This is a genomic window from Pseudocitrobacter sp. 73 (genome assembly GCF_008369545.1).
GTDB classification, from domain to species: domain Bacteria; phylum Pseudomonadota; class Gammaproteobacteria; order Enterobacterales; family Enterobacteriaceae; genus Pseudocitrobacter; species Pseudocitrobacter vendiensis.
On sequence record NZ_VTZO01000004.1, the window covers coordinates 115,344 to 172,045 of the forward strand.

A 56,702-nucleotide genomic window follows, 5' to 3' on the forward strand; every position below is an offset into this window, starting at 1 on the left:
GATGCAAATCGCCCGTTGTGAAGCAGAACTGCGCTCGGCGCGCGCCTGGTTTTACGAGGCCATTGATGACGTCTGGCAGCGTCTGCTGGTCGGGAATGAGCCGAGCCAGCAGCAGGTCAACGCCCTGCGGCTTTCTTCTACACACGTCACCCGCGTGGCGGCAGACGTTGCCCGTCAGGCGCTGGCGCTCAACGGGATGGGCGGCGTCACCATGACCAGCCCGCTCCAGCGTTATGTGCGCGACACGATGGTGATTACCCAACATGCCTTTATGGGCGACCTCTCGTACCTGAACGCCGGTACGGTCTTTTTCGGCGGCAAACCGCTGCCGGGTTATCTCTGAATTTCTGAAAGGAGCAACAAATGAGCCAGAACACATTACGCGTGCTGTTTTGTATCGGTGTGAACCAGAACTTTTTCGATGCCACGCCGGCGGAAGCCAAACAGGTGTGGGGCGCGTTCGGCGTGATGATGAAAGGGATGGAAGAGACGCCGGGCATCCGCGTCATCGGCAACATGGATGATGACCAGTTGATGGTCGGCCCGTCGACCACCGCCCCGTGGACCACCTACGTGCTGGCGGATGCCGACACCCTGGAAAGCGTGGCGGCGGTCTGCAACCTGTTCCGCACCACGCCGGTCGGTGAAAGCAAGCTGTGGAAGTACTGCAAGATTGAAGCGCGCGTGGGTCGCGAACTGATTATTCAGGGTTAAGGAGAGGGCGATGAACTCACAGGATGCGCAGCGTCTGCAACAGCTTGAAGACCAGCAGGATGCGCGGGTATGCATCAGCAACTATATGCGCCTGTGCGACCAGCTTGAAACTCCGGCGACCGTGCGGGCGATTGGCGCGCTGTTTACCACCAATGCCTGCTGGGAAGGCGTGGGCGAACCGTATGCCACACGCCTTGGCAGGCATGTCGGACGCAACGCCATTGAAAGCATGATGGCCGGATACGTCAAAACGCCCGCGCATTTTGCGATGAACGCCCATTTTTTGTGCTCGGAAGCCCTTATCCAGCAGCCGGATGGCCTGCTTTTCGGGCGCTGGCTGATGCTGCAAACCTCCAGTTTTACCGCCGGAGGATCGCATCTCAATGCGGCGGAACTGAACGTGGAGTTTCGCCGCGAAGCCGGTGTGATGCGAATGCACCATTTCACGACGCGCAATCTGTTCAGCAGGCCAGTTGACCACTGGCACGCCGCAGATGTGCTGCCTGTACCTGACAATAAATAGAGAGTCGAGCGATGCAGTGTGATAACCAGATCCCCGTAAAAAATATCGAAGCGAATGTTCCCGACTGCGCGGAAATCGCCGCGCTGGTGCAGTCTGACCGGGTGCATACCTCACTTTATAATTCCGAGACCCTGTTCAACCTTGAGCTGAATAGGATCTTCAGCAAAACCTGGGTATGGGTGGCGCATACCAGCGAAATCCCGGATACCGGCAGTTTCAAAACCACCGAGATCGGCACGCAGCCGGTTATTGTCGTGCGCGACCGCAAAGGCAACGTGCATACGCTGCTCAACCGTTGCCGTCACCGCGCCGCCACCGTGTGCGAACACCGCACCGGCAAAACCAACAGTTTTGTCTGTCCGTATCATGGCTGGGGCTATGCTCTGGACGGCAGCCTGCGCGGGGTTCCGCACCCGGAAAGCTATGCCGATCAACTGGAAAAAGGCGAACTGGGGCTGGTGTCGCTGCGCACCGAACAATACGCCGGCATGATCTTCGCCACCTTTAATGAGCACATCGAACCGCTGGAAGATTTCCTCGGTGCGGCGAAAAAGTGGATGGATCTGTTTATGAAGCAGGGTGCGGGTTATCCCATTAAAACCGGCCCGGCGCACCGTTTCCGCTTCCCCGGCAACTGGAAGATCCAACTGGAAAATACCACCGACGGCTATCACTTCCCGGTTGTTCACCGCTCGTTTTTAAGTTCGGTCGATAAGCAGACCGAAGAGATGCTCAACTTCGTTGACGGCAGCGGCTATGTGGAAGATCTCGGCAACGGTCACAGCGTGATGGTAATGATCCCGGAACTGGTGGATCTGGAAGCTAATCTTGATGCGCCAATCCCGGAGCGATTTGTTGCGTTGGCCGACGAATTGCGTAAAGACCACGATGAAGATCAGGTACGTCGCATTGTGCGTGCCGTCGGCGGTTCCGGCTTTAACCTCAACATTTTCCCGAATATTGCCTGTTCAATGGCCTTCTTCCGCGTGCTGCAACCCGTCTCGGTGAACGAAACCGAAATTCACCATGCGGTGATCACCATGGACGGCGGCCCGGAAATTGCCAACCAGGCGCGGCTGCGTCTGCACGAGCATTTCCAGGGGCCGATGGGCTTTGGCACGCCGGATGACTCCGAAGCGTGGGAGCGCGTGCAGCGCGGGGCAACGGCGGGCAACGACCTGTGGATCATGCTCAACCGCGGGCTGACGGGGGAATACCGCAGCGACGACGGCCTGCGCAGCGACGTGAGCGCCGAAACCGGGATGCGCGCGGCGTATCAACAGTGGAAAAAACTGATGACGGAGGCGGAATAATGACGCCAGATACGGTTCTGATTTCCGCGATGGAAATTATCAATCTCGAAGGCGACTTGCTCGATCAGGGCGAGTTCAATGCCTGGCTGGAGCTGTGGCAGCGCGATGGCCTGTACATCGTGCCGATCGACCCACAGGAGACGGATTTCAAAAATACCCTCAACTACGCCTGCGACGATCACGAAATGCGCGAGCGTCGGGTGAAGCGTCTTTACAGCGGTGAGTCAATTTCCACCACGCCGCGTGCCCGCACGCTGCGCACGCTCTCGCGCTTCCGTTTGCTGGATAGCGAGGGTGAGGACATCGTGGTGCGCGGCGCGCAGTCGCTGTGGGAACACCGCAAAGGCTACAGCCGTCACTACGCGGCGGATATCACCTGGCACCTGCAACCGCAGGGCGACAAGTTGCTGATTAAGCAAAAGGTAATTCGTCTTATCAACAGCGACGATGTGCTGCACAGCATCGGCTACATCCTGTAAGGAGCGCGTTATGACGCAAACCGTATTAGTCACCGGCGCGGCCGCCGGGCTGGGCAACGTCATCGCCACGCATCTGTTGTCGCAGGGGTATCAGGTGGTGCTCTCGGACGTGAGCCTTGCGCGCGCGCAACAGGCGGCGGACAAACTCGATAACGGCGCAGGTCACGTGCTGGCGCTGGAACTGGATATCCGCCAGCCGCAGGCGTTTGCGCAGGCGCTAAAGGCGATTGAAACCCGCTTCGGCAGCCTGGAGGTGCTGGTGAACAATGCCGCTCTGACCCTGGCGACACCGGTGATGGAGATTGACGTTGAAGAGTTTGACCGGGTGATCTCCACCAATCTACGCGGCACGTTCGTTGGCTGCCAGACGATTGGGCGCTATTTCGCCAAAAAAGGCTACGGGCGAATTATCAATCTGGCGTCGCTGGCCGGACAGAACGGTGGCACGGCCTCCGGGGCGCATTACGCGGCATCGAAAGGCGGCATCCTGACGCTGACCAAAATCTTCGCCCGCGAGCTGGGGAAATCCGGCGTAACGGTGAATGCCATCGCGCCGGGGCCGATGGATCTCCCGTCCGTTCACGCGCTGGTGCCGGAAGAGAAAATGGCCGGGTTGTTACAGATGATCCCGGTGGGTAAGTTGGGCGATGCCGAATTTGTCGCTCAGGCCGTGGCACTGCTGGCTTCACCGCAGGCGGCGTTTGTCACCGGGGCGACCTGGGACATCAACGGCGGTCTGTTCATGCGTTAAGGAGTCGCCATGCTGACACTGCATATTATTAAGCGCGAGCTTCAGGGGGAGGTCGTCCTGCTGACGCTTGCCGACGCAACCGGCGCTGAACTGCCTGCGTTCACCGCCGGGGCGCACGTCGACCTGCATCTGACTGACGATCTGGTGCGCCCGTATTCGCTCTGCGGCGATCCGGCAGATCGCCACTGCTATCAACTGGGCATCCTCAAAGATAGCCAGTCGAAAGGCGGATCGCTGGCGGCACACGCGCTTCAGGAGGGCGAATCGATAACGGTGAGCCTGCCGCGCAATCTGTTTGCCCTTGATGCGCGCGCGGCGCACAGCCTGCTGATTGGCGGCGGGATTGGTATCACGCCGATGCTGGCGATGGCGGCGGAGCTGCACGCCGCCGGGCGCGCGTTTTCGCTGCATTACTGCGCCCATTCGCGCCCGCAGGCGGCGTTTGTTGCCGAACTGGAAAAAGCGCCGTGGGCGGATCGCGTATGGCTGCATTTCAGTGATGAACAACGCATTGATTTGCCCGCGGTATTAAGTGATGTACCGGCTAACACGCATGTCTATGTTTGCGGCCCCACGCGGCTGATGGAGGCGGTGAGCGAGCAGGCAAACGCCGCCGGTTATGCGGCTGAAAACGTTCATCAGGAGTGCTTTAGCGCGGACGTTGAAGTTAGCGGTAAGGCTTTCGACGTGGTCGCCGCCACCAGCGGGATTACCGTGCGGGTGCTGGAAAACCAGACCATCGTCGAGGCGCTGGCACTGGCCGGGTTGAAGGTGTGCGTCTCCTGTAAGCAGGGGATTTGCGGCAGTTGCCTGACGGATGTGATTGAGGGCGAGCCGGATCACCGCGACAGCTATCTGACAGACGAGGAGAAAGCCGATGGCGACCAGATCCTGCTCTGTTGTTCCCGGGCGAAAAGCGCCCGTCTGATTATCGATCTCTGAGGATTTCAGCATGAATTTGCAGACCGAGTTTCGTAATGCGATGGCGCAACTGGGCAGCGCGGTGTCGGTGATCACTACCGATGGCCCGGCGGGGAAATTTGGCTTTACCGCCTCTGCCGTGTGCAGCGTCACGGATCAACCGCCGACCCTGTTGGTGTGTATGAACCGCAACTCTTTTGCCAACGCGCACTTCAAGCAAAACGGCGCGCTGTGCGTGAACGTGCTTTCCGGCACGCATCAGGAGTTATCGGGCATTTTCGCCAATGCGACCCTGCGTTCCGAAGAGCGTTTCGCTTACGACCGCTGGCAGGTGATGGCGAGCGGCGCGCCGGTACTTAGTTCCGCCGTCGCCAGCTTCGACTGCGTGATTGACGACTGCCATGAAGTGGGCAGCCACACGGTATTTTATTGCCAGGTGCAGGCGATTCGCATCAGCGAGCAGCCGCGCGGGCTGGTCTATTTTAACCGTCGTTACCATACGGTAGGCGGCGATATTGAGGTGAAAGCCTAACCCATTGAGGAGCCTGGCTTATGAGCAATACCGCAGCAGCACCGCACGACCCAAAGCAAATGCGTAAACTGGTGATCGCCTCCGTTCTGGGCAATGCGCTGGAATGGTATGACTTCTTTCTCTATGGCACGGCGGCGGCGTTAGTCTTCGGCCCGCTCTTCTTCCCGGTCGGCGGCGACCCGCTACAGGGCACATTACTGGCGTTTTCCGGCTTTGCGGTCGGTTTTCTGGCGCGCCCGCTGGGCGGCATTGTCTTTGGTCACTTAGGCGATCGCTACAGCCGTAAGATGACGTTAATCATGACGTTAACGCTGATGGGCGCGACAACCTTCGTCATCGGCCTGCTGCCGATTTATAGCCAGATTGGCATCTGGGCGCCGATTTGTCTGATCACGCTGCGCTTTTTGCAGGGCGTGGCCTCGGGCGGCGAGTGGGGCGGCGGCGTGTTGATGCTGAGTGAAAATGCCCCGGCTTCAAGGCGCGGCTTCTTTACCGCCTGGAGCCAGATGGGGGTTTCCGGTGGCTTTGTGCTCTCGGCATTTGCTTTTTACCTGGTGCAGAAGCTGCCGGAATCTGACTTTATGACCTGGGGCTGGCGCGTGCCGTTCCTGCTGAGCCTGCTGATCTTCCTGGTTGGTGTGTATATTCGCAAAAACATCCGCGAAAGCGAGGCTTTCCAGCAGGCGAAGCCGGAAGACAAACATGAAAAAATACCGTTGCTGGTGCTACTGCGCGAACATCCGAAAGCGCTGATGCAGGCGATTGCCCTGCGTCTGCCGGAGAACGGCGCATCCTATATTTTCTTCACCTTCTCGGTGGTGTACGCCAAACATATTGGTATATCAACGAGCATTATTATCAGCGCGGTGACGCTGGCGATGCTGATTGAGTTTTTCTCGATTCTGTTCTGGGGCGCGCTCTCCGATCGCATCGGCCTGAAACGCGTCTATTACATCGGCGTGATTGGCCTGCTGGTGATGGCTTTCCCGTTCTTCTGGCTGGTTTCGACCGGCGAATATAGCTGGATTATGCTGGCGATGTTCCTCGGTCTGCCGGTGTGTCACGGGGCGATGATCGGCACGCAGCCGTGCATCATGAGCGACCTGTTCCCGGTGCGCGTGCGCTACTCCGGCCTGGCGCTGGGGCATGAAGTGGGTTCTATCTTCTCCGGCGGGCTGGGGCCGATGCTCGCCGTCGCGCTGTTTATCGAGTTTGACGCCGCCTGGCCGGTATCGCTGTTGTTGATTGTCTATGCGCTACTGGCGTGGATTGCGTTGTGGAGCCTGCCTGCGCAGGAGACACCTGTCCTGAGTCAACCTACAAAAACCTTACCCTACAATGAGGTATAAGCAATGTCAGTGAATCCTGTGAACACATCAGAAGTGGAAAAATTACTCGCCGTCAGCAGCGGTTTTCTCTCACAACAGGGAAACGAGCGTTTTAAGGAGATCATGCATCACCTGCTGGGCGATATCTGTCAGACCATTAAAAAATTTGATATCAGCGACGAAGAGTTCTGGCTGGCGGTGAACTATCTCAACGAGCTGGGCGAACGCAAAGAAGCGGCGCTGCTGGCGGCGGGGCTGGGGCTGGAGCACTACCTCGACATTCGCGCCGATGAAAAAGAGGCGGCGGCAGGTAATGAAACAGGCACCCCGCGCACCATCGAAGGGCCGTTGTACGTGGCGAACGCGCCGCTGAGTGAAGGTTTTGCCCGCATGGATGATGGCAAAGAGCAGGGTGAAATCATGTGGTTACAGGGCGTGGTGAAAGATAAGCAGGGGCGTCCGGTGGCGGATGCCGTTGTGGATATCTGGCACGCCAACACGTTGGGTGGTTACTCGTTCTTTGATCAATCTCAGAGCGAATACAACCTGCGCCGCCGCGTGCTGACCGACGCCAACGGTCACTATGCGGTACGCAGCATTGTGCCGTGCGGTTACGGCTGCCCGCCGGATGGCCCGACGCAGAAATTGCTCAACGGTTTAGGCCGTCACGGCAACCGCCCGGCGCATATCCACTTCTTTGTATCCGCGCCGGGTTATAAACACCTGACTACGCAAATTAACCTCAATGGCGATGCGTACCTGTGGGATGATTTTGCTTTCGCCACACGCGATGGGCTGATTGCCGACCCGGTCAAAGTGGACAACGAAGCGGTGGCTTATGAGCGTGGCATTCACCAGCCGCATACGGAAGTGAACTTTGATTTTACGCTGGTGGCAGCGACGCAGAACAGTGAAGAGGAACGTGGGAAGCGGTTACGCGTGAAGGAGTAAATTAACGCAGTCGGCGCAAATTGCTGACAACGTGCGCTTTGTTCTTGCCGGATGCGGCGTAAACGCCTTATCCGGCCTACAACGTCGTGCAAATTCAATATATTGGCCTGACAAGTGCAGCGCATCAGGCAATTTACGGCTTAACGATAATCAGGATTCGACATCACGCTGTAACGCCCGCCGCCGAGTAAAAATATCACAATACCCAGCAGGAAATAGAACGCAGCGCTTTCAATAATCCACGCGCCCGTCGGCGCTAGCGCGAATATTTGCGTACCGTTTGCCAGCGCCACTGCGGTTAACATGGTGAACGAAACAATAATTGCCGCCCAGCGGGTGAAGATGCCGAGAATAATCAGAATCGGGCAAAGAATTTCACCAATAAAAACGCCCCAGGCCATAAAACCCGGTAACCCGGCTTTCATCAACAGGTCCTCAATAAACCCCAAATCGCCGCCCGGTAAGGCTTTATGAATGCCATGAAACAGCAGTAAACCACTGAACGTCAGGCGTAGTAAGAGCTTAGCGCCATCCGGATGATCGAACCGTTGTGTTAACGCGTTGAGCATAGAACAGTCCTTATTAAGTGAACCCAGAAGAATAAAACAGAAATTTGGGCAAACGAACCCGGATAGCATAGTGGCAAACTATTGTTGCCGATTAAAGGCAGAAAAATTAACGAAGTCGTTAGAAATATTTAGGCAAACAAAAAGGCCGAAGAGGGAATAAACTCTTCGGCCTTTTGCTATCAGAACTTAATCTTCCAGTGCGTAAGCGATAATGTCATCGCCCACATCCGGCGAGTGGCTGGCGCCACCGGCGGAAATCACGACATACTCTTTACCGGTTTTCGGTGATTTATAAATCAGCGGCGCGGCAACAGCGCCAACCGGCAGACGGGCACGCCACAGCTCTTTCCCGGTTGAGGAGTCGAGTGCGCGCAGGTAGTTATCCTGAGTACCGGCAAAGAAGACCAGACCCGAAGCGGTGGAGGTTGGGCCACCGAGCGTTGGCATTCCCAGCGGAATGTGCATGCCGGTTTTCATCCCCAGCGGGCCGGTATCTTCCACCGAACCCATCGGAACCTGCCACACCAGTTGGCGCGTATTCAGGTCAATCGCGCTCATGGTGCCAAACGGCGGAGTATTACACGGCACGCCCAGCGCAGATTGCAGAATATCGATACGCACACCGCCGTAAGGGCCAGCGACCTGCGGACGCACGGTGCCCATAAAGCCCGGGACTTCATCGGTTGAGACGTGGTATTTCGCCATATCTTTCTGACGCACCAGCGACATCCGCAGCGGCATTCGCATATCGTTAACGAACAGCGTGCCGGTACGTTCATCAATGGTGATGCCGCCCCAGTTCATGCCGCCCAGCAGGCTTGGCCATTCAATATACGGTTTTTCAGACGGCGGGGTGAACATGCCGAGATAGGTCGATTCTTTAAAGTCGATACGACAAATCAGCTGATCGAACGGCGTGACGCCCCACATCGATTTCTCGGTCAGCGGATCAACGCCTAACTGCGGCATGCCCGTAGAGAACGGCTGAGTGGTGGAAAGACGTTCGCCTTCCGCGCCCTGATGCGGCACCGGAATCTCTTCCACTTTGGTGACCGGTTTCCCGGTACGACGGTCGAGAACGTAGATCTGCCCGGTTTTGGTGGTTTGAATCAATACCGGAATTTCTTCGCCTTGCTCGTTCTTCATGTGGAACAGAACGGGCTGAGACGGTAAATCGTAGTCCCAGATATCATGGTGAACGGTCTGGAAGACCCATTTGGTTTCACCGGTGCTGGCATCGACAGCCACCACAGACGAGCCGTATTTCTCTTTAGCTTCGTTACGGTCGCCGCCCCAGTAATCCGGCGGGCCGTTACCGGTTGGCAGATAAACCAGATTCAGTTCTTTATCAAAGCCGGGGACCGTCCAGACGTTCGGCGTTTCAAGCGTGTACGCGCGCGCTTTTTCCGGGTCGGTAATGTTTTCCGGTTGACCGACATCCCAGGCCCAGACCACATCGCCCGTGCGCACATCATACGCACGCACGACGCCGGAGGGCTCACCATGCACGATATCGCGCACCCAGCCGCCAATCACCGCAATGTGCCCCATGATCATCGGAATGGATGTCGGGTGATAGCGCTTACTGTTTTCCGTATCGCCCATACCCTGTTTCAGAACGACGCTGCCTTTGTTGCCAAAGCTGTCGCACAGCTCGCCGGTTTTGGCATTCAGGGCAATCAGACGGGCATCGACGGTCGAGATGATAATACGCTGCGGACACTGCTCAAGCGCCGGGCTGGTTTTCTCTTCTGCGCTCAGCGAATCATCGTTCTGCGCATCGTAATAACCCACGCCGCGACAGGTCACGTGTTCAGCAGTCTGCGCGTGCGGATCAAAACGCCAGCGGGCTTTACCGGTATCGGCATCAATAGCCGTTACCACGTTTAGCGGGGTACAGGAGTAGAGTGTGTCGCCAATTTGCAGCGGCGTGTTTTCGTCAACACCGATACCCGGCCCGGTTAAGCGGCGGCCGGTGTGATACGTCCACGCCACTTTCAGATCTTTTACGTTCTCCGGGGTGATATCCGTGTAAGGCGCATAACGGGTACCTGAGGCATCGCGGCCAAAGAATTCCCAGTTATCACTTTTTGATGCCAGTGTGGGCTCTTTGCCTGCGTGGGTATCGACAACACCATTATGAATGCCACCGTGTGGGAAAAATGCCGAGACCAGTGTCGCCAGTAACGCGACAAAAATCACCGTGGCGCTGCGGTTGGCCGCACGCACCGATGTGCGCTGAACGGGCAATGTGGTGGTGAGCCACAGGGCGAGCATTAATAAGAGTGCGGGAACCACCAGGCGTGGAATCAGACCCCAGTAACTGAACTGCACTTCATAGAGCGCCCAGATAAGGGTAAGGACAAAGGTAATAATAGAAAGGGGGAGGGCAAACTTACGGCGCAGCAGATAACCGACCGCGATAACCAGATAAGCCAGACCAGCGACCAGATACCAGGCGCTGCCGCCCAGCGACAGGAGCTTACCGCCCCAGATGGTTAAAAAAAGCCCAGTGCCAACACTGAGCAATACGAAGAATAAGCGGTAGAGCGTAAAGAACACGCCTCCACCTCTGCTTTTATGTTCGTCCATTGTGCATCCCATACAAAGTCAGTCGTTTAAAGCATTTTTGCTCAGTGGGCTGGCGCATCATCCTACTAAGGACGTTAGCCGCCTGAGATCCTGTTGTTATGGTGGGTAATCCGAAGGGGAAGTGCCTGCGCCTACAACGTAAGGAAGTTTATTTATTTGTAAGATAAATGTAAAACTTATGAGCATTAAATGTATAACAAATCGAAATGGGGTGCAGAAAGGCAAATGCAGGGAGGTGTAGAGAAGCCTCCCTGCGAGGGACTAAAATCAGGCGTCAGCGAGTTGAAGTGATGAAGCTTCCTCGGCATCTTTTTTACGCTGTTGTTCAAGTTCCAGCGCGCCGCGATGTGACAGATAGCAGAACAAAATACAGCAGATAATCCCACCCATCAGCAGATAAAAGCCACCGTGCCAGCCCATTTTATCGACCATCACGCCAAACAGACTGGTACCCAGTGAAGCACCAAAAATGTAGCTCATAAAACCGCGCAATCCGACAGCAGAACCTACGGCAAAGCTGGGCACGATTTCCATTGTTTGTACCGAAGCAAGAAATTGCGGGACATAAATCAGACAGCCCACGATGGCGGCAAAAACAGTCACCATCAGCAGAGATTCACTTTTCCAGTAACCGATCAGGCAAACGAAAATCAGCGCCATGCAGATCATCGCCAGCGGCATACGACGCCCTTTGAAGAGCTTATCGGATAACCATCCCGCCAGTATCGTCGAGGGGATCGCGGCCCATTCAAAAAACAGGAATGCCACGCTCATCTGTTCTTTGGAAAAGTGTTTAACCGTGAGCAGGTAAATGGGCAGCCAACTGATCATCCCAAAACGCACCATGTAGACGAAGACATCGACCAGAGAGACGTACCAGGCATTCTTATTACGCAGTACGTAGGTACAAAATATCTGGAACGCCGTCATATTTTCAGGGGCTTTTGCCGTATGATTGGTTTTGAGTACCACTTTTTCTTCCGGCATCATCTCTTCCAGTGCGGGCAGTCCTTCCTTACGCGGAGAACCTTTGCCCAGCGCCAGTACCACTAATGCAAAAATAACGGCCACGCAGGCTGGAACAATATAGCTGGCGCTTTGCCAGTGCTCGCTGCCCAGAATAGCAAATCCGGCCCCAACGATCGGCGCAACAATACCACCGCCCACGTTATGGGAAATATTCCAGAAAGCCCCTACGCGCCCACGCTCCCGGCGAGGGAACCAGTTTGCAATGGTAATGAACGAGGGGCCAACGCCCATCCCCTGAAACAGACCATTAAGAATAACTAACGCGGCGAAAATCCAGAAAGCGGTACTGAAACCCAGGCCCACGTTGACGATGGCGCACAGCACCAACCCCGCAGCCATAAAGACTTTGGGGCTGGCTTTATCCGCCAGGCTGCTCATCACACCCTTGCTGATGCCGTAGGCAATAAGCATACAGCTGCTGAGTAAACCTATCTGTGTCGCGCTGAGATCTAATTGCTCTTTTAAATAGGGCGTCGAGAGTGTGAAGTTATTACGTACAATATAATATGCCAGATACCCTAAAAATACGCTAAGCAACGCTTGCATCCGGTATCGATTATAGGTTGCCTGAACTTTCTCCGCAGGAACTTTGTCTGCGGATTGTCCTGTTTTAAATATTGATAACATGTCGTCACCTGTACTTTTAATTGATATAGACAGCAGGAGTAATCGACATAAAGAGTGCGGTAATTATCGTGAGCCTTCAACTTCATGAAATGTGTCAAAAGTGACTCAAATTAACAGCCTGGCTGGATGTTTTTGACTCAATTATTAATCGGTGAATGATGTTCTGTTCTTTTTGATATCAGATTTATCTTTGTCTTGTGCGGTTATTAACATATTCCGCAACTATCATCTGGTATCCTTATTAAGGTTCATCAATGCTTGCGAAGATATCTCCGTGTTCATCGCAGTCGTTTCGGATAATTGAAAACGGGTAAGTTTTGCCACAATTTTTATTTCGCGGGAAGTTGAGATTTATGAGAGGGATCACAATCGTGTTTTGTCACCGGGTCAAAACACTCTGCAAAATCGGTGTTTTGTTATCGCTGGTACTGCTTTCCAGGCCGGTGCTGGCACAACATGGCGAACTGGTGATGGCGACAACCTTTTCCCCCGGCGCTACCGCGTGGATTATTCAGCGCTGGCAAATACAGCCCAACGCCGTGACCATTCGCACACTCAACCGTACCAGCGCTTCTCTGGAGCAGTTACTGGATACGTCTGGCACTGAGAATGTCGACCTTATTCTGACCTCCTCTCCTATGCTGTTACAGCATCTTCAGGAACACCAAAAGCTTGCACCGTTGGAAGAGATTCCACAGAACAGTCAGCGCCTGGTACCAGAATCGATTCGTTCCACCTCCGTTGCCGTTGCGATTTCGGGGTTTGGCCTGTTGATTAACCGTTCGGCACTGGCTGCGCGTCATCTTCCCGCGCCCGCAGATTGGGACGATTTGATGCAGCCGCGATATCAGGGGGCTTTGCTGATGAGCAGCCCATCCAGGTCTGATACCAACCATTTGATGATTGAAGCACTTCTTCAGCAGAAGGGGTGGGTGCAAGGATGGGAAACACTACTGGCGAGCGCCGGTAATTTAGTGACGATTTCATCGAGAAGTTTTGGCGTCGCCGATAAAATTAAAAGTGGGCTGGGCGTCGCCGGGCCGGTAATTGATAACTATGCCAATTTACTGTTAAACGATCCGCATCTGATGTTTAGCTATTTCCCTCAATCGGCGGTTTCACCGACTTATGTCGCGGTGCTCAATAAAAGCCAGCATGCAGGGGAAGCCAGGCGCTTTATCCGTTATCTTCTTAGCGCTGAAGGACAGCGCATCCTCGCGGATGCCAATACCGGCAAGTACCCGGTCACGCCGATAGACTCTGATAATCCAAGAGCCGCGCAGCAGGCCGTGTTGATGAATCAGCCGCCGTTGAACTATCGCCTGATACTGAAACGTCAGCAGTTGGTGCAGCGTATGTTTGATACGGCGATTAGCTTTCGTCTGGCGCAGTTGAAAGACGCCTGGCGGGCGCTTCATAGTGCTGAAGCACGACTTCAGCGTCCCTTACCTGAAATTCGTTCGCTGCTTACCCGTGTGCCGGTTGATTCTGCGAGCAGTGAAAATGAAGCCTGGCTGGCGCAGTTCGATAATAAAAGTTTTGCAGAGCAACAAATGATGGAATGGCAGCTTTGGTTTCTGAATAACCAACGCCAGGCAATCAATAAACTGGAAGAGCTGAAATGAAGGGTAGGTCGCTTCTGCAACGTTTGCGGCAAATGAGCATCAGTAATAGCCTGCGCGGCGCTTTTTTAATGGGGGCGCTTCTGACCCTGATTGTCAGCAGCGTTAGCCTTTACTCCTGGTATGAACAAAGTTCGCAGATTCGCTATTCGCTTGATGAGTATTTTCCGCGTATTCATTCTGCTTTTCAGATTGAAGGCAGCTTAAATCTGGCCGTCGATCAGTTAAATGAGTTTTTACTGGCACCCAATACCACGGTACGTTTACAACTGCGAAAACAGATTATTCAGCAATTAGACAAAATTGAGCGGCTCAGCCAGGGCCTGACGCCCGAGGAGCATCAGCAGCTAGCGATGATTTTGCAGGATAGCCGGAAATTGTTATCCGAACTGGACAGGGCGCTCTATAACATGTTCCTTGTGCGTGAAAAAGTGAGTGAGCTCTCCGCCAGAATTGATTGGCTGCATGATGATTTTACGACCGAACTTAATTCGCTGGTGCATGATTTTACCTGGCAGCAGGGAACATTGCTCGACCAAATAGAAACACGCCAGGGCGATACCACACAATACCTGAAGCGTTCTCGGGAAGTGCAGAATGAGCAGCAGCAGGTCTATACGCTTTCGCGAATTGAAAATCAGATTGTTGACGATCTGCGTGACCGCTTAAACGAACTGAAATCCGGGAATGACGACGGAATGTTGGTCGAGACGCATATTCGTTATCTTGAAAACCTGAAGAAAACGGCAGATGAAAATATCCGCGCGCTGGATGACTGGCCCAGCACCATTACGCTGCGACAAACTATCGATGAGCTGCTGGAAATCGGCATGGTGAAGAATAATATGCCCAACACCATGCGTGACTATGTGGCCGCGCAAAAAGCGCTTATCGATGTCAGCCATACCCGTGAAGCAACGCTTGGGCGATTTCGGATATTGCTTGAGACACAACTCGGTAATAGCCATCAGCAAATGCAACGTTTTAATCAGCGAATGGAACAAATCGTTCGTGTGAGCGGCGGATTAATTCTGGTGGCGACATTTCTCGCGCTGTTGCTGGCATGGGCGCTAAACCACTATTTTATTCGGTCGCGACTGGTTAAGCGGTTTACCGCGCTGAATCAGGCGGTTGTACAGATTGGATTAGGTACTACGACCACAGATATCCCTGTGTATGGTCGGGATGAACTCGGGCGAATTGCCGGTTTACTGCGTCATACGCTTGGCCTGTTACATTCACAAAAACGGCAGCTGGAGCAGGAAATTACCGAGCGTAAAGCTATCGAAGAAGATTTACGCTCCACGCAGGATGAACTGATTCAGACGGCAAAACTTGCCATGGTCGGGCAAACGATGACGACACTTGCTCATGAAATTAATCAGCCGCTGAATGCGTTATCGATGTATTTGTATACTGCGGGCCGCGCTATCGATATGGGGCAAACGGATCAGGCCAAAACAACCTTGCTTAAAGGAGAGGGGCTGGTCAGCCGGATTGGCGCCATTATACGGTCATTGCGACAGTTCACGCGGCGTGCGGATCAACATATTGCGCTAAAACCCGTCGACTTAACGCAGACCTTTAATGCAGCCTGGGAATTACTTGCTATGCGCCATACACCGCAGCAAGCCGTAATGCATCTGCCTGAGAACAACGTATGGATTTCCGGGGAAGACGTTCGCCTGCAACAAGTCCTGGTGAACATACTGGCAAATGCGCTGGATGCGTGCCCGGGGGGCGCGGAAATTACCGTAAGCTGGCAAACAGAGGGGAATTCGCTGAGCGTGTTGATTGCCGATAATGGCCCTGGATGGCCTGAGTCTTTACTGCCCATGCTATTGAAACCTTTCACGACCAGTAAAGATATTGGCCTGGGAATTGGCTTATCGATTTGTGTCTCGCTCATGACACAAATGGGAGGAGAGCTGCGTCTGGCATCCACCTTAACCCAAAATGCCTGCGTAGTGCTGCAATTCAAATTAATGGAAGTAAACGATGTCGAGTAACGATTTTTCCATTCTGTTGATCGATGATGATGCCGATGTGTTAGATGCGTATACCCTTCTGCTTGAACAGGCCGGGTATCGCATTTTTGTGTGTAATAATCCGCTGGATGCACAGCAATGGATTCAGAAAGACTGGCCGGGAATTGTTCTGAGCGATGTCTGTATGCCGGGGTGTTCCGGCATAGATTTAATGACCATATTGCATCGCGATGACAAACAGTTGCCTGTTCTATTGATTACCGGTCATGGCGATGTCCCTATGGCGGTGGACGCGGTGAAAAAGGGCGCCTGGGATTTTCTGCAAAAACCGGTAGACCCGGGTAAATTGCTGGCCCTGGTTGATGCTGCGTTACGCCATCGGAAGTCAGTTATTGCCCGCCGTTTACGCCATCAGCAAAGATTACAGGTTGAGCTGGTGGGGCGCAGCGAGTGGATGCAACGCTATCGACAGCGTCTGGAGCAACTCAGTGAAACGGACATTGCTGTGTGGTTTCACGGGGAAGCGGGAACCGGACGCATGACCGGTGCGCGATATCTTCATCAACTGGGGCGCAACGTCAACGGGCCGTTTATTTATCATGAAGTGATCACTGAAAATCCGGCGCTATTTCAGGAAATAATTGCACAGGCGCAGGGTGGCACGCTGGTTTTGAACCGTCCTGAAAATTTAAGCCGTGAGCAACAATATCAACTGGCACAGCTTCAAAGCCTGGAACCACGCCCGTTCCGTTTGATTGGCATCAGCCATTCTTCCCTTGTTGAGTTAGCTGCTGCCAATAATATCGTTGCTGAGCTTTATTACTGCTTTGCCATGACGCAGATTTTCTGTCAGCCCTTATCACAGCGCCTGGACGATATTGAGCCTCTATTTCATTATTATTTAAACAAGGCCTGCCAGCGTCTTAATCATCCCGTTCCTGATGTCGGGGCAGAGGTTTTGAAAAGAATGCTGCGCAGAGGGTGGTCCAGTAATATCCGTGAGCTGGCAAATGCTGCCGAATTATTTGCGGTTGGCGTTTTACCGCTGGCGGAAGTAGCTAATCCTCATATGCACGTCAGCGAACCGACGCCGCTGGATCGGCGCATCGACGAAATTGAACGGCAGATCATTACCGAGGCATTAAATATTCATCAGGGAAGAATTAATGAGGTCGCGGAGTATTTACAAATCCCGCGTAAAAAGCTGTATCTACGGATGAAAAAGCATGGCCTGAGTAAAGAGCATTACAAGATGTAGCGGAACAAAAACGATGGCAGGTTGGGATACATGGTGTCCCCTGCAGGAATCGAAAGGCTGTTTATTCTTTTGTTTTTTAATGGTTATTTTAACTTGTTATTTTTCGATACCATCATCGATACCATTAAGCGATAAAAACGTCTCATTAAGGCCATAGAGATCGGCCTAGTCCGTCAGTTTCAATAATGAATAGATGATTGAAAAAGCGACGGGGTAGGGGACTAGCAAAACTGCTATAAGGCATGAAAAATGCGCAGAAAGTTATCACACCCCACGTATTATACAATGCTGCTTGCAAACCAGCGCCAGCTATGGAAGTCAGGGGGATACACTCTAAAGTATTTTTTTCACTTTATGTATACCAGAATGGCTTTAAATCACTCACCATCAAGCGCTATAACCGGGTTTAACCGTGTATACCATCCCCTTCTGTGACAAGACGTATTCCTAAACATAAGGCTGTTTGTTGTACCGAATTTGACACTCTTATTGGGGGGGTAATGAGCAACCCCCTCTGGAAAAGCGTGCTAGGAATTGAATAATTGGCTGGATGAAGATGTTATTAAATTTTTAACGTATACATTAGATTGATTTAAAGGGCCTAACATAAAGGCCCGTAATTTATTTTTTACTAAACATTAAGCCTGTGGCAGTTCGTTTGTAGTTTTCTAATTTTACTTTCCTATTTTTAAAACTAGTTTTTATGTCTTTGAGTGTTGGCAAGCCTAGATTCCCTAGTGCTACACTGGCTACAGCCAGTTCTGGCTTGTTGATTAATGCTGAAGCAATGCCAAAAGCACCGTTGACTATAAATGGGGCTACCTCCATTCCCAATATTCTTAATTTTTCTTTTTTTATTTTCTCAATGAATCGTTGATGTTGTATAAATGCTCTGTCAACATTATCGATTACCTTCTGTGATGAGGCGTTATAATCATTAGGTGATGAGTTAATTACTTCTGAAATGCCACTTGATAAGATATCTCTAACTTCTGGCATTAATCCATTACGCCTAATTTTCACAATGTTACTTAAAGTGATATCTCCTAACCAGGAGAATCCACCTTGCATTCCCTTAGACAACGCATTGACCATATGAAACTCTTTTAATGAATCATTATCAACTTTAAAATCAAGAGACTCGTATTCCATTAACCATGTATAGTAAAGCCATGATGTTTCAGCATTGATATAAGGAGTGCTTTGGAACTCTTGGGCATTCAACCTTGCTGCAAGAGCCTGGGGCATGCGGCCAGTACAAGTGAACATTACCTCCATTCCTGGACAACCTTCGAGAACTGGTGATTTTAAACGCTCAGGGTCTGCCAAGTGTCGTTCTAACTGTGCTCGTCCACCTACTCCCCAATCTATATCAAAGATTAAACGGTCTGGTCTTTTAAGTTCCTTAAAAACCTTATCAATATCTGTAAGTGATTTACTAAACTCATATAAATTATCTATGCTCTCAAATTTTCTGTCATATAAATATTGGGCATGAGAAATAATGAATGGTGTGGAGCGCTCATGTAGATATTCCTTACCATCACTGCTGAAGTCACGTTTATCTGGAAGCACTAATACTATGGCGGGCTGAATGTCTTCAAGGGCTAAATCTCGGTATGTCATGCATGTTAAAACGTGTTTTAATAATAAAAAGCAAAAATGTTCTTTATTGGTAACTCCATGTAGCCTACCTACCCTTAAAATGGGGCACGGTAATATCATGGTGTCAATGTACAAACCTGTGCTGGATACAGCATTTTCTTTGTATGAAGGGAAAAGGTCTCCCGCGAAATTTGCTTTTAATTGGTCACCATCTTGTAGGTGAATTTCACCAATCTCATATGCTGCATCCCAGAACTCTTTAATGTGAGACATCAAGTCCGGAAATATTTGATCCAAGTGTTCAACAAAATTTTTATCCTTAGAAATAACTCTTGCTACTTGGTAAGGTTCTACATTATGTTTTATTAAATCAGTATAAAATTGATGGAAATTACCAAATAAAATCCGGAAGTAGGTTTCTTGAAAATCAATGATGTTGAATTTTTTTTTAATTTCGTCACGTTCAAAAAAATGATTGACAGCTGCTCCCATCGCTCTAATGCGGCCATCAACAGTGGCAGGATCAACTTTACCATCCGGTCTCAATCTGATTTTGTTAAAGCTTTCTTTAAACCCATCGAACAGATGGTCTGCTATTTTTAGTTTTCCTGCCTCAAGTTGACTTTTTATTAAGAAAACTCGATCTGTCAGACTTGAGATATAATCCTCATCGAAACCATTGTCCATAAACAGCCTTCTGAAATTTGAATTAATCTGAACTCACAGTATGAACTAATACTGTCGCCCACTCCATGATAAAACCCAATACTTTACCCTGCTTTGCGCACAGCCCCGCCCGCCTGCCCGCTTCGCTTAGCAGGCTGGTTTTCATGCACCCCGTAAATCGTCTCAGAAGCCACCACTCAAGGGCTTTCGCATCAAAAATGGTGCATAAGACTCATGCGTTTTCATGCGCCATAGACATGCACTCATGCGCTCTCAGGCCAGCCAGGGAAAAGGCGTAAAAAATCCCGGTACTGGACCGGGATTACGTGGGCGTTTTTGCTAATCAGACCGGGATTTGCTGACGGCCTGACAGCTTTGACGCGGAGCCATAGCGATTGAGCGTTTTCTGCTGCTTTTCAGGTTGCTCCGGTTCGACTGGTACATTTTCATTGCGCCGGGGCTTCATAATTATCGTATCCACACTTTCCAGTGCGGTAAATGTGCAGGAACATTCCAGGTTCTGGCACTGGTACCATGAGCGTTTAACCGATGGTGCTTCATATGTGGAGGTTCTGGCGTGTGCCGTCGTACCGCATTCAGGACATTTAAGTGCCATTAATATCACTCCTGCATATCGTTAATGTCATTCAGGCGTTGCTGAAAGCGCAGATGTTGTGCCGGGGTGTAAGTACCCTGACAGTCACGAACCATCACAGGGTCAGGCATCACACCGGATTCATCCAGAATCTCACGATAATCCCCGGCGATTTCAGGCGGTGTTATTGCCAGCTGTCGAACCAGGGCACTGCGTAACATACGGGACGCAACGTCAACCCCTCCGCGCCCATTAAGAAACGGAGCCAGTGCAGATGTCAGGGCTGCTCCATTCGCCTGCATAAAACTGCTGAGAGCGTCTTCTGTGCAGGCCTCCATCAGCAGATGCTGCGAGTACATACACTCACGCGCAGCGCAGTTAATCTGCCATTTCAGCACATCCAGTCGTTCCCGCAGTAACCCGAGTTGTCGGGCATAATCTGCTGGTTTTTCCGTGGCAGTGAGGAGAGATTCTATCTGTCGTTCAGCGGCTTTTCGGCTCTCACTATGTCCAGCCCACAGAATACGGGCGTTTCGAAAACTGGTAAGCGCCTGCGCAGGAGTGGCCCGGGCCGTCATACTGATTTCTCCTTCTCAGCCCGTTCCTGACGAACCTTCATTTTATGAATAGCTGCCGGAGAGGGTTGATTACTGAAATCCAGACGAGCCGCATAATCCGGCACAATGCCCGCCAGTCTGAACACCGGGTCCTGTTCCGGCATCGCAGCGTTAGTAAGAGCCGGTCTGGTGATATGTTTGTGAATAAAGTCTTTCAGTACTGTGTCCGGGTCATTAACTGAATTCACCACACCCACAACGGCACTGGCTTCCCGCCCCATTGTGGTTTTGAGCAGGCTCAGTGTCTGGATTAACGCCTTACCATGCGACTGCATGAAGTCTTCCCAGATTTGCTTTGCGCGAATTTCCACAAGGGTGTTGTGCGCGCTGATATACTGCCCGGCTAATTTCCCGGCTTCCTGCGGTAAAAAAGCGGCTTCCTTTTCATGCGCAGCCAGTAATTCATCAAAATCCTCAAGGGTTTCACGTCCCAGCGCAATTTCCGTGCGCAGTTTTTTCATTTCCTTTGAGACTACGCCCTGACTGTCACGAAACAGCGTGCGCCACTTCTCATTCAGCGCGTTCGTCGAGGCTTCCATTTCAGCGCGGCGCTGGCGGATTGTCGCAATATTATCCGCTGCCGCTTTCTGCTTACGACGTGCTTCAAGCCATGCGTTTCTGGCTGTGTTCATGGTTTCCAGTGCCCGCTGCGTTACAGCCGGAAAATTGGAAAGGCTGGTATTCTCTGCGGTGTTGTTCATGACTTCTCCTGTCAGGTTGGTTCGTTACGTCAATTGTGTCGTGGCTGACACAAGCGCACTATTGGCGCTCAGTGTGTGATGGCTGGCACAACGGGCGTCTGCGGTTATTCAGACGCGGCTATGACAGCCAGCCAGATAAAAATGCCTCTGTTTCATCCTGCTTTATGTCCCGGATGCGGTGGAACAGGTGAAACATGTGTTACAGCATTGTTTTGTAAAACATTTATATGCACAGCACAGGTGGAACATCGCAGGTAACAAGGTGGAACAGCGGATCGGCTGGTGTTCCACCTGTTCCACCTCACTATTTCAGAAGGTGGAACAGTTTCAGCCCTTGTAAAATAAGGTTGTTCCACCTGTTTCACCTGTTACCCTCAATAAATAAGACTCACGCAAAGCCTTAACCCGGCACCTCGCTGTTGAAGACATAGAGCCTGCGGGGATTCATCTCTGGAGGGCGAACGGTTGTCTGGAGCTTTCCGTCGGCAGAAGGCAGCAGATATCCACGATCCGCGCATAAACGCGCCACCTTGCGCGGGTCAAATCCCCGGCAGATTTCTTTCCAGCCGGACGGCATGACGTAGAACGTGGTGATGGCTTCCGTGCCCTGCGCGGTACTCCCTTTCTCCACCCTGCGCCAGCCCACCATATTGCCGGGGCGGTTGCGCTCGTCGTGCCAGTCCGCAAAGCGGCTGTACTGATTCGCGGTAAAGAAACTGCGAACCTGCTCCAGTGCGGCAATATCTTCCTGGTTGGCGGTGTGCCCGCGATCTTTCAGCCATGCGTTCAGGCAGACGCGGGTTGCCCGCAGGGCTTCCCCCTCAGGCCAGCCGGTGATACCCAGGCGGGTTGCCAGCTCGCCCGCCATCGCCACCAGTGCAAAGCGGTTCACTGCCCGGCCCACCTGATTGCCCGCATCTTTCGGGGTCAGGGCGGCGGTATATTCCTTCATCAGTGACTTTGCCTGTGCCGTCAGCCCGTTAAGGTCAGCGGTCAGGGCTTTCAGCCACTCCCGGAACGGCGAACCGTAGTAGCTGGACGTAGCCCATTCCAGATGTTCTGCCAGTGCCTTGCCGCTGTCGAAGCCGTGCAGCTCCTCAAATACGCCAAATTTTCCGGAATCGCTGGGGATCTGGATCATCCTGACTTCCATCCCGGCAAAAGTACGCTCACCGGCTTTTGCCGCATGTTCAGTCAGTGACAGCTCGCCGGTTGAAAAGAACAGCAGCCGCCACTGCTTACGGGTGCGCAGCTCACCGTCCGTACCGGCACGGCCCTTGCCCTGACCGTTTGCCAGCATGTAGGCGATATTGCCTGCCTCGCGTCCGTCCACCTCCCGGATCTCATCGAGCATCATGGCGGCATCGTTGCGGCGGCTGGCGCATCCCTCCAGCGCGTTGCCGGTTGCCCGCCACGTCTGCCAGTAGTCAGGCCCCCCGCAGACGGAAGTTGCCGCTTTCATGGTGGTGGTCTTACCGTCCGTCGATTCCCCCTTGAGGTGGTAGCCGCCGCCGTCCATACCAACCAGCCGTAACAGGGGTGCAGCAAAGGCCAGACTCACGGCAAACGCCACGCGGGAGTTGCCGGTGCAGTAGCGGGAAACGTGTTCCCGCCATTCCTCCGTTGTACCTGACACACGGAAATCGCGCCCCTGCACGGAAGTGGTCTGGAGAATGACACCCTCTGCACCTTCACCGCTGACCTCATCCTGCAGGACGTAAACCTGACCATGCCAGCCAGTCCGGCTGACGCAGGTCACGCGGCGTTCTGGTTTACACAGAGAGATATATTCCATCAGGCGGGCGCGGGCCTCACCAGTGGTGCTGATATAAGACAACCCGTTAACCAGCAGTACCCGGCGCAGCTCCTCACCGCTGCCACTGAGCATTTCCATCGGCATCGCCCAACGGCGGCGCTCTCCCCACGTATCTTCCCACTCCAGCAGTCGCCCGAAGTTACCGCCATCAGCATCGCAGGTGATTGCCGTTACGCGCAGCGGGTTGCATATTTTAACGTTCTGGATCTCCGTCTCACCGTTGCGCTGTACCTGTTTTTCATACCAGAGATATTCCTGGGTTAGACGGAACCCGTGCGGCAGTTGCGTGCGGCCCTCCCCGCACAGCACCAGACCGTTGCGAAAGGCTTCACGGGCACGGGTAATACCGTGCTCCCGATGGAAATCATTCCAGTCGGCCTTAATCTCTCCCGGTGGCAGCGTCATCCAGCCGCCAACGGCTTTTGCCGCCCGTTCAGCAAAGGTTCTGCCCGGGTTTTCGCCCCCGTCCTGAAAATCGTTATCACCGGCGATGATAATTTTGACCTCCGGCCAGCGTGCCCGCAGCGACTGCGCCACGTTAGGCAGGTTGCCCGCCGATATGGCCGCCACAACGCATCCGGCGGTGAGCTGGCTTACCGTCAGCGCCGTGGCGTAACCTTCGGCAATCACCACCTGTACCGGCGGTTCAGACGGTAACGGGCTGAGCGCCACAAACGCGCCTTTCATCGTGCTGCCGGGCAGTATGCTTTTTTCACCCGCCGGGGCGATAAGCTGCGCACCGGTCACGGCTCCGGCGTTGGTCGTGAGCGGTAACAGCAGGGAACCGGCAGGAAAATCCTTACCGCTGATATGCTGCACGCTCCCGGTCAGGGAGGCCGGGTATCCGGCAAACCCTTTCCCGGTCAGATAGGGGCTTTCTCCCGTGTGGCTCTCTTTCATCAGCGCCGCCACGGTAAGGCTCATATCGCGTTTAGGGGCTTTTTGCCTGGCGGGCTTAACGGGCAGCTCCTGCATATCCGGCACATTAAGCACCTGCGCCACCTCCTGCGCAGCCTTTCTGACACCGTAACCGGTCATGAGCTTAACCAGATCCAGACCGTCACCATTGCCGCACTGGCTGCAAATCCACGTCCCGCGCCCGTCAAGGTCATCGAGGCGAAAACGATCCTTGCCCCCACATTTCGGGCAGGGACCGTGCCTGCCGTTTTCAGGTACATCAATACGCAGCATCTGCAGAATAACGGGCCATTTCCCCTGTGCAGCCTCCGCAACCTGTGAAACTTTTTGTGTTGTCATACTTCCCCCTGATACAGCGCCGCACCCGTGCTGCAGAAGTCATCAAAGGCCGCCGGAAGCGTGCGGTACAGCTCCGCCATCACTTCACAGCCGCGCACGGTCAGCACCGGCGGCGCGGTCAGCAGTGACGGCTCCAGCATGTCAGTCAGCAGTGCCAGCGCGACAGCGGCGCCCTGTGCTTCGCCGTACTCGTTAATCAGTGCGCACTCAATATGCAGGGCAATGGCCATTTCAATACGCTCAACCGTCAGGCTGTGCGGACCACACCGATTGCTGCCGGTTTCGGTCAGCATTTTCTGCCGCCATGCCGATGCAATCGCCCGCCGGTACAGTGCGGTGGTCATTTCTGCCGGGAAAATGGAAACCTGCGGCTGGTTCATTCAGCACCTCCTTCAATCAGTGCGCAGCTGTGCGCAATATCCGTTAAATCTGCCCGCAGGTACTCCATCAGCGCGGCGACGCCCGGCGTACAGTCCGCATTCATCATTCCGCCCTGCGACGGGTATTCAGAAAAGAGAAGCTGGAGCATGTCGCAGGCATTTCGGGCGCGGGTCAGCTTCCCGAAACTTTCCTCTGACAACCCATAGGCAAAAGCACCACTATTGTGTTTTTCAGGCAAAGCGCGGCCCTGAGCACCGTTGTGCCCGTTTGAAATATTCATCGTGGATTACTCCGTTTTCAGCGGTGTTTTGTCAGAGAAACTTTGAATAGTGTTTGTCGTCAGGTTCAGCAGAACGCCGTATGCTGCGCTCCCGCCAGCGGGTAAACACCACAGACGGATGCAGTGTCAGCGGGCCGGAGCCACTACCGCCTGCCGGAGCTGGTGAAGGTTTAAAGAGCGGCGCATCAAACAGGCGCGTATACCGCTGTTTAAACCATGCCAGAGGGCAGGAAGAAAGCTGGTTGTCGCTGTCATGACGAATCAGCACTTCACAGCTGAACTCAGGGTTAACCAGCGCCACGGAGGGCGAGGCTTCAATTAATCTGATAATCGTGACGGTCCAGCCACGTTCATGCTGCCAGCGTTCGCCGGGTTGCGGATAATCACGCATGTTCACCTCCGCAGGGAATGCGACCTGCAAAGCTCAGCACATAGTCTGGGGCAAGTCTGCGCCGCGCTGACCGCTCGTTATCTGCAGTGATCCTTAACATCACAGGACGGGCATTGCGCTGACTGCGGTTGATCGCCGCAAATAACCAGGTACACTTCTGTTTAGCCATCTTCGTTGCCTCATATAGCGGATTGGTCAGACGCCTCGGTAGTGCTGCAAACACTCTGAGGCGTTGCTATTTAGTTTTCTTGTGTGTAATGTGTAATTACACATAAACACATTACAACGGGTGTAATTGACGTGTCAACACACAAAAGCGAAAGACGTGGTAATCCACCATTCCAGTTCCGACTTGATCCTGAACTGCGTGAATTGATGGAACAGGCACAGCAGCAGGATGGTGATGAATCGCTCGCCGCCTGGATAAAACGAATTCTTCGTAAAGAGTTACAAAGTCGAGGCTTAGAGCCAAAAAATTGATTAATTATTTGGGGAGGTTTTTTCTCCCCAATTTAGTTAAATTTTTCATTATATTTCCTTTATTCCCGCTGACTGAGCCTTAACCCACTGCCTAATTTCTTGTGCATCGTAAACAGATACTCGTTTTGAAATACGTGTAGATTTGGGAAACTCAGGATTGTTCTTTTCCCAGCGCCAGAGAGTAACCGTGCTTATTTGCAAAAATTCAGCAGTAGCTCGTGGGCGGGCATGTCCGGTGGTAGGATAAGTTTTTAATGTCATGAAATTACCTGCCGTGTTATGTAATGAACACGGCAGATACTATGGGGCTATCAAAAGGCTGTGAAGGTAGTGTAATCAACTCTACCTGTAGATTGTTTTAGTCTACCCCTTTTTTTTAAATCCCGCATGATTAACCGCTAATCGTAATTTTCTTAAAATTTCTTGTTCATTAGTAATAAAGATAGGAGGTAACTCTCCTAAATGTTTAATTATGGAGTTAGTCCATTTTTCAGGACTTATCTCTTTTCTTTCACCACGACATTCGCTTGGGTATTTTGCCAATATATATATTGCTGCATTTAATAACCCCTCCCTATTTTTTGCATGATGTTCAGCAGTATTATTTACTCGCTTGAGAATTTTAGGTTCAGATGAAATTCTTTTCGTAAGTAAATTCGGCATAGGAATTCCAGTTTTTACTGATTTCCATATTAACTCTAAATCTCTTCGCATGATAAGAAGATCTTCAAATGGAATATCAATGTCCTTATTTCCTTCATATGTGGCCGTTGCCATTAAAACATTATCTCGTATTTTAATCGGTTTAAGTCTGAATTCATAATCTGGATCTATAGCTAATCCATTTTTTATGTCACTTATCATATCATCGGCGTACCAAATACCACAGGCAAATCCTATAATTTGAAATCCATTTTCAAAATGTTCAAAGGATTCATTTTTAAGATCATACCATATAGTTGATAATTCCATCTCAAGTGATTGATTAGTTAATACGGGGTGAATTAAATCAGTTTCAATTAACTGATTGTTATTAAGGAAATTAACATTAAATCTAACTGCAAGCCCATCCGACTTGAATGCAATATTAAAAACACCTATTTCGTATAGGTGTAATAAATCATCAACCTCGCATTCTAATAGTCTGGAAGCGCGTTCAAATGAACAATATTCTAATGGTGGTATTTTTTTGTCGATCCATAGATTTCCTAAGAATATAGTTTCATGCTCTGTTGAATGCTGCATTATGACCTCTATTTTAAATTATAAGAATATTTAATTGATAATATTAATATCTGATAAGTCATAAGGAGCATGAAATTCGTCCTTATTTAGTTCCAGATAATTAGACCACCATTGCATCATTCTGCGGCGTTCTTGCATGTGCTGCGCAAGATGGACATATGCTGCCCGCACTTCATTTCTTTCTTGATGGCTCATTTGCCGCTCAACCGCATCACGTGACCAAAGTCCTGATTCAGTCAGAGCAGAACAGGCCATTGCGCGGAAGCCATGCAGGCATACATCAGCCTGAGTATCGTAACCCATCGTTCGCAGAGCCTTATTTACTGTGTTCTCACTCATTGGCTTGTAAGGATTGCTGTCACCAGGGAATATAAGCAAATATTCACCACTGATCTTTTGGATATCTTCCAGTAGCTTAATAGCCTGGGTGGAAAGCGGGACGTAATGTACCGCGCCCATCTTGGCACCACGATCTGAGTATTTTACCCCATCGATCTTTTCCCGCTGCCCTGGTATTGTCCAAAGACCGTTTTCAATGTCGATCTCTTCCCACCTGGCATGGCGCAGTTCGCTGGAACGCACGAAAGTGTGTAAGGAAAAGAGAACCGCCAGTCGGGTTAATGGTCTGCCGGTGTAATTTACCGCTCTTGTCATCAGCTCCGGTAAACGTTCGAGCGGTAGGGCAGGGCGATGCCGTACTTTGGGATTGGTAATCGCGCCTTTCAGATCGTGGGCTGGATTGTAATCGACGATCCCACGTTGGACGGCATAACGAAAGATACTTCCCATAGTGGTTTTAACACGTCCTGTGCTCGCACCAATCCCCTGATTGGTCATATCAATCAACAGTGGAAGAAGGTCACGGGTTTTGAGCGTATCAATGGGCTTTGAACCTATAGCCGGTAACAGATGATTTTCCATTTCCCGTAGAATTTTGGCGCGGGTAATTTCTTTCCATTCAGGATGTCCCATCGTTCCACTGTGCCACTCTCTGGCTACTTTCTCGAATGTGGGGGAGGTCGGTTCGACCTTTTCTGACCTTTTTGCTTCGCGCGGATCACGACCATCAGCCAGTAGTTGTCTGGCTTCGTCACGACGCTTTCGCGCTGTTGCAAGCGGAACATCTGGGTAAACCCCTAATGCTAACGTAGCTTGTTTACCATTAAAGCGGTAATTCATTCTCCACGCCTTGGTTCCATTCTTTTTAACTAACAGATAAAGGCTTCCACCATCTGTAAGTTTGTAGTCAGCATCCTTAGGCTTGGCGTTCTCAATTTTTTTAGGTGACAGCTCGTTTAAAGCCATGTGCAGTAGGCCTCTGAAAGAATGTTGATGGTATCGGGATATCGAACCGACGAATACCATCAAAGATACCATCAGAGTGATGTAATGTCATGAAGTGACCTGAAATGAAAATTTGGCCTGAATGGCGCTAAATTGCTGGGTTTGAGAGGTTTTGTGTAATGATTTGAAATGGTGTGAAAGAACTTCAGATTGTCCCCTGCAGGAATCGAACCTGCAACTAGCCCTTAGGAGGGGCTCGTTATATCCATTTAACTAAGGGGGCAAAGCAGCACGAGTATAGCGTTTTTTGCCCTGCCGGGTAAGTCTCGTGCCGCTTAACTGCTCAAAGCATCGCCATTTAATGCTGTTTTTTCGACATTTTTTCCTGTTCAGCGCGCTGCTTCGCCTCTTCCTTGCGCTTGTTACTCATGTCATTGCGAATTTGCGCGTGGCTCATCAGCGCGAAGATAAAGGTGCCGCCGCAGATGTTACCGGCAAGTGTTGGTAGGGCGAAAGGCCAGAAGAATTCGCTCCAGTGTACGGTGCCGTTGAAGACCAGATAGAGGATCTCAACCGAACCGACCACGATGTGGGTGGTGTCGCCGAGTGCGATAAGCCACGTCATCAGAATAATGACCACGATTTTCGCTGCACCTGCCGCAGGGAACATCCAGACCATTGTGGCTATCAGCCAGCCGGAGATAATCGCATTGGCAAACATCTCGGTGGGACTGTTTTTCATCACATCCATACCGATTTTAACAAACGCATCTCGCGTCTCTTCATCAAATATCGGCATATACTCGAACGCCCAAGCCGCTACACCGGTACCCAACAGGTTACCTAAAAGCACAATGCCCCACAGACGCATCAACAGGCCAAAATTACCGGATGTCGGGTTTTGCATGACCGGTAATACTGCCGTGACGGTGTTCTCGGTAAAAAGCTGCTGGCGCGCCATGATGACAATAATAAAGCCGAAGGTGTAGCCGAGATTCTCCAGCAGAAAACCACCGGGCACGCCGTCCAGCTGTACATGAAAGATGCCTTTTGCCAGCAGCGATGCCCCCATTGAAAGCCCGGCGGCGATGGCAGACCACAGCAGCGCCATCGCGTCACGCTCCAGCTCTTTTTCGCCGTCCTGGCGGATATGCTCGTGGATAGCCATTGCGCGTGAGGGGAGACGGTCCTCATCTATTTCTATCTTCTTACCACTTTGTTTCTCTTCACTTTCGACTTCCAGCTCATCGCTGTTATCGTCAATTTTGTCGTCTTTGAGGTTATCCATCGTGTTGTCCTTTTCTGTACACAAACCTGTTAAAGCGTAGCGGCTTTTGTAACAGTCATGTCGGGACTTATTCTGAAATGGCAAGAATGGTAACGTTTAATGTCAGTAACTTCGCTAGAATAGAAACCCACGATACGGCGGTTACCAGGCTAAAATCAAAACAACGAGACCGCGAATATAGACACAAAATCATTCAAGTTGCATCAAGGCGGCAAGCGAGCGAATCCCCAGGAGCGTACATAAGTACGTGACTGGGGTGAGGGAACGCAGCCAACGCAGAGGCAGCTTGAAGGATGATGTGTATAGACATCATTCGACGTGCTGTTAGAATCGCTCACACCTAAACAGGCGGACCCGATGAGTTCCGTCATGGATGGCAATCAGCGATAGCCATAATTAACAGGGAGACACTTATGAAGCTTCGCCTGTCGGCGGTTGCGCTGGGCACCACACTGCTTGTCGGTTGTGCGAGTTCCGGCACTGAACAGCAAGGGCGGTCAGACCCTCTGGAAGGTTTTAACCGCTCGATGTACAACTTCAACTTTAACGTGCTGGACCCTTATGTGCTGCGTCCGGTGGCTGTTGCGTGGCGCGACTATGTACCTCAGCCCGCACGTACCGGCCTTGGCAACTTCACCAGCAACCTGGAAGAACCTGCGGTGATGGCCAACTATTTCCTGCAGGGCGACCCGTACCAGGGGATGGTGCACTTCACGCGATTCTTCCTGAACACTATTCTGGGGATGGGCGGCTTTATTGATGTGGCCGGTATGGCAAACCCGAAACTGCAACGTGTAGAACCGCATCGCTTCGGCAGTACGCTGGGGCACTATGGCGTGGGTTACGGCCCGTACATGCAACTGCCGTTCTATGGAAGTTTCACCCTGCGTGATGAGGGCGGCGATATGGCCGATACGCTGTATCCGGTGCTCTCCTGGCTGACCTGGCCGATGTCTATCGGTAAATGGGCGGTGGAAGGCGTGGAAACACGAGCCCAGTTGCTCGACTCCGATGGCCTGCTGCGCCAGTCTTCCGACCCGTACATTCTGGTGCGTGAAGCCTACTTCCAGCGCCACGACTTTATCGCCAATGGCGGTAAGCTAAAACCGGAAGAAAACCCGAACGCCCAGGCGATTCAGGATGATTTAAAAGATATCGATTCTGAATAAATCGCAGAGTATAGATAAAGAAAAGGTGAGCACTGAGGCTCACCTTTTTTATTGGGGTAAAACTTAGAAGCGGTAGTTGAAGTTGGTACCGAACAGCCAGGCTTTACCTTCGGATTTAAAGGTGTACGGGCCTTCCTGGAATTTAACGCTTTGTCCGTGCATGTAGGATACGCCCACATCAACAGACGCATCTTCGTTAAGCGCATAGGTCGTACCGGCGCTCAGCCACAGGCGGTCTTGATCCGGAATAGAGATAGAACGGTAGTTAGACGGAACCGGGCTATCATCGAAGGCGATACCGGTACGGAAGGTCCAGTTATCGTCGTAGTAATAGGTGGTACCCAGCGCCAGGCGCCATGCGTCTTTGAAGTTCTCGTCTTTCTGGAACAGCGTGCCGCTGCTGTTGGTGGCCTTCAGTTCTTCGAACTGGCTCCAGCTGGTGTAGGTTGCGCTATAGTGGATAGCCCATTGCGGAGCCACACGGTTGTAACCGGAGATTTCCCACATTTCAGGCAGGTTCAGCGTCAGAGAACCGTTGGTGGTGCTGCCATTGGTACCTGCCGGAAGGCCGAAATTACCGAGGATTTGGTTATATGCGGACGGCAGGTCGCTCTTATAATCGCCATCAAAGTCGATTTTCACTTCAGAACGATAGGTTAAGCCGTAACGGTTGTTCTTATCCAGCTCGAACAGAATACCGGCATTCCAGCCAAAGCCCCACTCATCACCCTTCAGGTGAGCAATTTTGGTATTAGCCGGGATCTGGCTTACCTGGCCTGCCAGAGCCGGAGGAAGCGCACCCGATCCAGCAACGATTTGGCCCAAATCACCTGCATAACGGTCGATTTTTGCACGCGCGTAAACGGCGTTAAAGCCCGCGCCGAAGCTCCATTGAGGGCTCAAACGATAAGCGCCGCTCAGGTTCAGGTTCATCGTTTCGAGGTCAGTCGTGCCACCGTATGCGCCAGCGGCATAGGTATCGTTAAATTCAGTCGCCAGACCATAGTTGGAGGTGACAGAAGCGCCCCAACCAAACTGATCATTGATAGGCATAACAAAGTGAATGTTAGGCACCCATGCGGTAGGTGCAATGTTATCCGCTTTGAGACTGTTGCCGGTAGGCGAACGGCCTGAAACGTTCACATCCGGGTCAATATAAACCGCACCGGCAGAAAACGTCGGGCGATCAAACATCATAATCAGCGCGGGGTTACGGCTGGCGTTACCTGCGTCGTCAGCGATGGCACCTTCACCGGAATAGGCGCGGCCCAGACCAGAGGAAGAAAACTCATTAAGCTGGAAGCCTGCAGACCAGGCGTGGGTGGAAACAAGTGCCACTGCGACTGCGAGAGCAGACTTTGTAAACCGGGTTTTCTGGCTCATGACCATAACCTCATTGAGTTATTTTTATACAAAAAATGTTACATGTAGTAACAGAAGCGCGAAGTGTAGGGGCTGGACTACGTCAGAGAAATCAGACCAGTGACGAGAGTATAGGTCTGACCAGATATGATGTTGCAATATTGTTTCTTGAATTTTACATATATGATCACCGAAACGGGATCTGGTTAGCAAATTTGGTGAGGTCGCGCTTCATCTGTTTGGGTGAATTTTGTTTTAGATCATTTTTAAGTGTGATTTCGGTCACTTATCTCAATTGGCATAATTAACAACTGGAGGGAGCTTTCCGGGGAGCGTAAAATAACGTCATCGTTTATCTGGCACCTTCGTGTGCATATACAGAGGAAATCTACAATGAGTAAATGCAGTGCTGATGAAACCCCGGTTTGCTGCTGTATGGATGTTGGCACCATCATGGACAACTCCGATTGCACAGCCTCCTATAGCCGCGTTTTTGCAACTCGCTCTGAAGCTGAAGAAACCCTCGCTGCGCTGACTGAACGCGCGCGCGGCGTTGAATCCGATCCGTGCGTCATCACCCCAGTCTTCAAAGACGTAGAGGGCGGCGTACAGATGGATATCGATTTTGTTTTTGCCTGCGAAGCAGAAACGCTGATCTTCCAACTGGGTCTGCGTTAATCCCTTCTAAACGCCTCTGCGATGCAGGGGCGTTTTCTTTTCCTCCTTCAGTGTGTTTTAGCTCCCATTTTTCTCTCTCCCTCATTGGCTTAATGTAAAAAATTAGTTAAGACTGTTATCAGGTCAGACCACTTTAGGTTTATCTTTTAACAGGGGAGTTTTATGAGTCAGGCACTACCGCTTATCACCCGTCAGGGCGATCGCATTGCCATTGTCAGTGGTTTACGTACCCCATTTGCCCGTCAGGCCACCGCCTTTCACGGTGTACCGGCGATTGATCTCGGCAAGATGGTTGTGAGCGAAATGCTGGCGCGTAGCGAAATTCCCCCTGAAATTATCGAACAGCTGGTTTTCGGCCAGGTTGTTCAGATGCCAGAAGCGCCCAATATTGCCCGCGAAATCGTCCTCGGTACGGGGATGAACGTGCGCACGGACGCCTATAGCGTCAGTCGTGCCTGCGCCACCAGTTTTCAGGCGGTCGCCAACGTAGCGGAAAGTCTGATGGCCGGAACGATTCGCGCGGGGATTGCGGGTGGGGCGGATTCCTCTTCAGTGCTGCCGATTGGCGTCAGTAAAAAGCTGGCGCGGACCCTGGTGGATGCCAATAAAGCGCGCACGTTGGGGCAACGTCTGAAACTCTTTTCCCGCTTAAAGCTGCGCGACCTGATGCCGGTTCCCCCGGCGGTGGCGGAGTATTCTACTGGCCTGCGGATGGGCGACACGGCTGAACAGATGGCAAAAACGTACCATATCTCCCGTGAACAACAGGATGCGCTGGCGCATCGCTCGCATCAACTGGCAGCACAGGCGTGGGCGGAAGGCAAACTGACGGATGAAGTGATGACGGCCTATGCGCCACCGTTTCGCGACCCATTTGAGCAGGACAACAACATACGCGGTAGTTCGACGCTGGCGGATTACGCCAAACTGCGCCCGGCCTTTGACCGCAAACATGGCTCGGTAACTGCGGCGAACAGCACGCCGCTGACCGATGGCGCGGCGGCGGTGATGTTAATGACCGAATCGCGCGCCCGCGAGCTGGGCTTAACGCCGCTGGGCTATCTGCGCAGCTACGCATTTACCGCCATTGGGGTGCAGCAGGATATGCTGCTCGGCCCGGCATGGGCCACGCCGCTGGCGCTCGATCGCGCGGGGCTCACCCTCGCCGATTTAACCTTGTTTGATATGCACGAAGCGTTTGCCGCACAAACGCTGGCGAACATTCAGTGCCTCGCAAGCGATAGGTTTGCCCGCGACGTGCTGGGGCGTGCTCAGGCCACCGGTGAGGTTGACGAAAGCAAATTCAATGTGTTGGGTGGGTCGATTGCCTATGGGCACCCCTTTGCCGCCACAGGCGCGCGAATGATCACGCAAACGCTTAATGAGTTGCGTCGCCGGGGAGGCGGTTTTGGCCTGGTCACCGCCTGCGCGGCGGGCGGTTTGGGCGCGGCAATGGTACTGGAGGCTGAATAATGACGACAATATCCGCATTTTCTCTCACCGTTCGCCCGGATAACGTCGCCATAATTACCATTGATGTGCCGGACGAAAAAATGAACACCCTGAAGGCGGAGTTTGGCACGCAGGTGCGGGCTATCCTCAAGCAAATTCGCGACAATAAAGCGCTTCAGGGCGTAGTGATAATCTCTGCCAAGCCTGACAACTTTATTGCCGGGGCCGATATCAACATGATTGGCAACTGCGCCAGCGCACAGGAAGCCGAAGGGCTCGCGCGGCAGGGGCAGCAGATCATGGCGGAGCTGAATGGTTTATCGATTCCGGTGATCGCCGCGATTCATGGTGCCTGTCTGGGCGGCGGGCTGGAACTGGCGCTGGCCTGTCATGGGCGTATCTGTTCTGACGATCCGAAAACCATGCTTGGGTTACCGGAGGTGCAGCTTGGTCTTCTGCCGGGCTCGGGCGGCACCCAACGATTGCCGCGTCTGATTGGTGTGAGTACGGCGCTGGATATGATTCTGACAGGTAAGCAGTTGCGCGCGCGTCAGGCGCTGAAGGTTGGGCTGGTGGATGATGTGGTGCCGCAGACGATTTTGCTGGATGCCGCGGTGGAGCTGGCAAAGCAAGCGCCGTCACGCTCACGCCATCTGCCGGTAAAAGAGCGCGTTCTCGCAGGCCCCCTGGGGCGCAATATTCTGTTTACGCTTGCCGGAAAGAAAACCGAGCAGAAAACGCACGGTAACTATCCGGCGACCAAAAGGATTCTGGAAGTGATTGAAACCGGGCTGGCGCAAGGTACCAGCAGCGGTTATGACGCGGAAGCACGCGCATTTGGCGAGCTGGCGATGACCTCGCAGTCTAAAGCGCTGCGGCATATTTTCTTCGCCAGTACCGAGATCAAAAAAGATCCGGGGGCCAGCGTTGAGCCCGGACCATTGCGTGCGGTGGGGATCTTAGGCGGCGGTCTGATGGGCGGGGGGATCGCCTTCGTGACCGCGACCAAAGGTAAACTTCCTGTACGTATCAAAGACATCCATGCGAAAGGCATTAACCACGCGCTGAAGTACAGTTGGGAGCTGCTTGATAACAAGGTGCGCCGCCGCCATATCAAGCCTAACGAGCGTGACAACCAACTGGCATTGATTTCCGGAACGACCGATTATCGCGGGTTTGCGCATCGGGATTTGGTGATTGAAGCGGTATTTGAAGATTTGGCGCTAAAACAGAAAATGGTCAGTGAAATTGAGCAGCAGTGCGCGCCGCATACTGTCTTTGCGTCGAATACGTCATCGCTGCCAATTGGCGATATAGCCGCTCAGGCGCAACGGCCTGAACAGGTCATCGGCCTGCATTTTTTCAGCCCGGTCGAAAAAATGCCGCTGGTGGAGGTTATCCCACACGCATCAACCTCTGAGCAGACTATCGCCACCACCGTTAAGCTTGCGAAGAAACAGGGGAAAATGCCGATTGTGGTGGCCGATCGCGCTGGGTTTTATGTAAACCGTATTTTAGCGCCGTACATCAACGAGGCGATGCGTATGCTGACTGACGGCGAGCGCATCGAAGATATTGATAATGCGCTGGTTAAGTTCGGTTTCCCCGTTGGGCCCATCCAGCTTTTGGATGAGGTGGGAATTGATACAGGCACCAAAATTATGCCGGTGCTGGAAGCGGCGTATGGGGATCGTTTCAGCGCCCCTGCAACCCTTATTTCAGCGATTTTGAACGACGATCGCAAAGGCAGAAAAAACGGTCGTGGATTCTATCTTTATGGTGCAAAAGGGCGTACAAGCAAGAAACAACCGGATAGCGCGATTTATTCGCTGCCGGGAATGGCGTCGCGTAACAGCCAGCTTTCGCCGCAACAGATAGCCGAACGCTGCGTGTTGCTCATGCTCAACGAAGCGGCGCGCTGCTTTGATGAACGCGTGATCCGCAGCGCGCGCGATGGTGACATTGGCGCTGTATTTGGCATTGGTTTTCCACCGTTCTTAGGTGGCCCGTTCCGTTATATGGATTCACTGGGCGCGGGTGAAGTGGTTGCCAGATTGCAACGACTGACGACGCAGTACGGTCCACGTTTTACGCCATGTGAGGCTTTAGTCGCCATGGCAGAGCGGGGAGAAACTTTTTGGTCTCCCGTGGAAACTGGCTTACAGGCTTGAGGTCAAAGGTATATCTTTCGGCGAATGACGTTGTTCGGGTCAGCCTTGGTTATTTTGTAAACAAAGATTGACTATACTTACGCCATTAAGGTAAAAGACAGCGTTTCATTCATTGGATGGATCAGGCACAATGCCCGGCTACCGAAACATCGCAGGTCTCGTTGCCTGCGATATTGATCGGTGCTTCTGTTTAACAAAAGCGGTGCAATATGCAAGTTTTTATTATGCGTCACGGCGACGCTGCTCTTGAAGCAGCCAGTGACTCGGTTCGTCCTCTTACGGGATGTGGTTGTGATGAATCTCGTCAGATGGCAACCTGGCTGAAAGGCCAAAAAGTGGATATTGAACGTGTTCTGGTTAGCCCGTTCCTGCGTGCGGAGCAGACTCTTGATGTGGTAGGGGAGTGCATGCACCTGCCTGAAGATGTCGAAGTGCTGCCTGAACTGACACCATGCGGCGATATCGGCCTCGTCGGCGCGTATCTGCAAGCGCTGGCGAACGAGGGGGTCGCGTCCGTGCTGGTGATATCCCATCTGCCACTGGTTGGCTACCTGGTCTCTGAACTCTGCCCTGGCGAAACGCCGCCAATGTTCACCACCTCTGCAATCGCCTGCGTCACGCTGGAAGCTGACGGGCTGGGCGTTTTCAAATGGCAAATGAGCCCCTGCAATCTGAAAATGGCGAAAGCGATTTAAGATCCTGCCTGATGTTGTGCCGGATGGCGCTTGCGATTATCCGGCCTACAGGTATACCCGAGTCGCCATCCGGCAACGCTTTGCGCCTACGGCAACTCCGGCGGTAGCCACTCTTCCACTTCAATCAGCACCAGCAGTGCGGCGTCTCCGCCATACTCTTTCGATGCCTGATGAAATGCCATGACGTGCGGATGCTGCGCCAGCCACAGCGGCGTTTGTTGTTTAAGAATATGCTTTCCGTGCCCGTGCATCACGCAGGCGCAAAACACATGTTCGCGGCGGCAGGCGGCAATCAGCGCGCCCAGTTCTTGTTTGGCCTGCTGCTGCGTCAACCCGTGCAAATCCAGAAACAGCTCCGGGGAGTAATCGCCACGGCGCAGTTTTTTCAGTTCGAAATGGCTGACGCCTTCACGCACGTACCTTACCGGCCCTTCAGTATTTAGCAGCGGTTGAAACTCGTCGGAAAAATAGTGGCTGTTGTCCACCTGCTCCTGAATCAGCCGTTTCACCGGCACTTCACTCACTTTCTTACGTAACGGGCGATGGACAATGGTGTCCTGCTTAATTTTGCGCGTCCCCGTCATCAGTTGCTGAAACAGCGCCTGATCCTCCTCGCTAAGTGATGCTTTCTTTTTCATCGATTCTTCTCATCTGGCATTTCCGTTAGTTTACCTTCTGAATGCGGCGGTTGGCAGTGAAAACGGTTTTTTCCCCTGTCGCCTGCGCAAGAATGCTGATTTATCGGCGTCTTCGTGGCAAACTAGCCGCCGAATTTACCCCGACGCATGCCCTGGAGAATAATGTGGATAAGATTTTTGTCGATGAAGCGGTCAATGAGCTGCAAACCATTCAGGACATGCTGCGCTGGGCGGTGAGCCGTTTTAGCGCGGCGAACATCTGGTACGGCCACGGCACCGATAACCCGTGGGATGAAGCCGTACAGCTGGTTTTGCCTTCACTCTATCTGCCGCTGGATATCCCGGAAGACATGCGCAGCGCGCGCCTGACCTCCAGTGAAAAGCATCGCATCGTCGAGCGCGTGATTCGCCGCGTCAACGAGCGTATTCCGGTTGCGTATCTGACCAATAAAGCCTGGTTCTGCGGCCATGAATTTTATGTCGACGAACGCGTGCTGGTGCCGCGTTCGCCGATTGGCGAATTAATCAACAATAAGTTCGCCGGGCTTATCAATCATCAGCCGCAGCACATCCTCGATATGTGCACCGGCAGCGGCTGTATCGCGATTGCCAGCGCCTATGCCTTCCCCGAAGCGGAAGTAGACGCCGTGGATATTTCGCTGGATGCCCTGGCCGTCGCCGAACAAAATATTGAAGAACACGGCATGATCCACAACGTCACGCCGATTCGCTCAGACCTCTTCCGTGACCTGCCGCAGTTGCAGTACGATTTAATCGTCACTAACCCGCCGTATGTCGATGCTGAAGACATGTCCGATCTGCCGAGCGAATACCGTTTCGAGCCAGAGCTGGGCCTCGCGTCGGGTACGGATGGGCTGAAGCTGACGCGCCGCATTCTGGCCTGCGCGCCGGATTACCTTGCGGACGATGGCGTGCTGATTTGTGAAGTTGGCAACAGCATGGTGCATCTCATGGACCAGTACCCGGACGTACCGTTTACCTGGCTGGAGTTTGATAACGGCGGTGACGGCGTCTTCATGCTGACCAAAGCGCAGCTGGTGGCTGCCCGCGATCATTTCGCGATTTACAAAGATTAATCCAGCACGCAACAACACAACAACGACAGCGGAGCCGTGATGGCAGGAAATACAATTGGACAACTCTTTCGCGTAACCACCTTCGGTGAGTCGCATGGTCTGGCACTTGGCTGTATTGTCGATGGCGTGCCGCCAGGCATCCCGTTAACGGAAGCCGATTTGCAGCACGACCTCGACCGTCGTCGCCCAGGCACCTCGCGCTACACCACCCAGCGCCGCGAGCCGGACCAGGTGAAAATTCTCTCTGGCGTATTTGAAGGCGTGACCACCGGTACCAGCATTGGCCTGCTGATTGAAAATACCGATCAGCGCTCGCAGGATTACGGCGCTATCAAAGATGTGTTCCGTCCAGGGCATGCTGATTACACCTATGAACAGAAATATGGTCTGCGCGACTATCGCGGCGGTGGCCGTTCTTCTGCTCGTGAAACCGCGATGCGCGTGGCGGCGGGCGCCATTGCCAAAAAATTCCTCGCGACAAAATTCGGTATTCAAATCCGCGCGTGCCTGACGCAAATGGGCGAGATTCCGCTGGCGATTAAAGACTGGGATCAAGTTGAGCAGAACCCGTTCTTCTGCCCGGATCCGGATAAAATCGACGCGCTGGATGAACTGATGCGTGGCCTGAAAAAAGAGGGCGATTCCATCGGCGCAAAAGTCACCGTGGTTGCTGACGGCGTGCCTGCTGGCTTTGGCGAGCCGGTCTTTGACCGCCTGGATGCCGATATCGCGCACGCACTGATGAGCATTAACGCGGTGAAAGGCGTGGAAATCGGCGATGGTTTTGAGGTGGTGAAACTGCGTGGCAGTGAAAACCGCGACGAAATTACCAAAAACGGTTTCCAGAGTAACCATGCAGGCGGCATTCTGGGGGGGATCAGTAGCGGTCAGCAGATCGTCGCGAACATCGCCCTGAAACCGACTTCCAGCATTACCGTGCCGGGTAAAACGCTCAACCGCTTTGGTGAAGAAGTCGAGATGATCACCAAAGGCCGTCACGATCCGTGTGTGGGTATTCGCGCGGTGCCTATCGCGGAAGCGATGCTGGCCATTGTTCTGATGGATCACTTTATGCGTCAGCGCGCGCAAAACGCCGATGTGACGACCACTCTTCCACGCTGGTAATCATGAAAAAAACCGTTCTCGCTTTGCTGGCCCTTGTGGCCAGCACCGCCAGCCTGGCGGCAACGCCGTGGCAAAAAGTTGTTCAGCCGATCCCCGGAAGCGCGCAGTCTATCGGCGCTTTTGCGAATGGGTGTATCGTCGGAGCCGAGGCGCTACCGCTGCAATCGAACTCTTATCAGGTGATGCGCACCGACCAGCGTCGCTATTTCGGCCATCCGGACCTGGTGCGCTTTATTCAGCGCCTCAGTCAGCAGGTGCAGAACAACGGCATGGGAACGGTGTTGATTGGCGATATGGGCATGCCTGCCGGTGGGCGTTTTAACGGCGGTCACGCCAGCCACCAGAGCGGTCTGGATGTCGATATCTTCCTGCAACTGCCGAAAACCCGCTGGACGTCGGCGCAACTGCTGAAACCGCAGGCGCTGGATTTGGTCGCGGCGGATGGTAAAAGCATCAACTCGCGCGTCTGGCAGCCGGAAATAGGCAATCTGATTAAGCTTGCCGCGCAGGATAGCGAAGTCACGCGTATCTTTGTCAACCCGGCAATTAAGCAACAGCTTTGCCTGGAGGCAGGGAGCGATCGTGACTGGTTGCGTAAGGTTCGACCGTGGTTCCAGCATCGTGCGCATATGCACGTGCGTCTGCGTTGCCCAGCGAACAGCCTTGAATGTGAAGATCAAGCTTTACCGCCAGCAGGTGACGGTTGCGGTGCGGAGTTACAAAGCTGGTTCGAACCGCCCAAACCGGGTGCCACCAAACCTGTGAAGAAGACGCCGCCGCCATTACCGCCTTCCTGCCAGGCGTTACTGGATGAGCATGTACTCTGATGGACAGTTTTGTTGAGATATTCACCGTCTCCCCCCTCATGTTGGCGGCGCTGTTTTTTATCGCCGCGCTGGCCGGGTTTATCGATTCTTTAGCGGGTGGCGGCGGCTTACTCACCGTTCCCGCGCTGATGGCGGCGGGGATGTCACCCGCACAGGCCCTGGCAACCAACAAATTACAGGCCTGTGGCGGTTCGCTTTCGGCATCACTCTATTTTGTCCGCCAGAAAGTCGTTAACCTGGCCGATCAGAAGCTCAATATTCTGATGACATTCATTGGTTCAATGGCTGGGGCGCTGCTGGTTCAGTATGTAAAAGCTGACGTGCTGCGCCAAATCTTACCGCTTCTGGTTATCGGTATTGGTTTGTATTTCCTGCTGATGCCGAAAATCGGCGAAGGCGACCGCGCGCGTCGTCTGCATGGCCTGCCGTTTGCCCTGGTGGCGGGCGGCTGCGTCGGTTTTTATGACGGCTTCTTTGGCCCCGGCGCGGGGTCATTCTACGCACTGGCGTTTGTCACTCTGGCGGGTTTTAACCTCGCTAAATCGACCGCCCATGCGAAAGTACTGAACGCCACGTCAAACGTTGGCGGGCTGCTACTGTTTATTCTGGGCGGCAAAGTTATCTGGGCAACCGGCTTCGTGATGATGGTCGGTCAGTTCTTCGGTGCCCGAATGGGGTCACGGCTGGTTCTCAGCAAAGGGCAATCGCTTATTCGCCCGATGATTGTCATCGTCTCGGCGGTGATGAGCGCCAAACTTCTGTATGACAGCCATGGACAGGAAATCCTTCAGTGGTTAGGGATGAATTAATGAACGCAACGCATAACGCGCAGCAGCTGATCGCTATTTTCGATAGCTGTTTTGCCGATGATTTTAATACCCGTCTGATTAAAGGCGACGACGAACCGATCTATCTTCCTGCTGATGCCGATGTGCCCTATAACCGCATCGTCTTCGCCCACGGCTTTTACGCCAGCGCGCTGCACGAGATTTCGCACTGGTGTATCGCCGGAAAAGCGCGCCGTGAACAGGTCGATTTCGGTTACTGGTACTGCCCGGACGGGCGCGATGCCAAAACACAAGGGCAGTTTGAAGATGTGGAAGTGAAACCACAGGCTTTTGACTGGCTGTTCTGCGTGGCGGCGGGCTATCCGTTTAACGTGAGCTGCGACAACCTTGAAGGCGACTTCGAGCCGGACCGCATCGTTTTTCAGCGCCGCGTGCATGCGCAGGTGATGGAATATCTGGAGAAGGGCATTCCTGCACGCCCGGCCAGATTTATCAACGCATTACAAAACTATTATCAGACGCCGCCGCTCGCGGCAGAACAATTTCCGTGGCCGGAAGATCTTAACTAACGCCACGTTCAAAAAGAGGAAAGAAGATGATCGCCGAGTTTGAATCACGCATTCTGGCGTTAATTGATGACATGGTGGAGCACGCCAGCGACGATGAACTGTTTGCCAGCGGTTATCTGCGTGGTCACCTGACGCTGGCGGTTGCCGAGCTGGAAGAGGGCGACGACCACTCGGCTGATGCGGTGTCGCACAATGTGACCCGCAGCCTGGAGAAAGCGATTCAGGCGGGCGAACTGTCACCGCGCGACCAGGCGCTGGTGCTGGGGATGTGGGAGACGCTGTTCCAGAAGGCGCAGCAGTAGGGCCCTCACCCTATCCCTCTCCCACAGGGAGAGGGGACCGTTCGTGCAGTTTGGTTTTTCTCCCTCTCCCTGCGGGAGAGGGCCGGGGTGAGGGGGAGCTTACTTAACCTTTTTCCCCTTCAATAACTTTCTCACCCACAACCGGTTCGGATTCAACGCCGATAATGTCCGGGCATCCAGCGGTAGCGGTTCATGGCTCATTTGCGATGCCAGTATTTCGGCCGCCAGCGGCGCGGTGCATAACCCACGAGACCCAAATCCACCCAACATAAACAGATTCGGATAAACCGGGGCCGTGACTGCGGTGTCCTGCTCCTCAAGCAGTTGAGCATATTGCGTCAGCGTGGCGTCGTAATCCGGCACATTGCCGAGCATGGGCAGATGGTCGCGCGTGGCGCATCGCACGCCAACACGCGCCTCGTTGGCGCTGACGTCGACCTCTTTCGCCCATTCGGCATCGGGGAAACAGTCGATCAATCGCTGACGATTATGCTGCTGGTCTTCCTCGTTAAAGGTCATCTCTCGTTCGCCACGATGGTAGCTTGCGCCAATGCAGTGATGCTGATTGGCCGGGTTTTGCGGCGTCAGGTAACCGTCATAGCACAATACCTGGCGAAGCTGCGCCAGCGAAGGGCCCGTGGGAATATGACTTACCTGCCCGCCAACAGCGTACACAGGCAACGCTGCAGTTTGGGGAAGCTGGTTAATATTATGCCCGGTCGCCAGCACCACGCTCGCGGCATGGGCGCTTTCACAATCAGTGAAATGCAACTGCCAGGCGTCATCCTGCTTTTCCAGCGAAGTGAGGGATTTGTTCCAGTGCACGGTCAGCCCTTGCTGCCGGGCCAGCGCCAATACGCCTGCCGTGAGTTGTGCCGGAGAGAGCCAGCCGCCCGCCGGATACTGAATACCGCCACAGCCCGTTTCTACGCCGATACTGGCGGCAACGTCCTGCGCGCTCACCGCGTGTGCCAGGGCTTCAGGCAGCCCCAGCAAGAGCATCTGGTCGATTTTCTGCTGACTTTTTTCATCCCAGCCAAGCTGGGTAACGCCGCACCATTGGTGATCAAATTCCACCGGAAGGGAATCATAAAGTCGACGTGCGAAGGTAAACGCCGCCGGGAAGAAGGTTTCCAGCGCCGGATCGTGCGCGCTCAGCAACGGATACAGCGCGCCCTGACGATTGCCGGATGCGCCCTGCGCCGGGGCATCGTCGGCGCAGTAAAGCGTCACCTGCCAGCCGCGTCTCAGTAGGGCCAGTGAGAGCAGGGCGCTGGCGATACCGCCGCCGATAATCGCAGTTTCACGCGTGCTGGCGCCGGTGCGGGCAAACCAGGGCGCACGCGCGGGAAGGGTGTTTGGCTGCGTCATTTCCCCGACCAGCATTTCGCGCTTGCGGCCAAAGCCTTTGGTTTTATGCATCGTAAAACCGGCGTCCTGTAAACCTCGACGGACAAAACCCGCCGAGGTGAACGTCGCCAGCGTGCCGCCGGGCCGGGCCAGACGCGCCATCGCGGAAAAGAGCTGCGGCGTCCACATATCCGGGTTTTTCGCCGGGGCGAAGCCGTCGAGGAACCAGGCATCCACCTGCTGATTGAACGAATCATCCAGTTGATCAGTCAGCTCGTTGATGTCGCCGAACCATAAATCGAGCGTCACCCGTCCGCCATCGAGCAATAAACGGTGGCATCCCGCCAGCGGCAACGGCCACTGGGCCTGAAGCTGTTCCGCCCACGGTGCCAGTTCCGGCCAGTGCTGATGTGCTAAGCGCAGGTCGCCGGCGGTGAGTGGGAATTTTTCAAAGCTGACAAAATGCAGCCGTTGCAGTGTCGCCTCAGGGTTGGCGAGGCGAAAGGCATCGAACGCCTGCCAAAGCGTTAGAAAGTTGAGCCCGGTTCCGAACCCGCTTTCCGCTACCACAAAAAGAGGATGCGGATGCGTGGGGAAGCGTGCCTCTAACTGGTTACCCCCCAGAAAGACGTAGCGTGTTTCTTCCAGACCATTGTCATTGGAGAAGTAGACGTCGTCGAAATCTCGGGAAACAGGTGTACCCTCACTGTTGAATTCGAGGTTGGCAGATTGTATGGCGTTTTGTTTCACGTAAGTTACTCGTGCGGCAAGGAGTCCGCCGATCTTAGCGATGCGTGCCGGAAGGCGCAAATTTATGCATAAATTGGCTGATCGGACTTGTTCGGCGTACAAGTGTACGCTATCTTGCCTCTCGAAACTTTAAAATAGTGATGACTTACAGAGGTTATGAATGAAACGTGCAGTGATTACTGGCCTGGGCATCGTTTCCAGCATCGGTAGCAACCAGCAGGAAGTCCTGGCATCTCTGCGTGAAGGACGCTCGGGGATCACTTTCTCTCAAGAGTTCAAAGATTCTGGTATGCGTAGCCACGTATGGGGTAACGTCAAACTGGACACCACCGGTCTTATCGACCGCAAAGTGGTCCGTTTCATGAACGATGCCTCTATCTACGCTTACCTCTCCATGCAGCAAGCCGTTGAAGACTCCGGCCTGAAAGCAGAAGATTATCAGAATAACCCGCGTGTGGGATTGATCGCCGGTTCCGGTGGCTCTTCCAAAGCGCAGGTATTCGGCGCTGACGCAATGCGTAGCCCGCGCGGCCTGAAAGCGGTTGGCCCTTATGTGGTGACTAAAGCCATGGGTTCTGCGGTTTCCGCGTGCCTGGCAACGCCGTTTAAAATTCACGGTGTCAACTACTCTATTAGCTCTGCGTGTGCCACTTCCGCGCACTGTATCGGTAATGCGGTAGAACAAATTCAACTGGGCAAACAGGACATCGTGTTTGCAGGCGGCGGCGAAGAACTGGGCTGGGAAATGGCCTGTGAGTTCGACGCTATGGGCGCACTGTCCACTAAATTCAACGACACGCCGGAAAAAGCGTCCCGTACCTATGACGCGCACCGTGATGGCTTCATCATCGCAGGCGGCGGCGGTATGGTTGTCGTGGAAGAGCTGGAACACGCTCTGGCGCGCGGCGCGCATATCTATGCAGAAATCGTGGGCTACGGCGCAACGTCTGATGGCGCTGACATGGTTGCTCCGTCTGGTGAAGGCGCAGTACGTTGCATGAAGATGGCGATGAACGGCGTTGATACCCCAATCGACTACCTGAACTCCCACGGTACTTCTACTCCGGTAGGCGACGTGAAAGAACTGGGCGCTATCCAGGAAGTGTTTGGCGATAACAGCCCGGCTATCTCTGCTACCAAAGCCATGACCGGCCACTCTCTGGGCGCAGCTGGCGTGCAGGAAGCTATCTACTCTCTGCTGATGCTGGAACATGGCTTTATCGCGCCAAGCATCAACATTGAAGAGCTGGACGAGCAGGCTGCTGGCCTGAACATCGTTACCAAACCGACTGAGCGTGAACTGACGACCGTTATGTCCAACAGCTTCGGCTTCGGCGGTACCAACGCAACGCTGGTGATGCGCAAGCTGAAAGCGTAATTGCTGAATGTGATAAAAAAGGAGCCGAAAGGCTCCTTTTTTGTGCGTTGACATCTTGCTGTTAAAAAAGGCAAAATCTGCCCTCAACACTCTTATATGAGTGCGTAAGCGTTTAACGTCAATCAACGCGCCGACACCCTGATTATCAGGTGGAGGAGGCGTGGTCTATTCCCCGCCTTACTCTGCATTCTGGAGTAAAGCATGTCTGAAGTTTCTCAATCTGTTCCAGCATCTTCCGGTAACGGATCGCTGTTCCGTATCGCATTTGCCGTTTTTCTCACTTATCTGACCGTCGGTATTCCGCTGCCCGTTATTCCGTTATTTGTGCATCAGGAACTGGGGTATGGCAATACCATGGTGGGTATCGCCGTGGGTATTCAGTTTCTTGCCACCGTGTTAACGCGAGGCTATGCCGGGCGTTTGGCCGATCAGTACGGTGCGAAGCGTTCGGCGCTTCAGGGAATGGCCGCCTGTGCGCTGGCCGGAGCGGCCTGGCTGGCGGCGGCACTGCTGCCCGTCGATGCGATGGTGAAGTTTGGCCTGCTGATTGTGGGCCGTTTGATTCTGGGCTTTGGTGAAAGCCAGTTGCTAACCGGAACACTCACCTGGGGCATGGGGCTGGTTGGCCCAAAACGCTCCGGAAAGGTGATGTCGTGGAACGGGATGGCGATTTTTGGCGCGCTGGCGGTTGGTGCGCCGTTGGGACTTTTCCTCAACAGCCATTACAGTTTTGCCACGCTTGCGGTGGTGACGATGCTGTTGCCCGTGGCGGCGTGGGCCTTTAACGGTAGCGTACGCAAAGTGCCTGCCAGCGCAGGCGAACGGCCTTCGCTGTGGAGCGTTATTGGGCTTATCTGGCAGCCGGGTCTGGGCCTGGCGCTGCAGGGCGTGGGCTTTGCGGTGATCGGTACTTTTGTGTCGCTCTACTTTGCCAGCAACGGCTGGGCGATGGCGGGTTTTACCTTAACAGCCTTTGGTGGCGCGTTTGTACTGGTGCGAATTCTGTTTGGCTGGATGCCTGACCGTTTCGGCGGGGTGAAGGTGGCGGTAGGCTCGCTGGTGGTTGAAACGGTGGGCCTGGCGCTGCTGTGGCTGGCACCGGATGCGTGGATGGCGCTCGCCGGTGCGGCACTCACCGGAGCAGGTTGTTCGCTGATTTTCCCGGCGCTGGGCGTCGAAGTCGTCAAGCGTGTACCGCCGCAGGTGCGCGGCACGGCGTTAGGCGGCTATGCGGCATTTCAGGATATCGCGCTCGGTGTCTCCGGCCCGCTGGCGGGGATGCTGGCGACAATGGCGGGATATCCTTCCGTCTTCCTTGCCGGGGCGATTTCGGCGCTGCTGGGCATTGTGGTGACGCTGATTGCATTCCGTCGCCCATAAATTCACTGCTTTTTTAGCCCGATATTATCTATCGGGCTTTTACGTTTTAAAGCACAATCCACATGATTGCCATCACCACTATTATCACTACCAGCATGATGCCAGGGCGCGCAGAGGCCGCTTTATACGCCTCAATAAGCGGTGCGAACGGGCTGGTGATAGGCTGCACATATCGCACATCCAGCGTGTCCTGCGAACGCTCGACGCGCTTAAGGAACAGCTGATTCAGCAGCGTTTGCACCTGCGTCATCGTCAGCACCGTCTGTGGCGTAATGTTCCAGTTTTGCTGACCGTAATCCTTCAGAGCCTGCCACTCGTGCGGCTCCATCGGTTGTTTGAGCGCGGCCTGCAATGCATTGAGCGTCGGCGCGGGCTGGGTGCTAAGCGTCTGTCGCGCCTGTAACCACGTCGCCAGTGCCGTAAAATGCTTGGCCGGAATCAACTCGCCGGTTTTTACACCGGAAAGCTCCAGCATCGACTGCCAGATAATCTTGCTCGACTCGCCCGTGGCAGCGGCAAGTTTGGTCACCAGTTGATTCAGCGTATTGTGCTCGGCTGGCTGCAATGGGCGATCGGTCGCCGGACGCTGCTGCGGTTGCGGAATCGACAATTGGCCGTTTTGTAGTAGTTGCAACACATTTTTCAGTTGAGCGGGCGTCAACTGGCTCAGCGCGGTTTGCCCGTACTGCTGGCGAATGAAATCGCTGACCGCCTGGCGATTATTCCCGTGATTCAGTAATTCCGTCAGTTGTGACAGGGTTTGCCGGGTGCTGAGATTCTGTTGCGCCGTTTCGAGGCGCTGCTTCAGGTTCTGCTCGGCGGCAGGAAAATTGCGCGACACCAGCGGTGAATCGTTCTTCAACCCCAAATCGTGACGCACGCCAGCCCACACCTGCGCATTTGTTTGCGAGGTCAACGCCATAAGACGTGTAATAAGGCGTTCAAGTACCGTGCGCTGCTGCGTGGAGAGCGGTTGTTCCCCAGCAATGGACGTTGTGGTGGAACCTTCCCCGGGAGGGCGCGAGGGCATACCTGAAATGGGTTGCGTCATGATTTATCCTTAACCTTATTGCTTTACTTAACCAGGAAGTCGAGTATGCCTGGCGGCCAGATTATGGCACACTTCCCCGGTTAACTCTCGTTCTCAGACAGGTACCGTAACGTGAAAATCCTTGTTGATGAAAATATGCCCTACGCCCGTGAGCTCTTCAGCCGTTTGGGTGAGGTGAAGGCTGTTCCTGGACGCCCCATTCCGGTTGCGGAACTGGCGGGCGCCGACGCGCTGATGGTGCGATCAGTCACGAAGGTGAATGAGACCCTGCTGGCGAATCAGTCGATCAAATTTGTTGGCACGGCGACCGCGGGTACGGACCATGTCGATCAGGCGTGGCTTGCGCAGGCGGGCATTGGTTTTTCCGCCGCCCCTGGCTGTAACGCCATTGCGGTTGTGGAATATGTTTTCTCCTCGCTGCTGTATCTCGCTGAGCGCGACGGTTTCACGCTCACAGATCGTACAGTCGGGATTGTAGGCGTCGGTAACGTGGGCGCACGCCTGCAAAAACGTCTCGAAGCGTTAGGTGTGCGCACGCTGCTGTGCGATCCGCCGCGTGCCGATAACGGCGACGAAGGCGATTTCCGTCCGCTGGATGAACTGGTACAGGAAGCCGATATTCTGACCTTCCATACGCCACTGTTTAAAGATGGCCCGTATAAGTCGCTGCACCTGGCGGATGAGGCGCTGATTCGCCGCCTGAAACCGGGGGCGATTTTAATTAACGCCTGCCGTGGCCCGGTGGTGGATAACGCAGCCTTGTTAAAATGCCTTGAGGCCGGACAGGACCTGAGCGTCGTGCTTGACGTCTGGGAGCCAGAACCGGATCTCAACCTTGCGCTGCTCGATAAAGTAGATATCGGCACGTCACACATTGCGGGCTATACGCTGGAAGGCAAAGCGCGTGGTACCACCCAGGTGTTTGAAGCCTATAGCAAGTTTATCGGTCAGGCGCAGCAGGTGGCGCTGGATACGCTGCTGCCGCCGCCAGAATTCGGCCGTATCACCCTGCACGGTAAGCTCTGCCAGCCAACGCTGAAAAGGCTGGTGCATTTGGTGTATGATGTGCGCCGCGATGATGCACCGCTGCGAAAAGTAGCGGGCATTCCGGGTGAATTCGACAAGCTGCGTAAGAATTACCTTGAGCGCCGCGAGTGGTCGTCACTGTATGTCCAGTGCGATGACGCAGATGCGGCGACGCTTTTGAAAAAGCTCGGGTTTAACGCTGTGCATCACCCAATTCGTTAAGATTATTTCTTTTGTGCCTTGCCTGTCGGCGAGGCACGTCGCTATTTCTGGAGTAAATCACCATGTCTGAAGGCTGGAATATTGCCGTACTGGGCGCAACGGGCGCCGTTGGGGAAGCCCTGCTGGAAACACTGGCGGAGCGAGAGTTCCCGGTCGGTGAGCTCTATGCGCTGGCGCGTAGCGAAAGTGCCGGGGAATCTCTGCGTTTTGGCGGGAAAACCGTGCGCGTTCAGGATGCGGCGGAATTCGACTGGACGCAGGTTCAACTCGCGTTCTTCGCGGCGGGTGTGGAAGCTACCTCCACTTACGTGGAAGAAGCCACTAACTCAGGCTGCCTGGTTATCGATTTGAGCGGACTGTTCGCGCTTGAACCGGACGTGCCGCTGGTGGTGCCGGAAGTGAACCCGTTTGTGCTGGCCGATTATCGTAACCGTAATCTGGTTGCCGTGCCGGACAGCCAGACCAGCCAGTTGCTGGCCGCGCTGAAACCGCTTATCGATCAGGGCGGCCTGGCGCGTATCAACGTGACGTGCCTGATCTCTGCATCGGCTCACGGCAAGAAAGCAGTTGATGCGCTGGCGGGGCAGAGTGCAAAACTGCTCAACGGCATTCCGATTGATGATGACGATTTCTTCGGTCGCCAGCTGGCGTTCAACATGCTGCCGCTGCTGCCAAATCGTGAAGGGATCGTGCGTGAAGAGCAGCGCATTGTTGATCAGACACGCAAAATTTTGCAGGACGAAGGCCTGATTATCTCCGCTAACTGCGTCCAGTCGCCGGTCTTCTATGGTCATGCGCAGATGGTCGGATTCGAAGCCATGCGTCCGCTGGCTGCAGACGAAGCCCGTGATGCTTTCGCGCGTGGCGAAGATGTTGTGCTCTCTGAAGAGAATGAATTCCCGACGCAGGTGAACGATGCTTCCGGTAGTGCGCATTTGTCTATTGGCTGTGTGCGCAATGACTACGGTATGCCGGAACAGGTGCAGTTCTGGTCGGTCGCCGATAACGTTCGTTTTGGCGGTGCACTGATGGCGGTGAAAATCGCTGAAAAATTAGTGCAGGAGTACATGTACTAATGTCGGAAGTGCAGCAACAGCCGGTCTATAAAATTGCGCTGGGCATCGAGTATGACGGCAGCAAATATTATGGCTGGCAGCGTCAGAATGAAGTACGCAGCGTGCAGGAAAAGCTGGAAAAGGCGCTCACGCAGGTGGCCAATGAACCGATTACCGTGTTTTGTGCCGGGCGGACTGATTCCGGCGTACATGGTACCGGGCAGGTAGTGCATTTTGAAACCACCGCCGATCGCAAAGACGCGGCGTGGACATTGGGTGTAAATGCGAATTTACCTGGTGACATTGCGGTGCGTTGGGTGAAACATGTGCCGGAAGATTTTCATGCGCGTTTTAGCGCCACGGCTCGCCGTTATCGCTACATCATCTACAATCATCGGTTGCGTCCGGCGGTGATGAGTCAGGGGGTGACCCACTATCATCAACCGCTGGATGAAGCGCGGATGCACCGTGCCGCACAGTGTTTGCTGGGCGAGAACGATTTCACCTCGTTCCGCGCGGTGCAGTGCCAGTCACGCACGCCGTGGCGCAATATTATGCATATTAATGTTGCTCGCTATGGCGCGTATGTGGTGGTGGATATCAAAGCCAATGCCTTTGTGCATCATATGGTAAGGAATATCGTCGGCAGTCTGATGGAAGTCGGCGCCCAAAACCAGCCAGAGAGCTGGATTGCTGAGTTGTTAGCCGCAAAAGACAGAACGCTGGCGGCAGCAACGGCGAAAGCGGAAGGTTTGTATCTGGTTTCTGTTGATTACCCGGAACGTTTTGACCTACCGCGCGTACCCATGGGGCCGCTATTTTTAGCGGACTGAGAGCAGTTCACAAAGGCTGAAGACAATTATGGATCTGATTCACTTTCTTATTGATTTTATTCTACATATTGATGTGCATCTGGCTGAGCTCGTCGCGCAATACGGCGTCTGGGTTTATGCCATTCTGTTTTTAATTCTCTTTTGTGAAACAGGCCTGGTTGTTACGCCGTTTTTACCGGGAGATTCCCTGCTGTTTGTGGCCGGGGCACTGGCCTCGCTGGGCACCAATGACATTAACGTCCATCTGATGGTGGCATTAATGTTGATTGCCGCGATTGCGGGAGACGCGGTGAATTACACGATAGGGCGACTGTTTGGTGAGAAGCTATTCAGTAACCCGAACTCAAAAATTTTCCGCCGCAGCTACCTGGATAAAACGCACCAGTTTTACGAAAAACACGGCGGAAAAACGATTATTCTGGCGCGATTCGTACCCATTGTGCGCACCTTTGCGCCGTTTGTGGCCGGGATGGGGCATATGTCCTATCGTCATTTCGCCGCTTATAACGTGATTGGCGCGGTGCTGTGGGTACTGCTGTTTACCTATGCAGGTTACTTCTTTGGCACGATTCCGATGATCCAGGATAATCTTAAGTTATTGATTGTCGGCATTATTGTGGTCTCTATTTTGCCGGGAATTATCGAGATTGTGCGCCACCGTCGCGCGGCGGCAAAACAAGCGAAGTAAGCGCGAATTCGCGGTTCGACCACTTTTTTGTCCAAAGTTTCGGGCTGTTATGTTTTAATGTGCAACATTCATGGTCTGTAAGGGGCAAAAATGGCATCATGCGCCCCTTATGACAAAACTGGCATCGACCAGGTTCAGGCAGAAAGGTTATCAATGAGCTGGATTGAACGAATTAAAAGCAACATCACCCCTACACGCAAAGCGAGCATTCCTGAGGGTGTATGGACCAAGTGCGACAGCTGTGGGCAGGTTCTGTACCGCGCCGAGCTGGAGCGTAACCTGGAGGTTTGCCCTAAGTGTGACCACCACATGCGTATGTCAGCGCGTAATCGCCTGCATAGCCTGCTGGATGAAGGTTCACTGGTGGAACTGGGAAGCGAGCTTGAGCCCAAAGACGTGCTGAAGTTCCGTGACTCCAAGAAATACAAAGACCGTCTGGCGTCTGCTCAGAAAGAAACGGGCGAGAAAGATGCGCTGGTGGTCATGAAAGGCACGCTGCACGATATGCCAGTAGTGGCTGCGGCATTCGAATTCGCCTTTATGGGCGGTTCGATGGGCTCCGTAGTCGGCGCGCGTTTTGTCCGTGCGGTTGAGCAGGCACTGGAAGATAACTGCCCGCTGATTTGCTTCTCTGCATCCGGCGGCGCGCGTATGCAGGAAGCGCTGATGTCGCTGATGCAGATGGCGAAAACCTCTGCGGCGCTGGCGAAAATGCAGGAACGCGGTCTGCCGTATATCTCCGTACTGACCGACCCAACCATGGGCGGCGTATCGGCGAGCTTCGCGATGCTGGGCGACCTGAATATCGCTGAACCGAAAGCGCTGATCGGCTTTGCCGGCCCGCGAGTTATCGAACAAACCGTTCGTGAAAAACTGCCGCCGGGATTCCAGCGCAGTGAGTTCCTGATTGAGAAAGGGGCAATCGATATGATTGTTCGTCGTCCGGAAATGCGCCTGAAACTGGCGAGCATCCTGGCGAAGCTCATGAATCTTCCGGCGCCACATCCGGATGAAGCCCACGAAAGTGTGGTGGTACCGCCGGTACCGGATCAGGAACCAGAGGCCTGATAATGCAAAGGGCAGGGCCAGACGGCGCTGCCCTTTTTGCTTCTCATCACCGTTAAAGAAATCGCGGGCACCATGGACAACAAACTAATTCCTCAGGCCACGTCGCCCCTGGCTACGTGGCTTTCTTATCTGGAACACCTCCACACCAAAACCATCGACCTCGGCCTGGAGCGCGTGGGCGAAGTGGCTGCCCGGCTGAACGTGCAAAAGCCAGCGCCATTTGTCTTTACCGTTGCCGGAACTAACGGCAAAGGGACCACCTGTCGGACGCTGGAGGCGATGCTGACGGCGGCGGGTTACAAGGTGGGTGTTTACAGTTCTCCGCATCTGGTGCGTTATACCGAACGCGTGCGTGTGCAGGGTGCGGAGCTCGCTGAAAGCGCGCATACGGCGTCATTTGCCGCTATTGAGCAGGCGCGCGGCGACATCTCTTTGAGCTATTTCGAATATGGCACGCTGTCGGCGCTGTGGTTGTTTAAACAGGCCGGGCTGGATGTGGTTATCCTTGAAGTAGGGCTGGGCGGGCGACTGGATGCGACGAATCTGGTGGACCCGGATGTGGCGGTCATTACCAGCATCGCGCTGGATCATACCGATTGGCTGGGGCCGGATCGCGAAAGTATTGGCCGTGAAAAAGCCGGTATCTTCCGTGCAGGGCGTCCGGCCGTCGTAGGTGAGCCGGATATGCCGACGACGATCGCTGATGTGGCGCGTGAAAAGGGCGCACAGCTGTTACAACGCGATATTGCCTGGCGGTATGGCGTGGACACTGAAAGCTGGTGGTTTAGCGATGCGACAGGCCGCCTGAACACATTGCCGTTGCCACAGGTGCCGCAGCCGAATGCTGCCACTGCGCTGGCGGCACTGCGCGCCAGCGGACTGAATGTCAGCGAACAGGCCATTCGTGAAGGCATTGCCAGCGCGATTCTGCCGGGACGTTTTCAGACTATCCAGACCTCGCCACGCGTGATTCTGGACGTTGCGCATAACCCCCACGCTGCCGCGTACCTCGCCGGGCGTCTCAAATCTGAGCCGCTAACCGGGCGTGTTCTGGCGGTTATTGGTATGCTGCATGATAAGGATATCGCCGGTACGCTGGCGTGTCTGGAAGGTATTGTCGATAGCTGGTATTGTGCGCCTTTAGAGGGGCCGCGCGGGGCCACCGCTGAACAACTGGTGGAACATTTACGCGCAGGAACCGTCTACGCCAGCGTGGCGCAGGCGTGGCACGCGGCGATGGCCGATGCCGGGCCGGAAGACACGGTGCTGGTGTGTGGTTCATTCCACACGGTAGCGCATGTAATGGAAGAGTTAGACGCGGGGAGAACCGGTGGCAAGTAAGTTTCAGAACCGCTTAGTCGGGACAATTGTACTGGTAGCGCTGGGCGTCATCGTGTTGCCAGGGCTGCTCGACGGGCAGAAAAAACATTACCAGGATGAGTTTGCCGCGATCCCGTTGGTGCCAAAACCGGGCGACCGGGATGAGCCCGATATGCTGCCGACGGCGACGCAGGCGCTGCCTGCGCAGCCGCCGGAAGGCGCAGCGGAAGAGGTGAGGGCAGGCGATGCGGCAGCACCGTCGCTCGATCCTGGGCGTTTTGCCGCGGCAAACAATAACGGCATCGATCCTGCGCCGGAACCGGTGGAACAACCGAAGACAAAACCAAAACCGGTTGAACCGCCGAAACCGAAGCCGCAGCCAACGCGTGATGTCGCCAGCGAGCAAATCGCTGCCGCGACCGAAACGCCGCCAGCCAAACCGACGCCTGCTGAAAAACCGGCCCCGGAAGGGAAGGCGTATGTTGTGCAGCTTGGCGCGTTGAAAAACGCCGATAAAGTAAACGAGATTGTCGCCTCGCTTCGCGGTGCGGGCTATCGCGTCTACACGTCGCCTTCTACGCCAGTCCAGGGTAAAATTACCCGCATCCTGGTGGGACCTGATGCGTCGAAAGATAAGCTGAAAGGTTCGCTTGGTGAGCTTAAGCAGCTTTCCGGGCTGAGCGGGGTGGTGATGGGGTATTCGCCGAATTAAAGGTGACCCCTCACCCTAACCCTCTCCCTTAGGGAGAGGGAACCGATCGAGCACGATGTAAAGTTCGGTGTAGGTTTCCCCCTCTCCCGGAGGGAGAGGGCCGGGGTGAGGGGGTAAAAACCCCCTTCAGAAGCGATGGCGTTGAACATTTTTTCAGCGCCTTTTTTATTTTCGCAGGGAAAGGAAATCCCTACGCAAACGTTTTCTTTTTCTGTTAGAATGCGCCCCGAACCGGATGACAGGGCGTAGCATCGTGGGACACATATGGTCTGGATTGATTACGCCATTATCGCGGTAATAGGTTTTTCCTGTCTGGTTAGCCTTATCCGTGGCTTTGTTCGTGAAGCGTTATCGCTGGTGACATGGGGCTGTGCCTTCTTTGTCGCCAGTCATTACTACACTTACCTGTCCGTCTGGTTCACGGGCTTTGATGATGAACTGGTTCGCAACGGGATTGCTATCGCGGTACTGTTTATCGCGACGCTTATCGTCGGCGCTATCGTTAACTACGTTATCGGTCAACTGGTGGAAAAAACCGGTTTGTCGGGAACGGACAGAGTGTTGGGCATCTGCTTTGGTGCGCTGCGCGGGGTGTTAATCGTCGCCGCCATTCTGTTCTTCCTCGATACCTTTACGGGCGTTGCGAAAAGCGAAGACTGGCATAAATCGCAGCTTATTCCGCAGTTCAGTTTCATCATCAGATGGTTCTTTGACTATCTGCAAAGCTCGTCAAGTTTCTTGCCCAGGACATAAGTCCTGAGATGTGGCTTAACGAGGAAAAGACGTATGTGCGGTATTGTCGGTATCGCCGGTGTTATGCCGGTCAACCAGTCGATTTATGATGCGTTAACGGTGCTGCAGCATCGTGGACAGGATGCCGCGGGCATCATCACCATTGATGCGAACAACTGCTTCCGTTTACGCAAGGCAAACGGGCTGGTCAGCGATGTCTTTGAAGCTCGCCATATGCAGCGTATGCAAGGCAACATGGGGATTGGCCACGTGCGCTATCCAACCGCTGGCAGCTCCAGCGCGTCTGAGGCGCAGCCTTTCTACGTCAACTCCCCGTATGGCATTACGCTTGCCCACAACGGTAACCTGACCAATGCGCACGAACTGCGTCAAAAACTGTTCGAAGAGAAGCGCCGCCACATCAACACCACTTCTGATTCCGAGATCCTGCTGAATATCTT

At 53.7% G+C, this 56,702-nt stretch carries 57 protein-coding genes and 1 tRNA gene (2 of these 58 cut by a window edge); 36 read left to right on the top strand and 22 right to left on the bottom strand.

Features of this window, described 5'->3' with window-relative positions; translation table 11 throughout:
* The 10 genes in view from F0Q32_RS03195 to catA are tightly spaced (at most 20 nt apart) and all read left to right on the top strand, a layout consistent with a single transcriptional unit that may run on beyond the window.
* Window positions 1-343: the end of an acyl-CoA dehydrogenase family protein gene (locus F0Q32_RS03195; protein WP_149461942.1), read on the top strand. Its footprint begins 785 nt before the window's first position; the window shows 343 of its 1,128 coding nt (coding positions 786-1,128); the start codon falls outside the window, past its left edge; its stop codon occupies window positions 341-343.
* A 20-nt stretch (window positions 344-363) separates the two neighbouring features.
* Window positions 364-714 carry a hypothetical protein gene (locus F0Q32_RS03200; protein ID WP_000081594.1) on the top strand — a complete coding sequence of 117 codons (351 nt, stop codon included), beginning with the start codon at window positions 364-366 and terminating at the stop codon, window positions 712-714.
* 10 nt (window positions 715-724) lie between these two features.
* Window positions 725-1,237 carry a nuclear transport factor 2 family protein gene (locus tag F0Q32_RS03205; RefSeq protein WP_001088016.1) on the top strand — a complete coding sequence of 171 codons (513 nt, stop codon included), beginning with the start codon at window positions 725-727 and terminating at the stop codon, window positions 1,235-1,237.
* 11 nt (window positions 1,238-1,248) lie between these two features.
* Window positions 1,249-2,550 carry a Rieske 2Fe-2S domain-containing protein gene (locus F0Q32_RS03210; protein ID WP_149461943.1) on the top strand — a complete coding sequence of 434 codons (1,302 nt, stop codon included), beginning with the start codon at window positions 1,249-1,251 and terminating at the stop codon, window positions 2,548-2,550.
* Window positions 2,550-3,029, top strand: a complete 480-nt coding sequence (locus tag F0Q32_RS03215; protein WP_000186925.1) for an aromatic-ring-hydroxylating dioxygenase subunit beta — start codon at window positions 2,550-2,552, stop codon at window positions 3,027-3,029. Before F0Q32_RS03210 ends, F0Q32_RS03215 begins: the two co-directional genes overlap by 1 nt.
* 10 nt (window positions 3,030-3,039) lie before the next feature.
* Complete coding sequence (locus F0Q32_RS03220; protein ID WP_148048193.1) at window positions 3,040-3,780, top strand: SDR family NAD(P)-dependent oxidoreductase; 741 nt, start codon at window positions 3,040-3,042, stop codon at window positions 3,778-3,780.
* A gap of 9 nt (window positions 3,781-3,789) precedes the next feature.
* Window positions 3,790-4,722, top strand: coding sequence for a PDR/VanB family oxidoreductase (locus tag F0Q32_RS03225; RefSeq protein ID WP_149461944.1), 933 nt, complete (start codon window positions 3,790-3,792; stop codon window positions 4,720-4,722).
* A 10-nt stretch (window positions 4,723-4,732) separates the two neighbouring features.
* Window positions 4,733-5,233 (top strand): flavin reductase, encoded by a 501-nt coding sequence (locus tag F0Q32_RS03230; RefSeq protein ID WP_149461945.1) that lies wholly within the window; start codon window positions 4,733-4,735, stop codon window positions 5,231-5,233.
* A gap of 20 nt (window positions 5,234-5,253) precedes the next feature.
* Window positions 5,254-6,582: an MFS transporter gene (locus F0Q32_RS03235; protein ID WP_149461946.1), complete on the top strand. Its 1,329-nt coding sequence runs from the start codon at window positions 5,254-5,256 to the stop codon at window positions 6,580-6,582.
* Between the two features lie 3 nt (window positions 6,583-6,585).
* A complete protein-coding gene (gene catA / locus F0Q32_RS03240; RefSeq protein ID WP_149461947.1) occupies window positions 6,586-7,512 on the top strand; it encodes a catechol 1,2-dioxygenase in 927 nt (308 codons plus the stop codon).
* Between the two features lie 140 nt (window positions 7,513-7,652).
* Here the strand turns inward: catA and F0Q32_RS03245 are convergent, their stop codons facing one another.
* The 4 genes from F0Q32_RS03245 to F0Q32_RS26725 form a co-directional block, all read right to left on the bottom strand.
* The gene (locus tag F0Q32_RS03245) at window positions 7,653-8,081 is read right to left on the bottom strand and encodes a DoxX family protein (RefSeq protein ID WP_149461948.1); all 429 of its coding nucleotides are present in this window, start codon (window positions 8,079-8,081) and stop codon (window positions 7,653-7,655) included.
* A 186-nt stretch (window positions 8,082-8,267) separates the two neighbouring features.
* A complete protein-coding gene (locus tag F0Q32_RS03250; RefSeq protein WP_149461949.1) occupies window positions 8,268-10,673 on the bottom strand; it encodes a membrane-bound PQQ-dependent dehydrogenase, glucose/quinate/shikimate family in 2,406 nt (801 codons plus the stop codon).
* 267 nt (window positions 10,674-10,940) lie between these two features.
* Window positions 10,941-12,329 (bottom strand): phosphoglycerate transporter PgtP, encoded by a 1,389-nt coding sequence (gene pgtP / locus F0Q32_RS03255; RefSeq protein WP_149461950.1) that lies wholly within the window; start codon window positions 12,327-12,329, stop codon window positions 10,941-10,943.
* Between the two features lie 241 nt (window positions 12,330-12,570).
* A complete protein-coding gene (locus F0Q32_RS26725) occupies window positions 12,571-12,696 on the bottom strand; it encodes a hypothetical protein (RefSeq protein WP_366938236.1) in 126 nt (41 codons plus the stop codon).
* Between the two features lie 46 nt (window positions 12,697-12,742).
* On the opposite strand from F0Q32_RS26725, the gene pgtC reads away from it, so the two are divergent.
* The 3 genes from pgtC to F0Q32_RS03270 are packed head-to-tail and all read left to right on the top strand — an operon-like array spanning window position 12,743 to window position 17,197.
* Window positions 12,743-13,954: a phosphoglycerate transport regulator PgtC gene (pgtC, locus tag F0Q32_RS03260; RefSeq protein ID WP_188016824.1), complete on the top strand. Its 1,212-nt coding sequence runs from the start codon at window positions 12,743-12,745 to the stop codon at window positions 13,952-13,954.
* A complete protein-coding gene (gene pgtB, locus F0Q32_RS03265; RefSeq protein ID WP_149461951.1) occupies window positions 13,951-15,960 on the top strand; it encodes a two-component system sensor histidine kinase PgtB in 2,010 nt (669 codons plus the stop codon). The genes pgtC and pgtB overlap by 4 nt, the downstream gene beginning before the upstream one ends.
* Window positions 15,950-17,197 carry a sigma-54 dependent transcriptional regulator gene (locus tag F0Q32_RS03270; protein ID WP_149461952.1) on the top strand — a complete coding sequence of 416 codons (1,248 nt, stop codon included), beginning with the start codon at window positions 15,950-15,952 and terminating at the stop codon, window positions 17,195-17,197. Before pgtB ends, F0Q32_RS03270 begins: the two co-directional genes overlap by 11 nt.
* Window positions 17,198-17,818: 621 nt before the next feature.
* Here F0Q32_RS03270 and F0Q32_RS03275 read toward each other — a convergent pair.
* The 9 genes from F0Q32_RS03275 to F0Q32_RS03315 form a co-directional block, all read right to left on the bottom strand.
* A complete protein-coding gene (locus F0Q32_RS03275) occupies window positions 17,819-19,489 on the bottom strand; it encodes a hypothetical protein (protein ID WP_149461953.1) in 1,671 nt (556 codons plus the stop codon).
* 322 nt (window positions 19,490-19,811) lie between these two features.
* Window positions 19,812-20,084, bottom strand: coding sequence for an ogr/Delta-like zinc finger family protein (locus F0Q32_RS03280; protein ID WP_149461954.1), 273 nt, complete (start codon window positions 20,082-20,084; stop codon window positions 19,812-19,814).
* Between the two features lie 5 nt (window positions 20,085-20,089).
* Window positions 20,090-20,641, bottom strand: a complete 552-nt coding sequence (locus F0Q32_RS03285; RefSeq protein WP_149461955.1) for a phage polarity suppression protein — start codon at window positions 20,639-20,641, stop codon at window positions 20,090-20,092.
* Window positions 20,638-21,381, bottom strand: a complete 744-nt coding sequence (locus F0Q32_RS03290) for a septation initiation protein (protein ID WP_149461956.1) — start codon at window positions 21,379-21,381, stop codon at window positions 20,638-20,640. Before F0Q32_RS03290 ends, F0Q32_RS03285 begins: the two co-directional genes overlap by 4 nt.
* 400 nt (window positions 21,382-21,781) lie before the next feature.
* Window positions 21,782-24,454 carry a TOPRIM and DUF927 domain-containing protein gene (locus F0Q32_RS03295; RefSeq protein ID WP_149461957.1) on the bottom strand — a complete coding sequence of 891 codons (2,673 nt, stop codon included), beginning with the start codon at window positions 24,452-24,454 and terminating at the stop codon, window positions 21,782-21,784.
* On the bottom strand, window positions 24,451-24,834 hold the full coding sequence (locus F0Q32_RS03300; RefSeq protein WP_149461958.1) for a DUF5375 family protein: 384 nt from the start codon (window positions 24,832-24,834) through the stop codon (window positions 24,451-24,453). The genes F0Q32_RS03295 and F0Q32_RS03300 overlap by 4 nt, the downstream gene beginning before the upstream one ends.
* Entirely contained in the window at window positions 24,831-25,115 is a 285-nt protein-coding gene (locus F0Q32_RS03305; protein WP_149461959.1) for a hypothetical protein, read from the bottom strand. The genes F0Q32_RS03300 and F0Q32_RS03305 overlap by 4 nt, the downstream gene beginning before the upstream one ends.
* 31 nt (window positions 25,116-25,146) lie before the next feature.
* A complete protein-coding gene (locus F0Q32_RS03310; RefSeq protein ID WP_149461960.1) occupies window positions 25,147-25,506 on the bottom strand; it encodes a hypothetical protein in 360 nt (119 codons plus the stop codon).
* Entirely contained in the window at window positions 25,499-25,675 is a 177-nt protein-coding gene (locus F0Q32_RS03315; RefSeq protein ID WP_001118612.1) for a host cell division inhibitor Icd-like protein, read from the bottom strand. The genes F0Q32_RS03310 and F0Q32_RS03315 overlap by 8 nt, the downstream gene beginning before the upstream one ends.
* Window positions 25,676-25,806: 131 nt before the next feature.
* Here F0Q32_RS03315 and F0Q32_RS03320 point away from each other — a divergent pair, with 131 nt between their 5' ends.
* Window positions 25,807-25,986, top strand: coding sequence for a hypothetical protein (locus F0Q32_RS03320; RefSeq protein WP_014071213.1), 180 nt, complete (start codon window positions 25,807-25,809; stop codon window positions 25,984-25,986).
* 48 nt (window positions 25,987-26,034) lie between these two features.
* Here F0Q32_RS03320 and F0Q32_RS03325 read toward each other — a convergent pair whose 3' ends face one another.
* The 5 genes from F0Q32_RS03325 to F0Q32_RS03345 form a co-directional block, all read right to left on the bottom strand.
* On the bottom strand, window positions 26,035-26,247 hold the full coding sequence (locus F0Q32_RS03325; RefSeq protein ID WP_149461961.1) for an AlpA family transcriptional regulator: 213 nt from the start codon (window positions 26,245-26,247) through the stop codon (window positions 26,035-26,037).
* Window positions 26,248-26,349: 102 nt separating this feature from the next.
* Window positions 26,350-27,231, bottom strand: coding sequence for a hypothetical protein (locus F0Q32_RS03330; RefSeq protein WP_149461962.1), 882 nt, complete (start codon window positions 27,229-27,231; stop codon window positions 26,350-26,352).
* Between the two features lie 30 nt (window positions 27,232-27,261).
* On the bottom strand, window positions 27,262-28,536 hold the full coding sequence (locus F0Q32_RS03335; protein ID WP_149461963.1) for an integrase arm-type DNA-binding domain-containing protein: 1,275 nt from the start codon (window positions 28,534-28,536) through the stop codon (window positions 27,262-27,264).
* Window positions 28,537-28,726: 190 nt separating this feature from the next.
* Window positions 28,727-28,798: transfer RNA gene (locus F0Q32_RS03340), tRNA-Arg, on the bottom strand.
* A gap of 75 nt (window positions 28,799-28,873) precedes the next feature.
* Window positions 28,874-29,803: a formate/nitrite transporter family protein gene (locus tag F0Q32_RS03345; RefSeq protein WP_149461964.1), complete on the bottom strand. Its 930-nt coding sequence runs from the start codon at window positions 29,801-29,803 to the stop codon at window positions 28,874-28,876.
* 413 nt (window positions 29,804-30,216) lie between these two features.
* Here F0Q32_RS03345 and mlaA point away from each other — a divergent pair, with 413 nt between their 5' ends.
* On the top strand, window positions 30,217-30,972 hold the full coding sequence (gene mlaA / locus F0Q32_RS03350; protein ID WP_149461965.1) for a phospholipid-binding lipoprotein MlaA: 756 nt from the start codon (window positions 30,217-30,219) through the stop codon (window positions 30,970-30,972).
* 63 nt (window positions 30,973-31,035) lie between these two features.
* On the opposite strand, the gene fadL is transcribed toward mlaA, so the two are convergent.
* Window positions 31,036-32,355, bottom strand: a complete 1,320-nt coding sequence (gene fadL / locus F0Q32_RS03355; RefSeq protein ID WP_188016822.1) for a long-chain fatty acid transporter FadL — start codon at window positions 32,353-32,355, stop codon at window positions 31,036-31,038.
* Between the two features lie 372 nt (window positions 32,356-32,727).
* On the opposite strand from fadL, the gene F0Q32_RS03360 reads away from it, so the two are divergent.
* The 4 genes from F0Q32_RS03360 to sixA all read left to right on the top strand — a co-directional run bounded on the left by F0Q32_RS03360 (window position 32,728) and on the right by sixA (window position 37,330).
* Window positions 32,728-33,012, top strand: a complete 285-nt coding sequence (locus F0Q32_RS03360; RefSeq protein WP_149461967.1) for a YfcZ/YiiS family protein — start codon at window positions 32,728-32,730, stop codon at window positions 33,010-33,012.
* Window positions 33,013-33,174: 162 nt separating this feature from the next.
* Entirely contained in the window at window positions 33,175-34,485 is a 1,311-nt protein-coding gene (gene fadI / locus F0Q32_RS03365) for an acetyl-CoA C-acyltransferase FadI (RefSeq protein ID WP_149461968.1), read from the top strand.
* Complete coding sequence (gene fadJ, locus F0Q32_RS03370) at window positions 34,485-36,635, top strand: fatty acid oxidation complex subunit alpha FadJ (protein WP_149461969.1); 2,151 nt, start codon at window positions 34,485-34,487, stop codon at window positions 36,633-36,635. The genes fadI and fadJ overlap by 1 nt, the downstream gene beginning before the upstream one ends.
* Before the next feature lie 209 nt (window positions 36,636-36,844).
* On the top strand, window positions 36,845-37,330 hold the full coding sequence (gene sixA / locus F0Q32_RS03375) for a phosphohistidine phosphatase SixA (RefSeq protein ID WP_149461970.1): 486 nt from the start codon (window positions 36,845-36,847) through the stop codon (window positions 37,328-37,330).
* Between the two features lie 86 nt (window positions 37,331-37,416).
* Here sixA and smrB read toward each other — a convergent pair whose 3' ends face one another.
* Complete coding sequence (smrB, locus tag F0Q32_RS03380) at window positions 37,417-37,968, bottom strand: endonuclease SmrB (RefSeq protein WP_149461971.1); 552 nt, start codon at window positions 37,966-37,968, stop codon at window positions 37,417-37,419.
* Window positions 37,969-38,132: 164 nt separating this feature from the next.
* On the opposite strand from smrB, the gene prmB reads away from it, so the two are divergent.
* Genes prmB through F0Q32_RS03410 form a run of 6 tightly spaced genes read left to right on the top strand, consistent with a single transcriptional unit; the run spans window position 38,133 to window position 42,676 of the window.
* Complete coding sequence (gene prmB / locus F0Q32_RS03385; RefSeq protein ID WP_041686401.1) at window positions 38,133-39,065, top strand: 50S ribosomal protein L3 N(5)-glutamine methyltransferase; 933 nt, start codon at window positions 38,133-38,135, stop codon at window positions 39,063-39,065.
* A gap of 39 nt (window positions 39,066-39,104) precedes the next feature.
* Complete coding sequence (gene aroC / locus F0Q32_RS03390) at window positions 39,105-40,190, top strand: chorismate synthase (RefSeq protein ID WP_149461972.1); 1,086 nt, start codon at window positions 39,105-39,107, stop codon at window positions 40,188-40,190.
* A gap of 2 nt (window positions 40,191-40,192) precedes the next feature.
* Complete coding sequence (gene mepA / locus F0Q32_RS03395; RefSeq protein ID WP_149461973.1) at window positions 40,193-41,017, top strand: penicillin-insensitive murein endopeptidase; 825 nt, start codon at window positions 40,193-40,195, stop codon at window positions 41,015-41,017.
* Window positions 41,017-41,826: a sulfite exporter TauE/SafE family protein gene (locus F0Q32_RS03400; protein WP_149461974.1), complete on the top strand. Its 810-nt coding sequence runs from the start codon at window positions 41,017-41,019 to the stop codon at window positions 41,824-41,826. The genes mepA and F0Q32_RS03400 overlap by 1 nt, the downstream gene beginning before the upstream one ends.
* The gene (locus tag F0Q32_RS03405) at window positions 41,826-42,374 is read left to right on the top strand and encodes an elongation factor P hydroxylase (RefSeq protein WP_149461975.1); all 549 of its coding nucleotides are present in this window, start codon (window positions 41,826-41,828) and stop codon (window positions 42,372-42,374) included. The genes F0Q32_RS03400 and F0Q32_RS03405 overlap by 1 nt, the downstream gene beginning before the upstream one ends.
* 26 nt (window positions 42,375-42,400) lie before the next feature.
* Window positions 42,401-42,676, top strand: a complete 276-nt coding sequence (locus F0Q32_RS03410; RefSeq protein WP_015963604.1) for a YfcL family protein — start codon at window positions 42,401-42,403, stop codon at window positions 42,674-42,676.
* A 99-nt stretch (window positions 42,677-42,775) separates the two neighbouring features.
* Here F0Q32_RS03410 and mnmC read toward each other — a convergent pair whose 3' ends face one another.
* On the bottom strand, window positions 42,776-44,776 hold the full coding sequence (mnmC, locus tag F0Q32_RS03415) for a bifunctional tRNA (5-methylaminomethyl-2-thiouridine)(34)-methyltransferase MnmD/FAD-dependent 5-carboxymethylaminomethyl-2-thiouridine(34) oxidoreductase MnmC (protein WP_188016823.1): 2,001 nt from the start codon (window positions 44,774-44,776) through the stop codon (window positions 42,776-42,778).
* A 160-nt stretch (window positions 44,777-44,936) separates the two neighbouring features.
* Between mnmC and fabB the strand changes: the two genes are divergently transcribed.
* Complete coding sequence (fabB, locus tag F0Q32_RS03420; protein ID WP_149461977.1) at window positions 44,937-46,154, top strand: beta-ketoacyl-ACP synthase I; 1,218 nt, start codon at window positions 44,937-44,939, stop codon at window positions 46,152-46,154.
* A gap of 201 nt (window positions 46,155-46,355) precedes the next feature.
* Window positions 46,356-47,534: an MFS transporter gene (locus F0Q32_RS03425; protein WP_149461978.1), complete on the top strand. Its 1,179-nt coding sequence runs from the start codon at window positions 46,356-46,358 to the stop codon at window positions 47,532-47,534.
* 46 nt (window positions 47,535-47,580) lie between these two features.
* Here F0Q32_RS03425 and flk read toward each other — a convergent pair whose 3' ends face one another.
* Window positions 47,581-48,585, bottom strand: coding sequence for a flagella biosynthesis regulator Flk (gene flk / locus F0Q32_RS03430; RefSeq protein ID WP_149461979.1), 1,005 nt, complete (start codon window positions 48,583-48,585; stop codon window positions 47,581-47,583).
* A gap of 111 nt (window positions 48,586-48,696) precedes the next feature.
* Between flk and pdxB the strand changes: the two genes are divergently transcribed.
* The 9 genes from pdxB to purF all read left to right on the top strand — a co-directional run.
* Window positions 48,697-49,833, top strand: a complete 1,137-nt coding sequence (pdxB, locus tag F0Q32_RS03435; protein WP_149461980.1) for a 4-phosphoerythronate dehydrogenase PdxB — start codon at window positions 48,697-48,699, stop codon at window positions 49,831-49,833.
* Window positions 49,834-49,895: 62 nt separating this feature from the next.
* A complete protein-coding gene (locus F0Q32_RS03440; protein WP_149461981.1) occupies window positions 49,896-50,909 on the top strand; it encodes an aspartate-semialdehyde dehydrogenase in 1,014 nt (337 codons plus the stop codon).
* Entirely contained in the window at window positions 50,909-51,721 is an 813-nt protein-coding gene (gene truA / locus F0Q32_RS03445) for a tRNA pseudouridine(38-40) synthase TruA (protein WP_015963614.1), read from the top strand. The genes F0Q32_RS03440 and truA overlap by 1 nt, the downstream gene beginning before the upstream one ends.
* Window positions 51,722-51,749: 28 nt before the next feature.
* On the top strand, window positions 51,750-52,409 hold the full coding sequence (locus tag F0Q32_RS03450; protein WP_149461982.1) for a DedA family protein: 660 nt from the start codon (window positions 51,750-51,752) through the stop codon (window positions 52,407-52,409).
* 153 nt (window positions 52,410-52,562) lie between these two features.
* Entirely contained in the window at window positions 52,563-53,477 is a 915-nt protein-coding gene (gene accD / locus F0Q32_RS03455; RefSeq protein ID WP_188016825.1) for an acetyl-CoA carboxylase, carboxyltransferase subunit beta, read from the top strand.
* 72 nt (window positions 53,478-53,549) lie between these two features.
* Complete coding sequence (folC, locus tag F0Q32_RS03460; protein ID WP_149461984.1) at window positions 53,550-54,818, top strand: bifunctional tetrahydrofolate synthase/dihydrofolate synthase; 1,269 nt, start codon at window positions 53,550-53,552, stop codon at window positions 54,816-54,818.
* Window positions 54,808-55,509, top strand: coding sequence for a cell division protein DedD (dedD, locus tag F0Q32_RS03465; protein ID WP_149461985.1), 702 nt, complete (start codon window positions 54,808-54,810; stop codon window positions 55,507-55,509). Before folC ends, dedD begins: the two co-directional genes overlap by 11 nt.
* A 264-nt stretch (window positions 55,510-55,773) precedes the next feature.
* On the top strand, window positions 55,774-56,262 hold the full coding sequence (gene cvpA, locus F0Q32_RS03470; protein ID WP_015963619.1) for a colicin V production protein: 489 nt from the start codon (window positions 55,774-55,776) through the stop codon (window positions 56,260-56,262).
* 33 nt (window positions 56,263-56,295) lie between these two features.
* On the top strand, window positions 56,296-56,702 hold the 5' portion of the coding sequence (purF, locus tag F0Q32_RS03475; RefSeq protein WP_108473563.1) for an amidophosphoribosyltransferase. Its footprint extends 1,111 nt past the window's final position; only the first 407 of its 1,518 coding nucleotides appear in the window; the start codon lies at window positions 56,296-56,298; its stop codon lies off the right edge, out of view.

What these genes read in the sequence shown, in the direction of transcription:
- F0Q32_RS03400 (WP_149461974.1), top strand. Translation starts at nt 41,017, where the DNA reads ATGGACAGTTTTGTTGAGATATTCACCGTCTCCCCCCTCATGTTGGCG.
- mepA (WP_149461973.1), top strand. Translation starts at nt 40,193, where the DNA reads ATGAAAAAAACCGTTCTCGCTTTGCTGGCCCTTGTGGCCAGCACCGCC.
- F0Q32_RS03315 (WP_001118612.1), bottom strand. Translation starts at nt 25,675, where the DNA reads ATGGCTAAACAGAAGTGTACCTGGTTATTTGCGGCGATCAACCGCAGT.
- F0Q32_RS03230 (WP_149461945.1), top strand. Translation starts at nt 4,733, where the DNA reads ATGAATTTGCAGACCGAGTTTCGTAATGCGATGGCGCAACTGGGCAGC.
- smrB (WP_149461971.1), bottom strand. Translation starts at nt 37,968, where the DNA reads ATGAAAAAGAAAGCATCACTTAGCGAGGAGGATCAGGCGCTGTTTCAG.
- aroC (WP_149461972.1), top strand. Translation starts at nt 39,105, where the DNA reads ATGGCAGGAAATACAATTGGACAACTCTTTCGCGTAACCACCTTCGGT.
- F0Q32_RS03200 (WP_000081594.1), top strand. Translation starts at nt 364, where the DNA reads ATGAGCCAGAACACATTACGCGTGCTGTTTTGTATCGGTGTGAACCAG.
- F0Q32_RS03250 (WP_149461949.1), bottom strand. Translation starts at nt 10,673, where the DNA reads ATGGACGAACATAAAAGCAGAGGTGGAGGCGTGTTCTTTACGCTCTAC.
- F0Q32_RS03275 (WP_149461953.1), bottom strand. Translation starts at nt 19,489, where the DNA reads ATGGACAATGGTTTCGATGAGGATTATATCTCAAGTCTGACAGATCGA.
- F0Q32_RS03440 (WP_149461981.1), top strand. Translation starts at nt 49,896, where the DNA reads ATGTCTGAAGGCTGGAATATTGCCGTACTGGGCGCAACGGGCGCCGTT.
- F0Q32_RS03345 (WP_149461964.1), bottom strand. Translation starts at nt 29,803, where the DNA reads ATGGATAACCTCAAAGACGACAAAATTGACGATAACAGCGATGAGCTG.
- fadL (WP_188016822.1), bottom strand. Translation starts at nt 32,355, where the DNA reads ATGAGCCAGAAAACCCGGTTTACAAAGTCTGCTCTCGCAGTCGCAGTG.
- F0Q32_RS03210 (WP_149461943.1), top strand. Translation starts at nt 1,249, where the DNA reads ATGCAGTGTGATAACCAGATCCCCGTAAAAAATATCGAAGCGAATGTT.
- pgtB (WP_149461951.1), top strand. Translation starts at nt 13,951, where the DNA reads ATGAAGGGTAGGTCGCTTCTGCAACGTTTGCGGCAAATGAGCATCAGT.
- F0Q32_RS03450 (WP_149461982.1), top strand. Translation starts at nt 51,750, where the DNA reads ATGGATCTGATTCACTTTCTTATTGATTTTATTCTACATATTGATGTG.
- F0Q32_RS03215 (WP_000186925.1), top strand. Translation starts at nt 2,550, where the DNA reads ATGACGCCAGATACGGTTCTGATTTCCGCGATGGAAATTATCAATCTC.
- F0Q32_RS03335 (WP_149461963.1), bottom strand. Translation starts at nt 28,536, where the DNA reads ATGGCTTTAAACGAGCTGTCACCTAAAAAAATTGAGAACGCCAAGCCT.
- F0Q32_RS03300 (WP_149461958.1), bottom strand. Translation starts at nt 24,834, where the DNA reads ATGAACCAGCCGCAGGTTTCCATTTTCCCGGCAGAAATGACCACCGCA.
- flk (WP_149461979.1), bottom strand. Translation starts at nt 48,585, where the DNA reads ATGACGCAACCCATTTCAGGTATGCCCTCGCGCCCTCCCGGGGAAGGT.
- F0Q32_RS03360 (WP_149461967.1), top strand. Translation starts at nt 32,728, where the DNA reads ATGAGTAAATGCAGTGCTGATGAAACCCCGGTTTGCTGCTGTATGGAT.
- F0Q32_RS03245 (WP_149461948.1), bottom strand. Translation starts at nt 8,081, where the DNA reads ATGCTCAACGCGTTAACACAACGGTTCGATCATCCGGATGGCGCTAAG.
- F0Q32_RS03285 (WP_149461955.1), bottom strand. Translation starts at nt 20,641, where the DNA reads ATGACGGCCCGGGCCACTCCTGCGCAGGCGCTTACCAGTTTTCGAAAC.
- pgtP (WP_149461950.1), bottom strand. Translation starts at nt 12,329, where the DNA reads ATGTTATCAATATTTAAAACAGGACAATCCGCAGACAAAGTTCCTGCG.
- truA (WP_015963614.1), top strand. Translation starts at nt 50,909, where the DNA reads ATGTCGGAAGTGCAGCAACAGCCGGTCTATAAAATTGCGCTGGGCATC.
- F0Q32_RS03310 (WP_149461960.1), bottom strand. Translation starts at nt 25,506, where the DNA reads ATGCGTGATTATCCGCAACCCGGCGAACGCTGGCAGCATGAACGTGGC.
- cvpA (WP_015963619.1), top strand. Translation starts at nt 55,774, where the DNA reads ATGGTCTGGATTGATTACGCCATTATCGCGGTAATAGGTTTTTCCTGT.
- F0Q32_RS03405 (WP_149461975.1), top strand. Translation starts at nt 41,826, where the DNA reads ATGAACGCAACGCATAACGCGCAGCAGCTGATCGCTATTTTCGATAGC.
- accD (WP_188016825.1), top strand. Translation starts at nt 52,563, where the DNA reads ATGAGCTGGATTGAACGAATTAAAAGCAACATCACCCCTACACGCAAA.
- F0Q32_RS03270 (WP_149461952.1), top strand. Translation starts at nt 15,950, where the DNA reads ATGTCGAGTAACGATTTTTCCATTCTGTTGATCGATGATGATGCCGAT.
- F0Q32_RS03410 (WP_015963604.1), top strand. Translation starts at nt 42,401, where the DNA reads ATGATCGCCGAGTTTGAATCACGCATTCTGGCGTTAATTGATGACATG.
- catA (WP_149461947.1), top strand. Translation starts at nt 6,586, where the DNA reads ATGTCAGTGAATCCTGTGAACACATCAGAAGTGGAAAAATTACTCGCC.
- F0Q32_RS03225 (WP_149461944.1), top strand. Translation starts at nt 3,790, where the DNA reads ATGCTGACACTGCATATTATTAAGCGCGAGCTTCAGGGGGAGGTCGTC.
- F0Q32_RS03235 (WP_149461946.1), top strand. Translation starts at nt 5,254, where the DNA reads ATGAGCAATACCGCAGCAGCACCGCACGACCCAAAGCAAATGCGTAAA.
- fabB (WP_149461977.1), top strand. Translation starts at nt 44,937, where the DNA reads ATGAAACGTGCAGTGATTACTGGCCTGGGCATCGTTTCCAGCATCGGT.
- F0Q32_RS03325 (WP_149461961.1), bottom strand. Translation starts at nt 26,247, where the DNA reads ATGACATTAAAAACTTATCCTACCACCGGACATGCCCGCCCACGAGCT.
- F0Q32_RS03290 (WP_149461956.1), bottom strand. Translation starts at nt 21,381, where the DNA reads ATGAACAACACCGCAGAGAATACCAGCCTTTCCAATTTTCCGGCTGTA.
- F0Q32_RS03295 (WP_149461957.1), bottom strand. Translation starts at nt 24,454, where the DNA reads ATGACAACACAAAAAGTTTCACAGGTTGCGGAGGCTGCACAGGGGAAA.
- mlaA (WP_149461965.1), top strand. Translation starts at nt 30,217, where the DNA reads ATGAAGCTTCGCCTGTCGGCGGTTGCGCTGGGCACCACACTGCTTGTC.
- folC (WP_149461984.1), top strand. Translation starts at nt 53,550, where the DNA reads ATGGACAACAAACTAATTCCTCAGGCCACGTCGCCCCTGGCTACGTGG.
- sixA (WP_149461970.1), top strand. Translation starts at nt 36,845, where the DNA reads ATGCAAGTTTTTATTATGCGTCACGGCGACGCTGCTCTTGAAGCAGCC.
- fadJ (WP_149461969.1), top strand. Translation starts at nt 34,485, where the DNA reads ATGACGACAATATCCGCATTTTCTCTCACCGTTCGCCCGGATAACGTC.
- F0Q32_RS03425 (WP_149461978.1), top strand. Translation starts at nt 46,356, where the DNA reads ATGTCTGAAGTTTCTCAATCTGTTCCAGCATCTTCCGGTAACGGATCG.
- F0Q32_RS03330 (WP_149461962.1), bottom strand. Translation starts at nt 27,231, where the DNA reads ATGCAGCATTCAACAGAGCATGAAACTATATTCTTAGGAAATCTATGG.
- fadI (WP_149461968.1), top strand. Translation starts at nt 33,175, where the DNA reads ATGAGTCAGGCACTACCGCTTATCACCCGTCAGGGCGATCGCATTGCC.
- F0Q32_RS03280 (WP_149461954.1), bottom strand. Translation starts at nt 20,084, where the DNA reads ATGGCACTTAAATGTCCTGAATGCGGTACGACGGCACACGCCAGAACC.
- F0Q32_RS03220 (WP_148048193.1), top strand. Translation starts at nt 3,040, where the DNA reads ATGACGCAAACCGTATTAGTCACCGGCGCGGCCGCCGGGCTGGGCAAC.
- F0Q32_RS03305 (WP_149461959.1), bottom strand. Translation starts at nt 25,115, where the DNA reads ATGAATATTTCAAACGGGCACAACGGTGCTCAGGGCCGCGCTTTGCCT.
- F0Q32_RS03205 (WP_001088016.1), top strand. Translation starts at nt 725, where the DNA reads ATGAACTCACAGGATGCGCAGCGTCTGCAACAGCTTGAAGACCAGCAG.